This window comes from Ruegeria sp. HKCCE3926, assembly GCF_017872515.1.
Taxonomy (GTDB): Bacteria; Pseudomonadota; Alphaproteobacteria; order Rhodobacterales; family Rhodobacteraceae; genus Ruegeria.
In genome coordinates this window covers 1-57,671 of record NZ_JAEDOU010000003.1, presented here as the reverse complement: position 1 = coordinate 57,671, position 57,671 = coordinate 1, and the positions used below count along the sequence as shown (strand labels likewise).

Sequence of the window (57,671 nt, the reverse complement as noted above, 5' to 3'; positions counted from 1 at the left end):
CATATTGTCGATGCTGGGCACTTCGGAGTTTCTGAGCACCTCGATCTGGTCCGTGGTCTTTGCGCCCTCCAAGAGACCGGCGAAATCCACCTGCAAGGCGCGTGTCAGGTTCCACAAGGTCGAGATCGTCGGGCTGCTTTCGCCGCGTTCGATCTGACTGACCATGGACCGGGACACACCGCTGAGATTGGCGACCGCTTCCAAGGACAGGCCTTTGGCCCGGCGTGCCTCTTTCAGGCGGGCGGGCAGGAGGTTCAGGATATCGTCTGTGTCTTCCGTCATGACGGAATCCATGGGGGCTGCGCAATGCAATGTCAATTCCCGCCGTGACGGGACGTCTGGGGCGACAGTGCCATTCTGCGCATGCATAATGCAGCGAAATTCAGGAGGAGTAGCTCATGAGCGATATCGTTATTCTCGACGGTGCCCGCACCGCAATTGGCACCTTTGGTGGTGCGCTGGCTTCAACCGCGCCGATTGATCTGGCCACTGTCGCGACCGAAGCGGCGCTTGAGCGATCGGGGGTTGAGGGGGCGCAGATCGGGCATGTGGTGTTCGGTCATGTGATCAACACTGAACCGCGTGACATGTATCTGTCGCGCGTCGCCGCCATGCAGGCGGGCATTCCCAATGGTACGCCGGCCATGAACGTGAACCGCCTGTGCGGATCCGGCGCGCAGGCGTTCGTGTCAGCCATGCAGTCCCTGATGCTTGGCGATGCTGACTTTGCGGTGGCAGGCGGAGCAGAAAGCATGTCCCGAAGCCCCTATATCGTTCCGCAGGCGCGCTGGGGCGCAAAGATGGGCGACGTCACCTCTCTGGACATGATGCTGGGTGCGTTGAACTGCCCGTTCGGCACAGGACATATGGGGGTGACGGCCGAAAACGTGGCGGATGAGCATCAGATAAGCCGTGAACAGATGGATGCGTTCGCTTTGGACAGCCAGACACGTGCGGCAGCGGCGATCGAGGCCGGGTACTTCGACAGCCAGATCACTCCGGTACAGGTCAAGGTCAAGCGGGACATGGTCGATTTCAAAGTCGACGAGCATCCAAAGGCGACGACCGCCGAAGCGTTGGCCGGTCTGCGCCCGGTGTTCAAAAAGGACGGGCGTGTGACGGCCGGCAATGCCTCGGGCATCAATGACGGGGCGGCGGCGATGGTGTTGGCGACAGCGGATGCGGCCGAAAAGGCTGGGTTGAAGCCGAAGGCACGTGTCATTGGGTATGCGCATGCGGGCGTGCGGCCGGAAGTCATGGGCATTGGCCCTGTTCCGGCAGTGCAAAACCTGTTTGCGAAGACGGGTCTGTCAGCGGAAGATTTCGACGTGATCGAAAGCAATGAAGCCTTCGCCGCGCAGGCACTGGCTGTGAATCAGGAGCTTGGATTGGACGCGAGCAAGGTGAACCCCAACGGCGGTGCGATTGCGTTGGGGCATCCTGTGGGGGCCACGGGTGCGATCATCACGCTGAAAGCACTGTACGAGCTGGAACGTACCGGCGGATCCAAAGGGTTGATCACCATGTGCATCGGGGGCGGTCAGGGGATTGCCATCGCCATCGAGCGGCTCTGACCCGGAAGGGGTGCGGGGGGCTGTCTGCCCCCCATCGCGCCAGGGCGCGATTCCCCCCGAGGATATTTGTGGCCAGATGAAGCAGGCGGATTGGTTCAGCTGAGCGCGTTGATCAGCAAGACCAGCGCCGCACCTGCTGCGGCGCCGATCGTGGCGGGCAGAGCAAAGGACCAAAAGGTGGGCGTCTGCGGTTCGTCCTTCTGTGTCTGCGCAATCAGTGCGTTTTCGACCAGTGCCGGCAGACGCGGGCCGAAGCGGGCCAGCACCATTGCGGTTTTCCCAAAATCACGCAGGGCCGCCCGAGGGCCGATGGATTGTTTGATGTAGTCTTCGACCACGGGGCGGGCGACTTCCCAGATGTTCATATGAGGGTCGAGTGAGCGCGCAACGCCTTCGACGACAACCATGGTGCGTTGCAGCAGGATCAGCTCGGTTCGGGTTTCCATCCCGAACCGTTCGGTCACTTCGAACAGATAGCTCAGCAACCGCCCCATGGAAATATGCGTGGCATCCATGCCGAAGATCGGCTCGCCCACGGCACGCAGGGCGCGGGCGAACTCGTCCACGTCCTGGTTGGCGGGAACATAGCCGGCTTCGAAATGCACCTCGGCCACACGTTTGTAGTCGCGGCGGATGAAGCCAAACAGGATTTCGGCATAGACCCGGCGCGTGTATTCATCGATATGCCCCATGATGCCATAGTCATAGGCAATGATGTCTCCGTTCGCGGCGACCTTGAGGTTGCCCTGGTGCATGTCGGCGTGGAAAAAGCCGTCGCGCAGCGCATGGAGGAGGAACAGGCGCAGGACACGTTCGGCCAGATCATTGCGGTTGTGACCTGCGGCATCCAGAGCATCATTGTCACCCAGCGCGATCCCGTCCGCCCAGCTGAGCGTCATGACGCGCCGCGCGGACAGTGACCACACAACGGGCGGCAGCCAGAAGCCGGTGTCGTCCTTGGTGTTGGCGGCATATTCGGAGGCCGCCGCGCTTTCCAGACGCAGATCCAGTTCGCCGCGCACGACACCGTCGAAATGCTCGATCACCTCCACCGGTCGCAGACGGCGCGCGCCGGGGGCGAAGAGCTGGACAATTCCGGCGGCGAAATAGAACGCATCGACATCTTTGTGGAACGCGCGTTCGATCCCCGGGCGCAGGACTTTCACTGCGACATCCTCACCCGTGCTGGTCAGCTTGGCCTTGTGAACCTGCGCAATCGAGGCTGCGGCAATCGGTTCGCTGAATTCGCTGAACATGTCCGAGATCGGCTGACCCAGTTCTTTCTCGACTTCGGCCATCGCGTCGGCTTTGGAGAAAGGGGGCAGCTTGTCTTGCAGAACGCGCAGTTGCTCGGCCAGTTCATTTCCAACGACGTCAGGGCGGGTCGAAAGCACTTGCCCGAATTTGATATAGGCGGGGCCAAGCGCCGTCAGGGCGCGCGTTGCCGGTGGCATACCGGGGTCGCCTTTGTAGCCAAGCCATTGAAAGGGTTTGCCCAATGCGTGGGCCAGGATGCGTACGGCGCGCGGGGCTTCGAACGCATCCAGTACCACGTTCATGGCGCCTGTGCGCTCGAGCGTGGCGCCTGTGCGGATCAGGCGGATGATGTTATGGGGACCACGCATGTGTCAGATCTTCCAGCCGGAATGCAGCGCGGCGATACCCATGCTCAGGTTCCGGTATTTGGCGTTTTCGAAACCTGCGGTGCGAACCATGTTCAGGAACGTTTCCTGATCGGGAAATTTTCGGATCGATTCGACCAGGTACTGATAGCTGTCATAGTCATTGGCGATCAGTTTTCCCATGCGCGGGATGACGTTGAAGCTGTAAAGGTCGTAGAGCTTTTGCAGCCCCTCATTGGGCAGCTGGCTGAATTCCAGCACCATCAGGCGGCCGCCGGGTTTCAGCACGCGGTAAGCCTCGTTCAAAGCTTCTTGCGGGCGGGTGACGTTCCGAATGCCGAACGAGATCGTGTAAACATCGAATGTATTGTCTTCGAAGGGCAGGGCCATGGCATCGCCCACGACCCAGTTCAGGCTGCCCGACATCCGATCTGCCTCGGCACGTTGGCGCCCTTCGATCAGCATCGGCTCGGTCAGGTCCAGGACCGTGGCGTGGCCGTGACCCGCGCGCTTGAGGAACCTGAACGAGATGTCGCCCGTGCCACCGGCCACGTCCAGCAGCCGCTGGCCGGGGCGTGGCGCCAGCCAGTCCATCATCGCGTCCTTCCAGACCCGGTGGATGCCCATCGACATGACGTCGTTCATCACGTCATATTTCGAGGCAACCGAGTTGAACACGCCCTGTACGCGCCCTGCCTTTTCGGCCTCGGGGACGGTTTCGAAACCGAAATGAGTGGTCTTGTCGATGTTGTCGGACATTTGCCTTGCCGTTTGTCGATTTTCGCCTCTGTTATAGGGCCAAGAGAGGCGGGCACAATGCGGCCCTTTGAATTAGGAGCCCTGTAATGCCCGAATTACCTGAGGTCGAGACAGTAAGACGCGGCCTGAGTCCTGCCATGGAAGGGGTCGTGATCGAACGGGCTGATGTGAACCGCCCCGATCTGCGCCGGCCGTTCCCCGAACGTATGGCCGAACGGCTGACCGGGCAGCGGGTGGAGCGGCTGCGGCGGCGGTCGAAATACATTCTGGCGGATCTCAGCAGCGGTGAGACGTTGCTGATCCACCTGGGTATGTCGGGGCGGATGACGGTGTCGGGTGACCCGTTGGGGCAATTCGTCCATGACCATCCCGCCGTGCAAAAACATGACCATGTGGTCTTTCATATGGCCAACGGCGCGCGCATCACCTTCAACGATCCCCGCCGGTTTGGCGCGATGGACCTGATGCAAACGGCCAACGCCGAAGATCACAAGCTGCTGTCGGTTCTGGGGCCTGAACCCTTGGGCAACGATTTTCACGACCAACACCTGATCAAGGCGTTCAAAGGCAAGAACACCCCTGTCAAATCCGCCCTGCTGGATCAGGGAATCGTTGCCGGTCTGGGCAATATCTATGTTTGCGAAGCTCTTTATCGCGGCCGAGTGTCGCCACGTCGCAAAGCCGGACAGATTTCCGCACCCCGCGTGGCGGCGCTTGTTCCGATCATCCGGCAGGTGTTGCAGGACGCCATCGAAGCCGGTGGGTCTTCGCTGCGGGATTTCCGCCAAGCCGATGGAGAACTTGGATATTTTCAGCACAAGTTTGATGTCTATGGCCGCGAGGGCGAGGCCTGCCGGACCGAAGGGTGCGGAGCGCCGATCAAGAGAATCACCCAGTCCGGTCGCTCATCCTTCTATTGTGCGCAATGCCAAAGATAGCTTGATCCAAGTTTTTCGCGTGGTAAGGAATCGTACCTGAACGGAACAACCGGAAGCTTTCTCCTCATGGCTTTTGAGACGATCATCGTCGAAATCGAAGACCACGTCGCACTTATCAAACTCAACCGACCGGATGCGTTGAACGCGTTGAACACCCAGTTGCTGGGTGAGCTCTGCACCGCGCTGGAAGATGCGGACAGCAACGACAAGGTGCGCTGCATCGTGATAACCGGATCGGACAAGGCCTTCGCCGCCGGCGCGGACATCAAGGAAATGTCCGAGATGAGTTTTGTCGACGTCTACAACATCAACCTTTTTGCCGATGCGAATGATCGTGTGACCGCGATTCGCAAGCCGATCATCGCGGCCGTTGCGGGCTATGCGCTGGGCGGTGGCTGTGAACTTGCCATGCTGTGCGATTTCATCATCGCGGCGGACACCGCGAAATTCGGCCAGCCCGAGATCAATCTGGGCGTCATTGCCGGTCTGGGTGGAAGTCAGCGTCTGACGCGGTTCGTGGGTAAATCCAAATCGATGGACATGAACCTGACCGGGCGTTTCATGGATGCCGACGAAGCCGAGCGTGCGGGTCTCGTCAGCCGGGTGGTGCCGGCCAAGAAGCTGATCGAAGAGGCCGTGAGCGCAGCGCAGAAGATTGCCGAGAAATCGCAATTGACTGCAATGGCCGCGAAAGAAGCGGTGAACCGCAGCTACGAGCTTCCGCTGAGTGAAGGTATGTTGTTCGAGCGTCGTGTCTTCCATTCGATGTTCGCTACCGAAGATCAGAAGGAAGGCATGGCCGCGTTCCTGGAAAAGCGCACGGCGCAATTCCGCGACAAGTAAAGCGCGGGACCTCTGAGGCGGGTGTTTCAAGCCCGCCCCATATTCTTGGCCCTTGTTCCAAGAATCAACTTGGCAATCTCTCGAAACTTGGCTAAAGACCCCCGCTATACATGCGCGTGCGGCCCGCTTGGCCCGACTCACACTCGTGATTTCTGATCCGGTGCGGATATGTCCGTGGCGCGCAACCCAAGATTAACGTACCGAACGAAGGTCAGATTCACATGGCAAACTCGCCTCAGGCAAAAAAACGCGCGCGTCAGAACGAAAAGCGCTTTGCAATCAACAAAGCGCGTCGTTCGCGCATCCGCACCTATCTGCGTAAAGTCGAAGAAGCGATCGCATCCGGCGACAAGGACGCGGCGACTGCTGCTCTGCGTGCGGCTCAGCCCGAGCTGATGCGCGGCGTTACCAAGGGTGTTTTCCACAAGAACACCGCTGCCCGCAAAATGTCGCGCCTGTCCGCGCGCGTCAAAGCACTGGGCTAAGCTTTTGGGTGACCCAAGGTCACGTCAGAAAGGCTGAACCATTCTGAAAAGGCGTCGTGCATCGCGGCGCCTTTTGTCGTGTTGCCAGAAAACCGCGCCTTCACAAAACCGAGAGATTCTTTCGCCCAAAGACCCGAGTCAATATCAGAGTTTCGTTGCCGCGCCCCTCTCTGAATTGCTACGACTGATGTCAGCGATTCACTCGCTTGGGGGGACAGGCTGTTTTCCCGATCGAACTGACGGGCATCAGAGCGATCTGGGGACAATTGTCGACGACTGGCTTGAGCCAGGCTGCCGATCTGCCATGGAAGCCGGAATAAATCCGGTGATCTTGGCCCTGTCTAAAAATTGAGATTGCGACGTGCAACCCGGTTTTCGGGACGTTCCGTTATTGCTGAGCGTCAGAATTGGGGGTTGCCGGGCTATTCGGGATGGTCCCGCCAAGCCGACTGGTTTGGCGATTGGATACCTATTGCGTGTGAATACAACACCGGGAAACCGGCTTCGTATGAATAAGGCTGACAGGCCAATAAGAATGGGATGCGTGAGGCGCTTAATGACACAAGAAAAATGGGGACTACTGCGTAACAAGTTGCTGAAGGCCATCGGTCGGAACAATTATACGACCTGGATCGAGCCTTTGGAATTCAAGGAGCTTCAGGACGGCGTGGCGGTTTTCTCGGTGCCGACCAATTTCATGGGCAATTACGTCAGCCAGAATTTTGCCGACCTCATTTTATACGAGCTGAACACCGCAGGTGAAACTGTGCAGCGTCTGGATTTCCGCGTCGCTGCAAACTCGCCTGCACGGCCTAAGCCGGCTGTCGATACGCCGCCGGTGGCAAAGCCTGAACCTGTCGCCGCGCCGAGCGAGGACCCGGCGCAGGATACATTGGAATCGCTTCAGGCTGCCCCGTTGGATTCCCGCTTTACCTTTGACAGTTTTGTCGTCGGCAAGCCCAATGAACTGGCCCATGCGGCCGCGCGTCGGGTATCCGAGGGCGGGCCGGTAACCTTCAATCCGCTGGTTCTGTACGGCGGCGTGGGGCTGGGTAAGACCCACTTGATGCACGCCATTGCATGGGAGCTGAAAACCAAACATCCGGAACTCAACGTTCTGTACCTGTCAGCGGAACAGTTCATGTACCGGTTCGTGCAGGCCCTGCGCGAGCGTCGGATGATGGATTTCAAACACCTGTTCCGTTCGGTTGACGTTTTGATGGTTGACGACGTGCAGTTCATCGCCGGCAAGGATTCCACTCAGGAAGAGTTTTTCCACACGTTCAACGCGCTGGTGGATCAGAATAAACAGATCATCATCTCGGCCGACCGCGCCCCGGGTGAGATCAAGGATCTGGAAGACCGGGTGAAATCCCGCCTGCAATGTGGTCTGGTGGTTGATCTGCACCCGACCGATTATGAACTGCGTCTGGGCATTTTGCAGAACAAGGTGCAGCAATACAGCTCATCCTATCCGGACCTGGCGATTGCCGATGGCGTTCTGGAATTCCTGGCGCATCGCATCTCGACCAATGTTCGGGTGCTGGAAGGTGCCCTGACCCGTCTGTTCGCTTTTGCCTCGCTGGTTGGCCGCGAGATCGACATGGAACTGACGCAGGATTGTCTGGCGGATGTGCTGCGCGCCTCGGAACGCAAGATCACCGTTGAAGAGATCCAGCGGAAGGTGTCCGAGTATTACAACATCCGGCTTTCTGACATCATCGGCCCGAAGCGCCTGCGCTCTTACGCGCGTCCGCGTCAGGTGGCGATGTATCTGTGCAAGCAGTTGACCAGCCGGTCGCTGCCCGAGATTGGCCGCCGTTTTGGCGGGCGCGATCACACGACGGTCATGCATGGCGTCAAGCGCATTGAAGAGTTGAAGCTGACCGACGGTCAGATCGCTGAAGACGTGGAAATGCTGCGCCGGTCGCTTGAAGCCTGATCCGCGCCTTTAATGCAGGAAACCGCCCCGGTTCCTTGGGTCCGGGGCGTTTCTTGTGCGCATTAGTCCACGGTTGGATCAGAACTGGTGCCTGTCAGGCACGCTGCCCTTGACGCTGGACGCAATCCAACCCAGAAATCCGTAAAAAATCCTTGTGCCTCAGGGTGGAACCGCTAACGTGCCAGTCCCGCCCATGTCGGTACGCAAGTCAGAGGAATTGAGGGTATGAAGATCAGCATCGAACGCGGCACCCTTCTCAAGGCCGTTTCGCAGGCCCAATCCGTAGTGGAACGCCGCAATACCATTCCCATACTTGCGAATGTCCTGATTGAGGCGGAAGGCGATCAGGCGCTGTTTCGCGCGACCGATCTGGATATCGAAGTGGTCGACAAAGCCCCGGCGCAGGTCGAGAAAGCCGGTGCCACCACCGTGGCCGCGACCACCTTGCACGAGATCGTGCGCAAACTGCCCGACGGAGCGTTGGTCACGCTGACCGCGGACAGCGCGGCAGGGCGTCTGACGGTTGAGGCGGGTCGGTCGAATTTCTCGCTGGCGACGCTGCCGAAAGAGGATTTCCCGGTCATGGCGTCGTCGGAGTATCAATCAAATTTCACGGCTTCGGCTGCCCTGCTGCGACGGTTGTTCGACAAGTCGAAATTCGCAATCTCAACAGAAGAGACCCGGTATTATCTGAACGGTGTCTATATGCATGTGGCCGACGGATCCGATGGCGGCAAGGTGCTGCGCTGCGTGGCCACCGACGGCCACCGGCTTGCTCGGATCGATGCCGATTTGCCGGATGGTGCAGAGGGCATGCCGGGCGTTATCGTCCCGCGTAAAACCGTAGGCGAACTGCGCAAGCTGCTGGACGATGATGAAATGGATATCGCGGTTTCGGTCAGCGAAACCAAGGTGCGTTTCGCCACGCCTGATATCACGCTGACCTCGAAGGTCATTGACGGAACCTTTCCCGACTACACGCGCGTTATCCCGCAAGGAAATACGCGCAAGCTGGAAGTGGATGCTGCCGAGTTCGCACAGGCCGTGGACCGGGTGGCAACGGTGTCTTCCGAGCGTTCGCGTGCGGTGAAGCTGCAACTGGATGGCGACAAGCTGGTCCTGTCGGTGAACGCACCAGACAGTGGCGCGGCCGAGGAAGAACTGGCGGTCGCCTATGGTGATGAGCGTCTGGAGATCGGGTTCAATGCCAAATATCTGCTGGAGATCGCGTCTCAGGTGGATCGAGAGAATGCGGTGTTCATGTTCAATTCAGCTGGCGACCCGACCCTGATGCGCGAAGGCAATGACCAGAGCGCAGTTTACGTCGTCATGCCAATGCGCGTCTGATCGCGCGGACGTGCGATGCCTCCGGCGGGAGTATTTTTGAAAAAATGAAGGGAGGGGTCATGGGATTGGCCCTGACCGAGCTTACGGTCTCGCATTTTCGGTCTCACAAGCTGGCGCGGTTGTCTCTGGACGGGCGGCCGGTGGCTATTCACGGGTCGAACGGGGCGGGCAAGACCAATATTCTGGAAGCGGTATCCTTGTTTTCACCCGGTCGCGGAATGCGGCGGGCAAGCGCGGCCGAGATGACGCGGCGGCCCGAGGCGCTGGGCTGGAAACTGTCGGGACTGTTGCAATCGCTGGGTCAGAATTTCGAAATCGAAACCTGGTCTGAGGGTGGTGCGGCACGGCAGGTGAGGATTGATGGAAAATCCGCCACCCAGATTGATCTGGGTAAACTTGCGCGGGTGGTCTGGCTGGTTCCATCCATGGACCGCCTGTGGATTGAAGGGGCCGAAGGCCGGCGCCGGTTTCTTGATCGCATTGCGCTCAGTTTTGATCCGTCTCATGCAGAGGCCTCGCTGGCTTACGAAAAAGCGATGCGCGAACGGAACCGTTTGCTGAAAGAGCAGGTTCGGGACGCGCATTGGTATGCTGCGCTTGAGGGTCAGTTGGCCGAGATGGGGCATCGTATCCACACAGCGCGATTGGCGGCGTTGAGCCATCTGAGGGTAGCGCAGGATCAGGCGGAAACGGCTTTTCCGTCTGCCGAGTTGGAATTGGTGCAAACCGAAGGCGCGATGCCCGAAACGGCAGAGGATCTGCGCGAGGCTTTGAATGAAAGCCGGTTCAGGGACTTGGCTGCGGGTCGGACTTTGGTTGGGCCGCATCGGTCAGACTTGTATGGCGTCTTTGCTGCCAAGGGTGTTCCCGCCAAGGATTGTTCGACCGGTGAGCAGAAGGCGCTGCTGGTTTCATTGATCCTGTCCAATGCCCGAGCTTTGGCCGCAATGGTGGGTGCGCCACCGATCGTTTTGCTGGATGAGGTGGCCGCTCATCTGGACGCGGGTCGGCGCGCTTCACTTTATGACGAGATTTGTGCGTTGGGTGCTCAGGCCTGGATGACGGGCACCGGGCCTGAACTGTTTGCGGAGTTGAGTGACCGGGCCCAGACGCTGATCGTGACCGAAGGCGATGAGGGGTCGGTTGTGGCGGCTTAGGCCGGTTCGTTGACTTTGCGCTCCCACAGGAAACCGCGCATGACTTCATCGACCGGTGTTTTGGCCATGTGGTTGACGTAGTTTGACATGGTTTTTTGTGCAAGGCCCAGCACCACGTCCAGAACCGCACGATGGGAATAGCCCGCGTCGAAGAACGCCTGAAGCTGTTCCTCGGTCGGGTTGCCACGGGTTTCCATCACTTGCAGGGTGAAGCTGCGCAGCGCTTCGAGTTTGGGCGAAGGCAGTGGGGTTTCATTGCGCAGAGCCTGGGAGATTTCGTCTGATACCTTCATCATCTTTGCGATGCCGGTGTGCGCGGGCACGCAGTAATGGCATTCGTTTTCCACATTGATGGTCTGCCAGACGACGGTTTTCTCATCGTTGTCAAAATCGGTCTGCAAGAACAGGCTGTGCAGAACTTGATAGCCTTCAAGGTGCTGTGGGCTTTCTGCCATCACCTTGTGCAGGCCCGGCAAACGGCCAAAAGCGGCCTGGGACTTTTCCAACAGTGGTTTGGATGCTTCGGGTGCGGATTCTATGTCATGAGACGGGAAAGTGGCCATGTCGGAACTCCTGTTTCTGGCGCGATGGGTGGTATTTAGGGTTTCTTGAGTGATCACTCAAGTATATATTTGAGCGAACGTTCAAGAATTGGTGATGCCGATGCCCCGCAAACCCGCATATGATCGCGACGCGTTGATCGAGAAGGCCCGTGACATCTTTTGGCGTCAGGGTTGGGCTGGTACGTCGTTGAAGGACCTTGAGCGGGAATTGAAGCTGAAACCCGGCAGTTTCTACGCGGCTTTCGGGTCGAAGGACGCGCTCTATGCGTTGACGCTGGAAAGCTACACGCAAGAAGGTGTGGCGCGCCTGAAAGCCCTTGCTGAAAGACTGGGGCCGAAGGAGGCGCTCAAGGCGCAACCACGTCTGGTCATCGAAGCGGTCGAGAACCCGGCAAAGGCCTGCATGCTGGCAAAGACATATGCCGAGTTGCAGGCGAAGGATCATGCGCTTGCGGATCAGGCCGCGCGTCACATGGCGGAAATGAAGGCGTGTTTCGCCGACCTGTTCCGCAGCGCCCAGGCCGCCGGTGAAATCCGGCCTGAACATGACCCGGATCGGCTGGCGGCCCGGTATCAGTCGGACATTCTGGGGCTTCGGTTATCGGCCGAACGCAAGGATGTCGATGCGCTGGAAATCGCGGCGGATATCGCTTCTGACATCGACCGGTTATGAGGTGGATTCAGATGGGCAGAAAACGACTTGAGCACACACAAAATATTGGGGGATCGCGTGACAATCCCCACCAGAAAACGTATAAGGTACCAAAATAATATAGGTACTGACTGAATGTCCGAAGACGCACAGGCTCCTCAAGAATACGGCGCAGATTCCATCAAAGTTCTCAAGGGTTTAGAGGCCGTTCGCAAACGCCCCGGGATGTATATCGGGGACACGGATGATGGATCGGGCCTGCACCACATGGTGTATGAGGTTGTCGACAACGGAATTGACGAAGCGCTGGCGGGTCACGCCGACCATGTGACCGTGAAAATTCACGCGGATTCCAGCGTTTCGGTCAGCGACAACGGCCGCGGAATTCCGGTTGATATCCACCCGGAAGAAGGCGTTTCAGCGGCAGAGGTCATCATGACCCAGCTGCACGCGGGCGGCAAGTTCGACAGCAACTCTTACAAGGTGTCGGGCGGCCTGCATGGCGTGGGTGTTTCGGTAGTAAACGCCCTGTCGGACTGGCTGGAGCTGCGCATTTGGCGCGCGGGCAAAGAGCACGTGGCGCGATTTGAGGGCGGTGAAACAGCAGAGCATCTGAAGGTTGTCGGCGAATGCGGCGATCGTACGGGAACCGAAGTGCGGTTTCTGGCGTCGACCGACACGTTCTCGAATCTCGAATACTCGTTCGAGACGTTGGAAAAACGGCTGCGCGAACTGGCATTCCTGAACTCGGGCGTGCGGATCATCCTGATCGACGAACGCCCTGCCGAGCGGCTGGAGACCGAGCTGTTCTACGAAGGCGGCGTAAAGGAGTTCGTCAAATACCTCGACCGATCCAAAACGCCGGCCATGCCCGAGCCGATCTATATCAAGGGTGAGCGCGACGATATCGGTGTCGAGATCGCCATGTGGTGGAATGACAGCTACCACGAAACGGTACTGCCATTCACCAACAACATTCCGCAGCGCGACGGCGGGACCCATGTGGCTGGGTTCCGGGGGGCTTTGACCCGGACGATCAACAACTATGCGCAGTCCAGCGGGATCGCGAAAAAGGAAAAGGTCAGCTTCACCGGCGATGATGCGCGCGAAGGTTTGACCTGCGTATTGTCGGTGAAAGTGCCCGACCCGAAATTCTCGTCCCAGACCAAGGACAAGCTGGTTTCCTCCGAGGTCCGCCCGGCTGTCGAAGGTCTGATGAACGAAAAACTGGCCGAGTGGTTCGAAGAAAACCCCAACGAGGCCAAGAATATCGTCGGCAAGATCATCGAGGCTGCGTTGGCCCGGGAAGCTGCGCGTAAGGCACGCGAGCTGACCCGACGCAAGACGGCGATGGATGTGAACTATCTGGCGGGCAAGCTGAAGGATTGTTCCGAGAAGGATCCATCGAAAACCGAAGTCTTCCTGGTCGAGGGTGACTCGGCTGGTGGTTCTGCCCAGACCGGCCGGGACCGTCTGACGCAGGCGGTTCTGCCCTTGCGGGGGAAAATCCTGAACGTCGAACGCGCCCGGTTCGACCGGATGCTATCGTCTCAGGAAATTGGCAACCTCGTCATGGCGCTGGGTACGGGCATTGGCCGCGATGAGTTCAACATCGAAAAGCTGCGCTACCACAAGATCGTCATCATGACCGATGCGGATGTGGACGGCGCGCATATCCGGACCCTGTTGCTGACCTTCTTCTATCGGCAGATGCCTGAGCTGATCGAGGGCGGGTACCTCTACATCGCGCAACCGCCGCTGTACAAGGTTTCCCGCGGAAAGTCAGAGGTTTACCTGAAGGATCAGGCCGCTCTGGATGACTATCTGATCAATCAGGGCGTCGAAGGCGCTGTTCTGAAACTCGGCTCGGGTGAGGAAATAATCGGTCAGGACCTGACCCGCGTGGTGGATGAGGCGCGTCAGCTGAAACGTGTGCTGGACGCGTTTCCAACGCACTACCCGCGTCATATTCTGGAACAGGCCGCCGTTGCAGGAGCCTTTGTGCCTGGCGCTGTTGATGCTGACCTGCAAGGTGTGGCTGACAAAGTCGCCGCACGGCTGGATCTGATCGCGTTGGAGTACGAACGCGGTTGGCAGGGTCGTATCACACAGGATCACGGGATCCGGCTGGCCCGTATCCTGCGCGGTGTCGAAGAGGTTCGCACGCTGGACGGCCCGATGCTGCGCTCGGGCGAGGCGCGCAAGACCGGCAGCTTTACGCAGAGCCTGCAAGAGATCTACAACTCTCCGGCCACTTTGAACCGTCGTGATCGCAGCCAGATGATCCACGGTCCGCTGGACTTGTTGCGCGCCATTCTGGAAGAGGGTGAAAAGGGCTTGTCCTTGCAGCGCTATAAAGGCCTGGGTGAGATGAACCCTGACCAGCTGTGGGAAACGACACTGGACCCGGATGCGCGGACGCTGCTGCAAGTGCGCGTGGATGACATGGTCGAGGCGGATGATCTGTTCACCAAGTTGATGGGTGACGTTGTGGAACCTCGTCGGGAGTTCATCCAGAAAAACGCCTTGAGTGTTGAGAATCTGGATTTCTGATCATGTTGTAGGTTTGCGAATAACACTTCGCGCACCCCATAAGTTTGCATAGTTTGCCCATAGTTTTGCGCTGCGCGATTGTCTGCCTTAGCGATGAATTCAATCAGTTTTTGGCTTAGTCGTTGCGGTTATGGTCCTTTGCGTTGCTCGATCACGCAAAGGGCCTTCCTAAGGAACCTTGGGTTCCATGCGGCCTTTTTGCTTGGATTCTCGCGAACGTCTGCGACGCGCAGAAAGCAGACTTTGCAAAGTTTCGCGGACGGCCCTTTTCAAGTTTTATGAAGTCTACTTTGATGCCGCATTGGGGCGACTCGAAGCTGCCGTTCGTTGCATGCGCAAATACTAGTGCCTGAATTTTCTGCCTCCACGGCACTATGCACTATAAGTCTATCTCCATCTGTCAGGACGACTGAACGCCAGCAACGAAAAAACACCGCACTGCGCAATCGGGAACAAAGTCGCGGCAGAGCTGATGAAATTGCCAGACGCGTTCAGCCCGTTTGTGTGATCAAAGGGCGGAAAATCTAGGCGCGAGCGTGGACACTCCCGATAGCACAGCACAAACCCATGGACTTTCTTTGTGAACGAGCTGACCTGGGGGAGAGGCCACCAAAACTCAGAAAATAGGATGCAATCCTACGGACGCAACCAACGCGACATAGCAATCACTATATCCTTAGTTGCCAGAAAGATTGGAGATTTCCGATTTGCGGTTAAACTGAATTATGAAAGCGATCACAGGGAAGCAAATGAGAACTTGGCTGTTTAGGATAATTGGACTCGTTGCGCTACTCGCTTTTGCAGCAATCGCTATTGTTTGGTTGCTACTTGCTGCGCCGTTGTTCTCAGATATGCGACGCAACCTTGTGGAAAAGGCTCTTTCGGAACAAATTGGGCAGCCGCTTCTGGTCAACGACGATGTGAGCGTCGCACTAGGTCGCATTACCCACATCTATGTCGGCGGCGTGGTCATCCCGAGCGAGACACTGCCAGAGACCTCTCTTGCAGAATTGAAACTGCTTGAACTGGAACTGGACGTTGCCGCCTTGGCCAACGGACGTCTGCACTTTGACAACCTTTTGGTGGACGGTCTTCAGGCTAACTTTCTTACAGCCACGGATGGGACAACAAGTTGGCGAAAAAGCCGACCAATGCCAACGCCTCAAACCAACGGGTCGCTTGCAGAGGACAATCAGGATGCTGAGGCCGAACTCGAAACGTCCGAAGTTGGTGGCAAAGAAAACAGTGGGATTCTTACTTTTCTCAGCGACAAGAACGTCAATTTCACATCAATCGGGTTAAACATCGACGACAGGGTCTCGGGCTTCTCATTTGTGTTTGACCTTCAGTCGCTTGCGCTTGAACAAGTAGATAACGGAAAAAGAACAAAGGTCTCTGGTTCCGGCTCGGTCAACGGTCAAGGTTTTGAAATCAAGGGCGACTATCCCCATGACGCGCCGTTTACGACGAGAGCCAACTTTGGAGAAATGACTGTCCGCTACGATGGCGAGCCATTCGCGGAAGACGAAGGTGGCGGTTATCGGGCTGTCCTGGAGATGGATACTGGCGAATTCGGTGACTTTCTCGATGTCATGGGATTGGAACGCGTTCTGGAAGGTAATGGCCAGTTGCAAGCTGAGCTTGTGTCTCAGGACGCCCTAAAGATCGAAGCATTTACTACAACCGTAAGCCTTGAAGATGGGCAAAAACTCGAAGCTGAAGGTTCGATAGATGACCTCTATACAGCTAAAGGCGTCGATCTGCTTTTCAATGCGCGCCTTCACCCAGAGGGGCAGCCGCCTCAAGCAGCAAAGAGTATCCAAGATCTGAAGTTCACTGGCTTTGAAATGCATATGGTTGGATCTCTCGCCTCCTTCGAATTCGAGAAATTACTGTTTGAAACCAACGCCTTTGACCAAGGGCTGGACGTGATCGGCCCAGCCTCTATCGAAAGTATTCGCCGCATGCCGGATGGCCGCCTCGCGATGTTGGGCATTACCTTGCAAGCTGGCCCAATCGAGGAGCCGTTTCTGAAAGCTGAAGGCGAAGTACTCGACCTGCTTCAGCTTCAGGACGTGAGCTTCGATGGCATGCTGAATGGGCCTGCCAAGTTGATTTTGCCCGATCTCGACGAAGGTTTTGTCGACCAGTTTGGCGGTATTAAGGCGGACTTCAGCATATCCAATGCGGGAGGCCCGGTATCACTAAATAGGTTCAACGCGACCAGCTATGACACCGATCTTTGGGCGCTCGACCTTGCGTTGTCGGTCAATGAGCTCAAAGGGCTGGCCGGGCTTGATTTCGACGTGAACCTGGATGTGGGCGATGGTGCTCAATTTCTGAACGCGCTCAACCTGCAACCTATCGAAATTGGCGCACTCGGCATTGATGCTGAAACCTCAAAGCAGGGCGAGGACTTTAATGCTGCAATCGAGTTCGAAGCTGGCTCCTCGCAGCTTCTAGCGACTTTCGATGCAAAATTTCCGGATGGCTCTTCTGTTGTTCGCGGCAACGTTACCAGCGAGAGGCTCGATCTCAACGACCTGAAGAACCTGACTGCCGTGCTGGACCAATTCAAAAGCCTGGTAGGGGAAACCCCAAAAGAACCTGAAGCCGAAGTTCAGCCTTTGGTTTTGTCGAAGGAGACAAACGTCCAGCCCTTGGTGTTGCCAAAGGAAAAAGGGAAGCCTGCCGATCTTCTGGATGTGCAACGCGTGCTGCGAGAAGCTGACGTCGAGGTACAGATCGAATTCAAAGAGATTGTAGGCCAGCAAGGCGTAACATCTGTTTCCAGCCAATTGTCTGCAAAAGACGGAACCGTGGATTTCGGACCTCTTCAGATGGCTTATGGCGGCGGAACCTTCAGCCTGCGGGCGGTCATGGATCTGATTGACTCACCTGATTGGCTTTCATTGTCGGGGTCGACCTCAGGGTGGGAGTTCGGTGAGATCCTTGATGAGTTAGGGATTGGAATTGATGCCTACGGGCGTTTGAGTGGTGAATTCAACGTTTCGGGTAGTACCGCCTCGGGCAAGGCCTTCATCAACTCCATGCGCGGCAAAGCGTCTTTGTCGATGTCGCAAGGTTACATTAGTACCAGTCTCCTTGAGTTGGCCGGGCTAGGTATTTTCCCTTGGCTGTTTTCAGAAGAGTTCAGACAAGGCTACACCGACATCACTTGTGTGGTTGCTCCGGTTGATATTCAGGCCGGGCGGGTCAGTTCAAACTCCATCGTCATTGAAACAGCATCTGTTCAGTTGGTGGCCAGGGGACAAGTGGACTGGCTGAACGATACGATTGCAATACGAGCGGAGCCACGGCGCGTGGGCAAACCCCTTTCCCGCAGCGCTTGGCCGTTTGATGTGACAGGTCAGCTTTCATCACCGAAGTTCAAGCTGGACGTGGGTGGGTCTAGGAACAAGGCTCCAGAGGGCGCTGATGCAATGCCAGTAAACAGGCAACCTTGCGTGCCAGACATCAACCAATTGCAGTAATCGGTCGCGACCTAATTCTTCAGCGGATCTGGCTGCTCCGCCTGACACGCCAGAACGGCCTCAATGGCTTTTGCGGATCCGCTTAAATCGAGTTCGACTTCGGCTCCGCTTTCGCCAATGATCGTAACGCTTTGGCGTTTTCCAAACTCGGTTACAAATGCCGGATTGTCGAAAAATGCGTAGCCACCGGGCACGCCATTCTTGTAGACACCTACGGCCTCACCTTCGAACTGCGCATCACCAAAATCAAATCTTACTATGCCTGTCGCACCGTCCTCGACTTGAACCCAGGCCGGATTGTAGGCGGCAAAAAAGCCGCCAGCCTGGTTTGGTGCAGCGCCAATTTCTACTGTCATATCGTCTTCAAAGGCTCTCCACGCGAGACAACCGTTGCCTTTTTCTGGATCGATGAGAATTGCCCAGTCGCCGGACTCACCCCACTGTTCCATCCCGGCTGCGTGAACAAACCCAGGCAGAAGCACTACAGTTGCGGAAAGTACCCACTTGATCATCCGGAGCCTCGCTGAGTTCTGAAGATTTCTTGTTTGATTCTAATCATTGCGCAATGTCAATCAATCCAATCCGATGACGGTGGTATTGCGTTTTTGAAGTTTCATAGATGACCCTGACGAGTTGTTAGTCAGATATGTGAGCAAGCTCACCATCCCAATCAGCTGAAGGTATTTTGGGTTCCGGTGGATCAGCGATGTAAGACGGAGTCATTATTTGAGTTTCGTTTTCATTAAAAACATCGACAATGTTCTCGCGAAGATCCGACAAGATTTTTGGCAAACTCGATCCACGAGAAGTGTACGCGTTGATTTCATAGTTGATCGCGTAATCTGCCAACTGGGTCCAAAGCACAAATGGCTCCGGGCTCTTTCTCAACCCTTGCGTTCGGTGTGCCGCCTCAATCAGCATCGCTTTGATTTTCTTGGGAGGCTCCTCGTAGCCAATCCCCACCGTCGTGTGCACCAAAAGCCCCCGACCATCCACTTTTCGTGAGTAGTTCACAACTTCGGAATTGAGCAGCTGGGCATTTGGAATACATATCATCTCGTTTTTGATCGATTTGATGAGTGTTTCCATCAGTTTGATCTCTGTTACGTCGCCGATCTTGTCACCGACCTTAAGCCACAGGAGCTGGTTTGTTCGATGGGTTCTCTGTGGCACGCAAACTTATGGGCAAATCGTGCAAAGTTATGCATAAACAAAGCGCAGAGTTATGGGCAATCTTCCAAGATTTTCTTCAATGAAATAAATGTTGGGAATGCAGCGTAATAAGCGGATTTACACATGCGTAGGTGCGCGCATAGCACTGCGGATACCCCATAGTTTTGCGGTATCCGCCCATAGTTCTGCGGGTTAGTTGGTTGGTTTTGAACGGGTGGCTTGGCGTTGGCGTGTCTTCATCGAATCGGCCATACTGTCATGCAGGCGGGCCTGCTCAAATCGAAAAGTGGCTACAGGGAAGCCACCCGATATCTACCTGATGGTACATCGCCCGCCGTTCTTCATGGGAAGCAAGCTCGGTGTGAAGCTGGAATGGCGCTTGAGGAAAACAAAGAACTCGCCCAAGGGCGAGGCACTGGCCAGGCATCTTCTGGCAGAGTGGGATCTGGAACTTGGTCGGTTGATCGTCTTGATGAAAGCCGGGTTCCATTGGATCGTGGGCTCTACTTCTCCTGCCGCCCCGGCGATCAAGACAGGGTCACGGTGAGAATTTTCATGAAATGGCTCAAATCGTTTTAAGCTCTGGTTCCGGCCCAAGCCTCGGGAATGCCGTTATTGGTCAATGCCTTGCGAAGGCCCGTCTGGTTTGCATATCGGAAATTGCAAGCCTGCTTGCGGGGCCTCTATGGGCTGCAATCGGTCACTGTGTCAAAACAGGCAGCTTAATCCTTTGGATCTTTCCAGATGGACCCTTTGGCAAGTCTTGCAACAAGTGCACCTTATCAGGTGATTTGAAGGCACCCAGCCGTTGGACGCATATCGCGATGAGTTGGTCGGATGAAACGCTTGACCCGGTTCGCAATTTGACGGCGGCCTCAACGCGTTCACCGTAGGTTTTGCAAGGGCGTGCAAATGCGGCAGCCTCGATCACGTCAGGGTGCGAATATAGAGCTTCGTCGATTTCACGAGGGGCGATGTTTTCTCCGCCCTTTATGATCAGCTCTTTCAAACGGCCGGTCACGAAGAAGTACCCGTCTTCGTCCATATGCCCTAGGTCTCCGGTGCGCAGCCAGCCATCGGGCGTGAATGTCGCGCGCGTGGCATCCGGGTTCTTCAGATATTCTCTCATCAAATTGGGGCCGCGTACGGCGATTTCGCCCTTGGTGTTTGGCGGCAGGGGGGTCAGATCTGCCGACAGGATACATGCCTCGTTGCCGTAAGCTTTGCCCGGCGACCCAATCTTGCGGACGCCCGGCGGCAGCGGGTTGGACAAGATCTGTGCGGCTGTTTCCGTCAGGCCCATTGTTTCGACGATGGGGACTTCAAAACGGGTTTCGAACGCGGTTTGTACATCTGGTGCAAGCGGCGAGGATGCCGAGCGGCCGAAACGAAGGCGTGCTCTGGTTTCCTGCGCGGGTGTCAATTCGGAATGCAGCAAGTGCGAAATGATGGTCGGCACCACCGAAAACCACGTGGTTTTGGCGCTCTGGCACTGGTCCCAGAATTTGCGCGTTGAAAACTTTTCGGCCACGGCCAGGGAACCGCCGGAAACAAGCGCGCTCAGCACGGTCACGCAGAGCCCGTTGATGTGATAGATCGGAAGCACGCAAAGACCACGATCCGCCGGTGTCAGCTTGTGCGCAACGGTAGGGGTCCATCCGCCTGCCAGCAGGCTGAAGTGACTGTGCACGACCCCCTTCGGGCGACCGGTTGTCCCTGAGGTATACATGAGCAGCGCGTCGTCATCGGGACCAAGCGCATGGAGATCAGGGGCCTTATCGAAACGAGAGGCTGAATACCGCGTCATCTCTTTGGGGCGAACTCTGTCGAACAGATCGGCCTGCGCGTCGCCGACAAACGCAATTCGTGCGTCGCAATGGCCCAGCGCATATCCAATGGCCTCGTCCCCGGCGACAAGGTTGATGACCGTTGCGCGGAACCCGCCATAGAGCACGCCGTAAAGGCATTCTATCGCCTCGCGCCCATTTGGTTGAAGGATGGCAACGCTGGCCCCCTTGTCCAATCCCTGCGCGGTCAGATTTTCGGCCAGTTTTCGTGCCCGATCCCTCAGGGATGACCAGGTTAGCGCAGCTTCTCCGTCGAAAAACAGATAAGCATCACGATCACCGATGGTGCTTGCGCGTTCGTCCAGCCAGCTGCGGATTGTCCCGCCTGGGGGCGTCTGATCGTCCATACTCATGTCCCCGCATCAGCCCAATAATCCGCGAAGATATCTTCGACGGAAGGTTCGATTGCCGGGATTTCACGGATGACTTTGGTGCTTTGGACAAAGTGTTTCCAATGCAGGTTCTCATCAATCGCATTGCCACCCCAGCTGCCACACCCCATCGAAAGCGAGAAAGGCATGCCGTTGTTGAATGACCCTCCGGTCGCAAAGGTGTGAGCCTGATTGACGATTACGCGGCAGGTGGGCATCGAGGCACCCAACGCCACCGCACGGGCATCATCGGCGGTGTGTATCCCGATGGAATGCCCCGCGCCCTGATACCGCAAGATTTGAGCGGCTATGGCTTGGGCGTCCTCGAAATCGTGTGCACGATAGAGCGCAGCCACGCGGCTTAGTTTCTCACCCGAAAGCGGATGATCCGGACCTATCCCCTTGGTTTCAACTGCAAGGAACCTTGTGTTTTCAGGCACCTGACCAACCATGCCCAGTGCCTTGATCATCTTGTCGGCGTCCTGTGCGATCACTTCGCGGCTCAGATGCCCATCCGGCCAAAGCTTTGAGACGATCTGGTTTTCGTCCTTCACCAATGCGCCTCCTTCATCGGCAAGGGCTGCGACGAAATCATCATAGATTGCGTCGACGGCGATGATTGCGTTCTCGGACGAACAGGAGGTCGCATTGTCGAAAGTCTTGGAGGCCGTGATCTTCCGGGCAGCGGCCTTCAGGTCAGCTGTCTCATCGACGATCACGGTGACATTGCCCGCACCGACGGCCACCGCAGGGGTGCCGCATGTCTGTGCGCGGTGCACATTGTTTTGACTGCCGGTGCAGATCACCCGGTCGCAGAGCTCCATCATCGCCTGAGTCTTGGCCTTGGAACCCGGCGGGGGAATCATCTGGACCAGATCGTGATCCAGCCCCAGTTTGTCGAACTCGGCATGAATGTAACGCAAAAGCAGCTCGCAGCTTGCAACGCCTTTGGGTGACGGGGCGACAACAACCGAGTTGCCGCATTTCAACGCGTTGATGATGTTGTTGGCGGGTGTGGCTGCCGGGTTCGTCGACGGCACCACGGCGCCAATCACCCCGATTGGGCGCGCAATCTCGGTGATGCCGGTACTTGCATCCTCATGGATGATCCCATGGGTTCTGACGTCTTTTATGTCGCGCATCAGGCCAAGGGTCTTGCGATGGTTCTTGATCACCTTGTCCGGCACGTTGCCCAGTCCTGTCGTCTTGACCGAAAGTTCGGCCAAAGCCCTGTTGCGTGAAGGCTCCATGATCGCCCAGGCGGCGGCAGCTGCTGCGCGGTCATAGCGCGTCTGGGTGGCGCCGGTTTCGTATTCTTTCTGAGCGGTGCGCGCACGGGTCATGATCAAACTGACTTGGGCGATGTCATCATGTGCATTCATCATTGAATTCCTATTGGTGGGGACAGGGCGGAAACCGCCCCATCCTGTGCCACTGCTCAAATCGTTACAGACCCGCCAGAAGCTCTTGCAGGGTTTCCTGACGTGCGGCCCACATCTGTTGAACCTCTTCGCGGGTCATGACGTGCATGGGTGATCCACCGGCTTTCATTTTTCCTGCCACCCGCGCGTTTTTGAACATTTCCGGGACTGTAGCGGCCAGTTTGTCGATGACCTCTGGCGGGGTGCCCTTGGGGACCATGACGCCGCGGAAATTCACGCTGGCATTGTCGATGTCAAAGCCTTGCTCTTTCAGTGTGGGGACGTCCGGCAGGAACGCGCTGCGTTCCAGATCGAACACGCCAAGGATTTTGACATTTCCGGCTTCCTGTGCGCGGAACGCATCGGACAGGTTGTTCACGCCGCCCATGACGTCGCCTGCAATCACGGCTTTCATGGCCGCCGCACCGCCGCCCTTGGTCGGGATGTACGCCATTTTGACCCCGGCTTCCTTCTCAAGCTGCAAAGCGGCGATGTGGTGCCCGACGAACAGGCCCGCACCCGAAAAGGTCAGCTTCCCCGGGTTTTCCTTGGCATAGTTCACCACCTCCTGCATGGAATTGAAGGGGCTGTCCTTGGCCACGACGAATACCGCAGGATCCGCCCCCCAGTTGGCGATGGGCTCAAAGCTGTCTGCCGAGTATTCAACGCCGCCCTTGATCGACTGGGCGATGAAATGCGGGATGTTGTAAGCCGCCAGCGTATAGCCATCAGCTTCGGCCTGTGTCGCAAACCAGTTCCAGCCGACACGGCCACCGGCCCCCGGCTTGTTGATGATCGCGATGGGCATTCCAAGCGCGTCTTCATTGCCCGCAGTCATGGTGACGATACGCGCCTGAAAGTCGGTGGCGCCACCCGCACCATAACTGACCATCATCATGATCGGGCGTTCGGGGTAGTCCTGCGCGACGGCCGCGCCACCGGTCAGGGACATCAGCGCCAGTGCAGCGCCTGCCAGTAGATGTTTCATTTCAGATCCTCCCTTGGATTTGCGTAAGCCGCTTTTCGCGCGGTCTTTTTCAGAAAAATACTTCTCGTGGCGTGTAAACTTTGAGGAGCATGGCGAAGAGCCCATACATTACGGCCAAATACCCGATCGTGATGATCACACGCCTGGTCCAGGTTTTGATTTCGCCATGCGGTGCAGGGTCATAGAAGCTGAGCAGCAAGAAGAATGTGATCGTTCCGGCGGTGTAAAACCCAAGCGCCTTAGCGGCCCAAAAGATGTAGATGAGCGCGATAATCAGTCCTGGCAGAAGCCAAATGAAATCCTTGCGCGAGACGCCGTTGCCCACCTTGGTCCAGCCCAGAAGCGCCTTGGCAAACGTCCACAGGGCCAGAACGACAAACACAGTCGAAATCAGGCGTGGGAACAAGAAAGCTTCGGCCGGTTGCTGGGTATAGCTGACCCATGCCACCCAGATCCCGACGGCAGCAATGACGCCGGACGCCACAATATGTTGCGCGCGTGGAAGACTGACGGAACTCATGCCATGATCTCCTCTTTTGATGTGTAGCGACGATTGCGAAGCTCCATCCAGACCGAATAGGCGATCGAAGCGATGACGATTGCGATCAGAACGATATTCAGCGTTCCGGTCAGGAAATAGCTGGCCATCCCTTCGCTGGCCCCTGCAATCATCGAACCTTGAATGAAGTTCGCCTCGGCAATCGGGCCAAGGATCAGGCCAAGCACCAGTGGCGCAGCTGAAAAGCCAAAACGCTCAAGAAAGTACATCATGATGCCAAGTGCCGCCATGACATAGACGTCGCCCATGCTGGACTGTACCGAATAGCTTCCGAAGACAGCCAGGCCCAGAACAACTGCGGCCATGACGCTCTGCGGTACCTGCGCCACCCGGGCGGCAAGGCCCGCGACATAAAGACCGAAGATGCACATCAACACCTGCCCGATCAGCATCGAATTTATGAAGGTCCAGGCAACATCCGGGTGGTTGTCGAAAAGGTCCGTGCCGGGAAAAATCCCGTGGATCAACAGGCCGCCCAGCAGCACCGCCGCAGTCGGCGACCCCGGGATCGAGAGCGTCAAAAGCGGAACAAGGCTGGGGCCGACCATGGCGTTGTTCGCGCTTTCCGCTGCGATCACGCCTTCGCTGTGGCCCTTTCCGAATTTCTCGCGCTCGGGACTGAACTTCTTGGTCTGGTCATAGGCGACCAAACCCGCGATCTGTCCACCGACGCCCGGGATCAGCCCGATGACCGAGCCGGTAATGGTGCCGATGCTCAGCGCCCTCGGGCGGCGCAGAAGCTCACGCACCGCATCCATGATCGAGTGCTTTTCGACTTCGATCACTTCGGCATTTGCCGTGTTGCGGCCCTTGGCGAACATGGTCAGGACCTGAGGAATTGCAAAAAGCCCGATGAGCGCGGCGATGATGTTGATGCCGCCACCAAGCGCCGGGTGGAAGATGAACCGTTGCGCGCCCATGATGTCATCGAACCCAATGGTCGCAAGCCAAAGACCGATGCATCCCGACAGCAACCCTTTGACAACGGATGCACTATCCAGCGATCCAATGACGGTTACGCCCAGGATGGCGAGCCAGAACAGGTGGCTTGGTCCAAAGGCCAACGCCCATTGCGCAAGAACCGGTGTCAGGAAGATGAGCAGAAGCACTCCGATCACCCCCCCAACGGCAGACGCCAGAAAGCTCAGCTGCAACGCCTGTGCGCCCTTGCCCTGCTTGGCCATCGTATGCCCATCCAACGTCGTGGCGATGTTTGCGGGCGCTCCGGGAATTTTCAGAAGGATGGCGCTGACCGCGCCGCCGGCGACCGTCGAGGTATAGGCCGCGCCAAGAAGGATCAGCCCCTGAACGGGTGCCAGATGAAACGTGAATGGGATCAGCAGGGCCACGGCCATGGTGGGTGACAGTCCGGGGGTTGCCCCCAAAATCAGCCCGCCAATCGTTCCCAGGAGCAACAGCCCGAACGAGACCGGTGTGAAGACATCTCCGAAGTAATACAGAAATTCCACGTTGCATCCCTGTGTTTGTTTGCGCGTTGACATTTTAGGCTAAGAGATGAAAATAGTTTTGCAAATGTTTTCATAAATAGCCTCGATCGAATGAAAGTTGTGAATAAAAAACATATGGATAAGCCGGATATTGTCGCTGTCGCAAAGGCTGCCGGTGTTTCCATCTCGACGGTTTCGAGAAGCTTCAATCACCCGGAATTGCTCAAGCCGGCGACTCGGAAAAAGATTGACCGGGCGGTGCAGAAGCTTGGTTATATTCGCAACCGAGCCGCGCAAGTCATGCACGGCCGACGCAGCGGAACTGTCGGGCTGGTGGTTCCGACAATCGACAACGCCATCTTCGCTGAACTGATCCAATCCTTTTCGGATGGGCTGGACCAGCATGGTTTCACGATGTTGATTGCTTCGCACGGGTTCGATCTGGAGCGCGAATACAAGATGCTGCGCAAACTGATGGAGCATCGCGTTGACGGGCTTGCGCTTATCGGGCTTGAACACTCGGAATCGACGTATCAATTGATCGAACAACAGGGTGTTCCGACGATTGCAATCTGGAACTATGACGATGAAGCGCGATTGTCTTGCGTGGGTGTTCAGAATTCTGAAGCTGGCCGTTTGTCCGCACGCCACTTGCTGGATTTGGGACACCGCGACATAGGTTTGATCTTTCCCGACCCTGCCGGGAATGATCGCGCATATGACCGGTTGCACGGCGCCTTGGAAGAATTGGGATTGGAACGGATCGAGGTTCCCGAACAATGGCGCCTGGAAGCCCCCTATAGCATTTTGGAAGCCAAACGCGCCTGCATAAGCTTGTTGGATCATTCACCACGTCCTACCGCTATTTTATGCGGCAATGACATTATCGCTCAGGGCGTGCTGTACGCGGCAAAACACTGCGGTGTGCGTGTTCCTGAAGACCTGTCCGTCATGGGAATCGGAGATTTCAAAGGCTCAAGCGAAATCGAACCGTCCCTCTCGACCATTCGCATCCCAGCCAAGCGCATTGGCGCCCTGTCCGCAGAATTGATCACAAGCATTGTCGCAGAGCATTCCGAAAAGATCACGACGACCAAGTGCGACCTGAAAGTGCTGACTAGGGCATCGACGTCCACCCCATCAGGAGCGCCGTCCAGATAAATCTCGGGACTTCCTTAACCGAAACAAGTTCCGAGACCTGTATTTTGGACCGGGCGGTGTCGAAACATCAGCGCCGAAAGTCTGTTCTTCTGGTTTGTTGCCAATCAAATACCGATTTTGAGAAGGTCGGTATTCCGCGTCGACCGTGTTTTGCGCTTGTCGAAATACGCTCAAAGAAGTCCCTTGACCGAACATCTGGATCGCAGCATCGCCCATGACTCTTGAACGTTCGGCGCGGGGCTGTTCCGAGGCCACTTGATCTTTCTGAAGCGGCTAATCCATCAATCTTCGATCAGTGAAGAATCGTCGCCGTCGTTCGATGTTCTTTCGCGGCTTCCTGCCTTTCTGGATCGCCGTGGGCTCTTGGGAACATGGTCGTCGTTCAACGCTTTTTCGACCAGCCAAGTCGCGTGGTGATCCGGGAAACCATATGGGTTTCAATGCGCCATTTCTGGATATGAAAAACCGTTGGCCGTCGTCCCACTTCTGACAAAAGTCTTCTTGGTCGTTGATCAGATATGAGGGGGCTGACCCAAAGGCTGACAAAGCTCGGATTACTTTGGCGTCGAACTTGAGATCAAGAAGAGTTTCGGCCGAAATCTCATAGTCGACAATCAAACTGTTGGTGGCGACAAGCAGCTTACCGTTGATCAGATGAACCCATTCCTCGACGAGATTCCCTTTTCGCTTCACAAAAAGGGAGCAAGAAGCTGAGGCCCTTGATCAAATCCGACGGCAAGGGAAACCTCTCTTCTCCCAGTCAAATCGACTGGACAGGCTGAGAGTACGGAATCGTGTTTTCCACCTACTGAGCAAAGATGCCCCCTGTACGGCGGAACGCTAAAGCCCTGATGTAGCGGGATTTTGGCGCACCCTGGAAATTTTTCACTGAGTCGCCGGCACGTTTAAACGACGGGGCAACGAAACCGCGAACGTTAGAAAAACGTTTGAAAATTCGAAACGCACATCGCCGGCGATGCGAAATTATTTGTTCATTTTCAATGATTTCAAATGGTGCCCCCACACGGACTCGAACCGCGGACCTACTGATTACAAATCAGTTGCTCTACCAGCTGAGCTATAGGGGCACTGGCTGTCGATTACTTCCTCTGGCAGTGGACTGCAAGCCTGAATTTTAGCCCAAACTTAGACATTGCCCGATTTCCTGAGAACGTGCAAAAAAACGCTGAATTCATCCGTTGCAAATATCTCGCGTGTGGTAACGGACGCGGCTATGCAGAAAAGCCAAGGGGTAAAGGAAAAAATGCAGGTTGCCATCCACGCCGGTGTTGCCTTTTCGGATGAAGGGCTGGTGATGTCCTCGCTTGGTGCGAACAGGAGCGTACTGGCCAAGTACCGAACTGCGGTTCTGGGGCCGCGTCGGTCCCGGCTATTCGTCAAAGTGATGTCTGAATCGATTCTGCAGGATGTATCTGATGCAGACGCACGGAACAGATTGTCCGAGCTTGTTGCCGGAAACCAGAATCTGGACCGCGTTGTTGTGTCGAGCGACAAGTTCTTTGGCCCCAGGCGCACCGCGCTGCAAGACGGCCAGATCTATCCGTTTGCGGGGAATAGAACGGCCCATGCGGACACTCTGCTGGACGGCGTGCAGGTTCAAGTGTTTGCAGGGCTGGTGAACCCCGGGGTTTTTATCCCAAAGATTCTGGCCTCGATCCATGAGGACCATCGGCGGGACATTCTGGCCAGCACCGATTTAAGCTGCCTCAGCTGGCTTGGCATGATCGAAGACCTGCGGGATCTTGCGCCTCAGGTTCAGCTCACCTTGTGGGAACACGAGAATTCGCCGCTTATCTGGGGCGATATCATCCGCGCCATAGCGGGATTGCCTGATGAGACTGTGCTTCATGAAGAGTTTGCATTCCTGTCCTCACTTTTGACAGAAGCCGGACAACGTCATGTATTGGACATCGTGAGAAAAGGGGACGCCATCGATCCCGGCCGCCGACGTGAAGAGATGGCAAATATTCTGGACGAATACGCCCGACCGGAGCAGATCGAAGAAGAGCTCGACTTGCCGGGCTGGAATTCCGATATAGTTGAAGCGTTCACAGAGCTTTACGAACAAGATCTGGCCACGATCCGGTCCATGCCGGACGTCCGTGTTTTGCAAATCTGATCGATTTGCGCAGTGCCGTTGGATTGGGTGCACAACTGCGCGAAGGAAACTTTTTCGACGATTCAAGCGTGAGGGCAGGAACGCATGCCAATTTGGGGCCCTGCCGAATATCAGGCCAGGAACTGGTGGTCTTGCGGCGACGCGTTGATATGTAAAATCCGGCCGATCAACGGATTAATCTGACGGACCATGGCGTTCGACCAAATCGATCATCCGGTTTGCCGCGGAATGGCAACATCTGACCGGTTCAATTGTTTGGCGCAATTCATCAGGCAGCAAAGTAGTCTCGCAATATCCCGTTGAACAGCTCGGCTTTTTCCAGATGCGCCGCATGTGCAGAGTTTGGTATCACCGCGAGGTTTGCATTCGGGATGGATTGCCACAACTGTTCCGTCTGACTCCATGGGTAGGTGCGATCACGATCCCCCCAGATAATCAGCGTCTTGGTCTTGATTGCCGGCAGGTTTTTAGCGCCGCTCCAGGAATGCATCGCATCCAAACCAGCGAGCATGGCCTTCAGGTTGCTTTTCTGGGCTATCGTGGCGCAAAGTTCATATTCCAAAGCATTTTCGCGTTCGAGAAACCAGGTTGCCGCAATCCGTCGCGCCGTCACTTTCGGCCCGTCTGCACAGGCACGGGTTTTCGAGGTGTCGATGGTCTCAAACCGCCCGGGCAGCACACCGACGGAGCCGGTGCCATAAAGAACCAAACGGTCAACACGCTCGGGCGCGCGCGCAACCATTTCCTGCGCGACCATTCCACCCATCGAGTGACCAACCAGGTGGAATGTCTCGATGTCGCGCATCGTCAGCTCATTCAGAGCCCAGTCCGCGAATCCCGAGATGCTGCAAAACGCGTCACGTTGCGCATTTTCGCCAAAACCCGGCAGATCCAGCGTGACGACATCGTAACCTTTCAGGGCCTCGACCTGCCGCTGCCATTGCCGACTGCCGCCCAGGAACCCATGAATAAACACGATGGGTGTCATTTCCGGCCGCCCTGTACAATCCGATCGAGGATCATGGCACAGAACAGGATTGAGAACCCCGCAAGAATACCCTGGCCCACATTCGCGTATTGCAACGCTTCAAGAACATCCTCGCCCAGCCCTTTGGCACCGATCAGAGACGCAACAACAACCATTGCCAGTGACAACATGATTGTCTGATTGATCCCCGCCCGGATCGACGGGCTTGCCAGCGGCAAGTCGACTTTGGTGAGCAAGTACCATTTGTTGGCGCCGAAACTGATCGCCGCCTCGCGCACGCTTTCGGGCACGCCACGCAAGCCGAGAACGGTCAGGCGCACCACGGGCGTACCACCGAAAATCATCGTGACCACAACCGCCGCCGGCTTGCCGACACCAAAAAACGCGATCACGGGGACCATGAAAACAAAGGCGGGCATGGTTTGCATGAAATCCATGATCGGCTGGATGAAAGCGTAGAACCGAGGGCGACGCGCCGCGAACATGCCCAGTGGAATTCCGATGACAATCGACAGGCATGCCGCTGTCCCCAACAAGGCCAGCGTGGTCATTGCGCCCTCCCAAAAGCCCAACAGCCCCATATAGGCCAGAAACGCGCCCGAATAGATTGCCGTGCTGACACCCGCAGTCAGCCATGTCAGCAGAATGATGAGACTGGCGATCACGATCCAAGGCGTCTGCACCAAGATGACCTCAAGCGCGTCCAGCAGGGTACGGATGCCGAATGTCAGCCCGTCAAAGAACGCTTCGCTGTTGCGCACGCACCAGGCGATGAAATCTTCCACCCAGGTGATGCTGGTCAGGCGGATATTGGGGTCTGTCGGGAAGTGGCTGAGCAACGAGAAACGCCCCGGAAAGCTGTAATGCATCATCGCCGCAGCAACGATCAGCGCCATGAAGATCGCGCTGAACACGATCTGCGATACCGGCATTGCAGATCGGATTGAACGATCTGACAGCCATTCCGAGAAACGCGACTCGAGCGCCCAATTTGCCACCTGAGACTGAACAAGCTTGACGATGATCAGAATGATCAGGCCGGTCAGAACAATGTAAGGACCTTCAGCGGCCATTGCTTCGGCTTCGGCGCGGATGCCGCCTATGTTTTCCTCGAGCGAGTCCACCGTTCGCTGATAGACATCGATCTTGTCCGAGTTGTTTTCGATGGCAGCGGCCAACTGCTGGCGGCGCAGCTCAAGCGTCCCTTCAATTGACGCGATGCGTTCCATTGCCTCGGCCGCCAGGTCGCCGAACAACCCGCGCGCGATCTGCACATAGGCTATTGTTTCCAGGATCAGAAATGGCAACGCCCATGACCACAAGCCCCGCGCACCGAACCAGACCGGGCCAAACAACCCGGCCATCAGATTGAAAGTCGGCGTAAAGCGGGACGACGCGCCGATCTTGTCGAAGTTGCGGATGTAATAGTCGGGGCTGGTGCGAACAAAGGCCCGGATGTTTTCGCGCCGCTCTTCGGCATATGCCTGGGCTGCTTCGCTCTCGGTATCTTCCAGCGGGTTCACATCTGAAGACCTCATGACACTTCGGTTCCTTCGATCACGGTGCGCAAGAGATCGGCACGGGTTATGACGCCAACATCCTCGCCGCCGTCCTCCACAAGGATCGCGCTGTCGGTGTCGATTGCCAGATTGATCAGCGTGCTCAGGTTTTCGCCTTCATTCACACGCGGGGCATCCGAGGGCAGCGGACCGTGGGTCGCGACATGTTCCGGTATGGGCCGCATGACGGCGTGGGCACGCACCACCTTGAGCCTTGAGATACCCGCCACGAAATCGGCGACATAGTCATCGGCGGGGTTCATGACGATGTCTTCGGCCGTCCCGATCTGCACCACCTTGCCGTCGCGCATGATTGCGATCCGGTTCCCGATGCGGACGGCTTCATCCAAATCATGGGTGATGAAGATCGTCGTCTTTTTCAGGATTTTGCTCAGTCGAATGAACTCATCCTGCAATTGCCGACGGATCAACGGGTCCAACGCCGAGAACGGTTCGTCCATCAACAACACATCCGGGTTCGCTGCCAGTGCCCGGGCAAGGCCCACACGTTGCTGCATACCCCCGGACAGCTCGTGTGCGAATTTCGATCCCCAGGCTCCGAGTTCGACGATATCCAGAATAGCAGCGGCCTGACGCATGCGTTCATTCTTGCTGACCTGCCGGATCTCCAGCGGCATTGCGACATTGTCCAGCACAGACCGATGCGGCATCAGCGCAAAGTTCTGAAACACCATGCCAATCTTGTTGTTGCGAAACTGCTGAAGCTCTTTCGGGCCCAGGGCCATCACGTCAGTGCCTTCGATTTCGATCTTGCCTGCGGTGGGTTCCAACAGCCGGTTGAAATGGCGAACCAGAGTGGACTTCCCGCTGCCTGACAGGCCCATGATGCAGAATATCTCGCCCCGGTTGACCGAAAGACTGACATCCGCGACGCCGACAACGCAGTTGTATTCCGCCAGCACCTGGGCCTTGTCCAATCCACGGTCGCGGATTGCCTGCAGCGCCACCTCGGGCCTGCCCCCGAAAATCTTCCAGACATTCGAGATTTCAATAACGGTGTCGTCGCTCATAAGTCCCCCAGAGGTGCGCATTTGGGTGGCGCCGTCCATTGCCGCCACCCTGTTTTGGGACGAAAGATCAGAGACCCAGCCAGGCGTCGACACGATCCGGGTTTGCTTCGACCCATTCACGGGCAACGTCCGCCGGGTCGCGGCCCTTGCCGCTGATCTCATAGGCGAACCCGCTGACATCATCCGCCGTCAATGCGAAATTCGCCAAGAAATCGGCAATCGCCGGAGAACGCTCTGGCAGCGTGTTGGACCACGCAATCTGCACGTTCTTGAGCGCGTCCTTGGTCGCAACATTGGATTTGTTGTACCAGTCCGGGTCATCAGACGGTTGGACCATCACGTATTTTGCCGGGTCGAATTGTGGCTCGGTCAACATCTGGACGTCGAACATGTACCAGACGGCATGCGGCTTGTAGCAATAAAAGGCGTAGCCTTCGCCCTTGGCGATGCTGTCCTTGATCCGCGCGGTTTTCACGCTTTCCTCGGCGCGTATCGGCTCAATGAAATCAAGCAGGCCGTAATCGCGGGTTTTGACTTCGTTCACGTTGGCCGAAGCCCAACCTGGCGCGCCAATCCACATTTCACCTTTGCCATTGCCGTCACTGTCCATCAATGCGGCCACATCCGGGCGGCCCAGATCGGCGATGTCGGTGATGTTGTTGGCTTCACCAAAGTCTTTGCTGACGCAGAAACCCTGATTACCCTCGTAGGGGTTCGATGACAGAGTGACGGTGCCCGCTTCGTCCACATATTTCTTGGTGAAGCTTTCCTGGTTGGGCAGCCAAACGTCGGGATGAACGTCGATATCGCCCTTGCCCTGATCCATCGCCTGAAAGATTGTGGCGTTGTTGCCGGGCACATATTCCACTTTGCCCCCGATGCGCATTTCCACGACCGCGCCCAGCACATGGGCAATCGCTTGTGCACCGGTCCAGGATGGCACGCCGATTTTCACCTCTTCGGCTGCGAATGCCGGTACAGCGCAGACGCTGACCACAGCAGCCATCCCCAGCTTTTTCAGATTGGTTCTCATGGTCTTCTCCTCTGTTGAAATGCGCCGTGGTTCGGCGTCGTTCTTTCCGTCGTTCGATTTTCCCGTCGCGCAATAGGGGCGCGCCAACATGTCTTTGGCGACACATTCGGACGGAAGGCTGAAACAAGACCAACCGCCAGACCCTGCCCGGAAGTCTAGAACAGGAGCTTTTCCGAGAGCCAATTCGAACATTTCATCAAACTATTCTTTTTCTGCATAGTTTTCTGTATCCTTGCTGAAGATGCTCTTTTACAAGCGGGGATACGCATTGGATCTGAATTGGTTACGCGATTTTGAATGCCTCGCCCGGACCTTGAACTTCACCCGTGCGTCTGATGAACGTAACATCACGCAATCCGCATTCAGTCGCAGAATCAAAGCGTTGGAAAGCTGGGTGGGGCTGCCTTTGGTCAATCGGGCAACCTATCCGGTGCAATTGACCGAGGCCGGCAAACAATTCCTGCCTGTTGCCCAGGCGGCAATTTCACAGCTGTCTGAATCCCGCCAATCCCTGCGGGACGCCGACCGGGGCGACAGTCGGTTCATCCGGTTTTCGGTTCTGCACACCATTGCGGTTAATTTTTTGGCGACCCGCATAGAAGAGTTGCAGAAGCAGATCCCGGAATTGCGCACGCGCGTCCTGTCCGATTCTCTGAGCACCTGCTGTGATCTTTTGGTCGAAGGCGCGGTGGATATCCTGCTGTGCTACTATCACCATACTGTCTCGCCCATGATCGACGAAACCGCGTTCGAGCGTAAGGATCTGTTGAAGGACCGTCTGATACCGGTGGCTGCCGCACAGCCGGTTCGGACACTGGGTTGGGATTTGTCCCGGCAGGATGGCCCGCCGATCCCTTATCTGGCCTATGACCGATCGTCCTTCTTGGGCATGGTCGTTGAAAACACCGTTGACCGGAAACCCCAGAATACCGAAACGATATATGTCGATAGCCTCGTCGAAACGATCAAGCGAAGATTGATGACTGGCAGCGGATTTGCCTGGATGCCCGAAACGTCGATCTCGGCGGAGCTGGATCAGGGGTTGCTGGTGCCGATCGGTGACGATGCATGGTGTGCAACGTTGACGATTTCAGCCTTTTCCAATCCGGCCAGTTTGGATCAGATCGCGCACCAGCTTTGGCAGCGTTTGTGACCGGACGGATTCGTTTTAGCGCACCGACCGGCCATTGAACGGAAAATGCGCCTTTACCTCGTATGCCGGCCCGTCTGAGAAAAATTGACGATCGCGCGGACCAGCAAATCGATCGTATCCACTGCATTGGCGTCATCCGCGACGCTGTCGGAAATGAGAGAGAACTCTGAGCAAGCGACAAACTGCAAGCCCGCCCCCGCCTTGACCAAGGCTCTTGAGGATGCTCGCAGCGTTTCGCGCGCCTTGTCGCTTTGGCCGTTGACCTTGATCGCGCGGATCGCCGCCAGCATCGCGTTGTCATCCGTTGGCCAAACGGTTGACAGCCCGCGCGCGTGCAGGGCTGTTTCGAAAAGACAAGTACGGCGCACCGCCGGAGAAGCGAGCACACCAACGCGCCCACCCTTCCCGAGTGTCCCGACGGCGTGATCCGCAGCCAGCTCAACCATGTTCAACAGCGGAACGGTCACGGCTTCGGTGATCGCCTTGGCATAGTGATGCGCCGTGTTGCAGGGCATTGCCAGCGCCATGGCGCCGGCATCCTGAAGACGTCGCGCCATCGCCGCCAGTGTCGGCCCCGGATCTTCGCCCGCCCCTTCGATCAAATGCGCGATCCGTGACGGGACCTGAGTGTTCATGTCGATCAAAAGCGGAATGTGGTCCCGGTCGTCGCTCACCGGCACAGCCTCGACCAGCTTGCGCTGGAGGAGGATCGTTGCCTCAGGGCCCATGCCGCCAAGAATGCCGATGGGGCGCAGTGTCATTGCTCAGATATTCACCCAGCGGTATTTGTGATCGAAGGCAAAGTCATACCCCGCCAAGGCCGCCGCGCCACCCGTGTGAAGGAAAACGACCCGCTGGTCTTTGAATTCGCCTTTGCGCGCCAGATCGATCAGGCCCGCCGCACCCTTGGCCGAGTAGCAGGGATCCAGAAGGATACCTTCCAATTCGGCAAACATCTGGATCGCTTCGATGCCGCTTTCAGTGGGCAGGCCATAGCCTTCGCCGACATAGTCGGTATCGGCCATGACATCTTCACGCTTTACCACGCCCGCGCACCCCAGCTTTTCGGCGGTCTTGCAGGCGAGGTCGTACACCATCTGTTCCTGCTTTGGCCGAGGTGCCCTTGTCCCGATGCCAAGCACCGGCACCTGCGCATTCATGGCGCACATTCCCGTCACCAAACCTGCCTGCGTACCGGACGACCCGGTTGCATGTACCAGCCGGTCAATCCGCAATCCGCTGTCATTGGCCTGACCCAACAGTTCAAAGGCCGCGTTTACATAGCCCAGCGCCCCGGTCGGGTTCGAGCCGCCGCCGGGAATGACATAGACATTGCGGCCTTCTGCCCGTTTCTTCGCGGCAGCCTTTTCCATTTCGCCCGGCATATCGTGACCCCCGGGAAACTTCTGGGTGGTCGCGCCGTGCAAGTGGTCCAGCAGGACATTGCCGTTTGTATTGTAGTTGCCATCTTGATAGCCGGTGCGATCTTCCAGAAGAATATGGCAATCAAGGCCCAGCTTGGCGGCAAACGCTGCGGTTTGTCGACCGTGGTTGGTTTGAGTGGCACCTTGCGTCATCACCATGTCGGCGCCCTGCGCTTCCGCTTCGGCCATCAGAAATTCCAGCTTGCGGGTCTTGTTGCCGCCGGTTGACATGCCGGTGCAATCGTCGCGCTTGATCCAGATTTCCACCCCCAGTTCTTTGGAAAGCCGCTTCATCGGTTCAAGCGGTGTCGGAAGATGGGCGAGGTGAAGGCGGGGAAAGCGCGCAAGATGCATGTCACAATTCCTAATATTGATTTTCGTCAATTTACGCTGTGTGTTGCCGCTCTTCCAATTCGAAATTCAGTGAGTATGTTGCAAAAATTGCATATTAGTGAGGTCTGGGCTATCTGATTCACATGCGTTTGGAATGGATCGATGACATATTGGCCGTGCTGGACAGCGGATCGCTGACGCGCGCCGCGGAAAAACGGCTGCTGACCCAATCTGCCTTTACCCGTCGGGTGCGGCTCATCGAAGGCAGTATCGGAGCGACCCTGTTTGATCGTCGCCGCAAACCCGTATCCCTAATGCCGGGCGTTCAGGCGTTGGAACCTGAACTGCGCGAGCTGAGCGCGCGTCTGCACAAACTGCGTCACAGTTTGAAAACAGAAAGCGATCAGGCCAGCCAGTCTTTGTCGCTCGTGTGCCAGCATGCGTTGACGACAACCGTCTCGCCGAAAGTGGTCCGGATGTTGACCGAAAACAGCGATATCTCGGTTCAGGTGCGATCGGGGAATCAGGACGAATGCCTGTTGCAACTGATCTCGAAAGAAGTCGATTTCGCGATCATGTACGCGGCATCGGACGGTGGGGTGCAGAACCTCGAAAGTGCGTTCGAGGCGAGGACGCTTGGTGCCGACACATTGATCCCGGTATGCGCACCGGCAATGCGCGGGGAATTGGATGGCAAGACCATTCCTGCGATTGTCTACCCGCCTGATGTTTTTCTTGGGCAAGTGTTTTCCCGATTGATTGCACCGCGTTTGCCCGACGAAACCAGACTCGTGGCCAAGGCCGAGACGGCCCTGACGCTGGCGATGCTGCAATATGCCGTGAATGAAATCGGCGTTGCATGGCTACCCCACTCTTTGGTCGCCACGCTGCTTGCTCAGGGGCAGCTTGTAAGCGTTGAAGAGGCCCTGCCTGCACAGGCGCTGACAATAAGAATGGTTCGTTTGGCCGAAGCGAAGCCAGAGTTCAGTGAACAGATTTGGCAACGTCTTGCCGGGCAATCGCAAAGCTTTTGGTTGTCGCCGGATCAAAGCGACGAGACGACTTAAGCAGTTCACCGAGAAAGGCGCCGAGTTTGCGATCAGCATCGGAAGAATACGCAACGGAATAGTGGCAAAACCGAGCTGGATGTATCTAACCTGTGCTGAAAAGACAGCAAAAGGGCAGGTCAGCGGATGTTCAGTAAGGTATTGAAAGCGGGTCTAGGTGTCGTGGTTCTGGGCATCGTGGGGCTGCTTGGTTATCTGCTGATCGCCCCGCCCGATTTGTTGAAAGTGGGCACGAATTACTCGGCCAAGATTGTCTGTTCAAACGTTTTCATTGCCGGACGTGATCCGGAAGAGGTCCTTGCGGTGGATGTGCAGGCCCCGGGGCATCCGCTGCTCAAACATGTTTCGATTGAGGTCGATCGAGAGGCGCAGACTGTTCATGCGCGGCTCTTTCGGTTCTTCGCGCCCGCCAGGTCGCAGTTCCGGCAGGGGCTTGGCTGCACCAACGTGCATGCTACATCCCTGAGTGCGCAAGGGCTTGAGGCTGCCAAGCCCGCGCCGACAGGGCTTTGGCCAAGCGGAAACGACGTTGCGCAGTCTCATGATTCCAAATTTCAGGCCGTCTTGTCGGATGATACGCTGCTTGGCGAAGGATACCGCGCCGTAGTGGTGGTTCAAGGTGGGCGTATCGTGGCCGAACGCTATGCGGAAGGGTTTGACGCCGACACACCGTTGCTGGGCTGGTCCATGACCAAGACGGTGACGGCCGGGCTGATCGGAACGTTGATCAAAGCGGGTCAGATGAATGTATCGGACACCCTCGTCGACAGTTTTCCCGAATGGGCAGAAGACGCAAGGCGAGACATTACTGTTGCGGACATGCTGGCAATGACAAGCGGTCTGCAATGGAATGAAGAATACGGAGACGTGTCAGACGTGACCAGGATGCTGTATCTCAGCAATGACATGGCCGGTTTCGCTGCCGACCGTGCACTGGAAGCCGGCATTGGAACCGACTTCAACTATTCTTCCGGCACGTCCACCGTGTTGTCCCGGGTGTGGCAGGACAAGCTGCCCGATGGCGGTTTGAGCTATCCTCGGGATGCGCTTTTTGAACCGCTTGGCATGGCTTCGGCGATCATCGAGACAGATGTCGCCGATACATTCATCGGATCCAGCTGCATGTACGCCACGGCCCGAGACTGGGCGAGGTATGGCCAGTTTCTGCTGCAAAAAGGGGTTTGGGACGGCGCACAGATTTTGCCCACAGGTTTTGTGGACTGGATGTTCGGACCCGTTGCGGCGTCTGGCGGTGAATATGCCAAGGGTCATCTCTGGTTGAAATCGCCGGGCGACCTGCCACCGTTTGAAGACGCGGTTTGGTTGCAAGGGCATGACGGTCAGTCCATCGGAATTTTCCCGTCGCGTGACATGGTCGTCGTGCGGATGGGGCTTACACCTTCACGGGTGGGCTATTCTTCTTTGCCCTTGGCGAAAGCGCTTATTGCGGCTTTCGGGGGGTAGGGGATCGAACATTCCCATCGACGCACCGCCCGACATTGTGGCGGGTATCGCCCGTAGGGCAGGACACTGGGTCGCAGATCTGTATCTTGCACGTCGGTACGCTTTGGTATACCGCCGCATACAAATTCAAGGTGCCGGGCTTTCACGTGGCCCGGTGCATCAGCTAAATGGTCGGAACCGTCATGAGCCTTTACACAGAATACCTGAACGAAATCGAGACGCGCAAAGAACAGGGTCTGCACCCCAAACCCATCGAAGACGGTGCCCTTTTGCAGGAAATCATCGGGCAGATCAAAGATACGGGTCACGCTCATCGCGCCGATTCACTGAACTACTTCATCTACAACACGCTTCCGGGCACAACCAGCGCCGCAGGTGAAAAGGCGCGCTTTCTGAAAGAGATCATCCTGGGTGAAGCGACGGTTGAAGAAATCTCGCAGGATTTCGCGTTTGAATTGCTGTCGCATATGAAGGGCGGCCCATCGGTAGAGGTTCTGCTTGATCTGGCGCTGGGCGATGACGCAGAGATTGCGCAGAAAGCGGCGGCAGTTCTGAAAACCCAGGTGTTCCTGTACGAAGCAGATACCAACCGTCTGAAAACAGCCTTTGAGGCCGGGAACGCCGTTGCCAGGGACATTCTGGAAAGCTATGCCAAGGCCGAGTTCTTTACCCGGCTTCCCGACATCGAAGAAGAAATCAAGGTTGTGACCTATGTGGCGGCCGAAGGGGATATTTCGACCGATCTTCTGTCGCCCGGCAATCAGGCGCATTCGCGGTCGGACCGTGAATTGCACGGCAAGTGCATGATCTCACCCGAAGCACAGGCCGAGATTCAGGACTTGCAAAAACAGCACCCGGACAAGCGCGTCATGCTGGTTGCTGAAAAAGGGACGATGGGTGTTGGATCGTCGCGCATGTCCGGTGTCAACAACGTTGCATTGTGGACAGGAAAGCAAGCCAGCCCCTATGTTCCATTCGTGAACATCGCGCCGGTTGTTGCCGGTACAAACGGGATTTCACCGATCTTTCTGACCACCGTCGGCGTCACCGGCGGGATCGGCATCGATCTCAAGAACTGGGTCAAGAAAGTGGATGCCGACGGCAATCCTATCCTGAACAATGACGGCAATCCTATCCTCGAGCAGAAATATTCCGTCGAGACCGGAACGGTACTGACCATCAACACCAAGGACAAAAAGCTGTACAATGACGCAGGCGACAAAGAGCTGGTCGATCTGTCATCATCCTTCACGCCGCAAAAGACCGAGTTCATAAAGGCCGGAGGATCTTATGCCATTGTCTTTGGCAAAAAGCTTCAGACATTCGCGGCCGAGACGCTCGGTCTCGAGGTGAAATCCGCTTTCGCGCCGTCCAAGGAGATTTCGCATGAAGGGCAGGGCCTGACGGCGGTTGAAAAGATATTCAACAAAAACGCGGTTGGCGTGGCCGAAAGCAAAGTTCTGCATGCGGGCTCGGACGTTCGGGTGAAGGTCAACATCGTCGGTTCGCAAGACACCACCGGCCTGATGACGGCGCAGGAACTGGAAGCCATGGCGGCGACAGTGATATCGCCCACGGTTGACGGTGCCTATCAGTCTGGCTGTCATACTGCTTCGGTTTGGGATTCCAAGGCGCAGGCAAATATCCCAAAACTGATGAAATTCATGAACAACTTTGGCCTGATCACCGCGCGTGACCCCAAAGGTGTTTATCACTCGATGACAGACGTCATCCACAAGGTTCTGAACGACATCACCGTGGATGACTGGGCGATCATCATCGGTGGCGACTCGCATACACGTATGTCCAAAGGCGTCGCGTTTGGTGCTGACTCGGGTACTGTTGCACTGGCGCTGGCCACTGGCGAAGCCACCATGCCGATCCCGGAATCCGTCAAGGTGACGTTCAAGGGCCAGATGGCGGATCACATGGATTTCCGCGATGTGGTTCACGCCACCCAGGCGCAGATGCTGAAGAAATTCGGCGACAACGTGTTCCAGGGGCGTATCATCGAAGTTCACATCGGCACATTGCTGGCGGATCAGGCATTCACCTTTACTGACTGGACGGCCGAGATGAAGGCCAAGGCGTCGATCTGCATCTCAGCGGATGACACGTTGATCGAATCTCTGGAAATCGCGAAAAGCCGTATTCAGATCATGATCGACAAGGGAATGGATAACGAGGCCCGGACACTGCAAGGTCTGATCGACAAGGCCAACGCTCGGATCGCGGACATCAAGTCGGGTGAAAAGCCGGCCCTGAAACCGGATGAAAACGCCAAGTATTTTGCCGAGTTGGTGGTTGACCTGGATGAAATCAGCGAACCCATGATCGCCGACCCGGATGTCAATAACGCCGATGTATCAAAACGTTACACCCACGATACGATCCGGCCGGTTTCCCACTACAAAGGGGAAAAGAAGGTCGATCTGGGATTTGTTGGATCGTGCATGGTGCACAAGGGCGATCTGGTCATCGTCTCGCAGATGCTGAAAAACATCGAGCAGGAGAAGGGCACAGTAGAATTCAAGGCCCCGCTGGTCGTTGCTGCGCCCACCTACAACATCATCGATGAGCTGAAAGAAGAAGGCGAGTGGAGCATTCTTCAGAAGTATTCAGGCTTTGAATTCGACGATCTGTTCCCAAAAAGCAAAGCGCGGACGGAATACGAGAACATCCTGTATCTGGAGCGTCCGGGATGTAACCTCTGCATGGGCAACCAGGAGAAAGCGGCAAAGGGTGACACTGTGCTGGCCACGTCCACACGACTGTTCCAAGGCCGTGTTGTTGAGGACGCGGCGGACAAGAAAGGCGAATCCCTGCTGGCATCGACCCCGGTGGTCGTGCTGTCGGCTGTTTTGGGCCGAATGCCGACCGCCGAGGAATACAAATCGGCCGTGAAAGGTATCGACCTGACCAAATTTGCGCCTCCGATGGAAAAGCCCGCAGGCACGAAGTCAGCGCATTTCTAAACGCAAGGCACAAAGTTGATTGCCCGGGCATCCCTTCAGGTGGCCGGGCGATTGAGTTCCGCTGTGTTCAGGCCTGGTTGCAGCGCACGCCGCGAAAAAGCGCGGCATGGGAATGCCCCGGACCTTTCGCACGACTTCGCGTGGACTGCTGGGGAAAATCCATGATCCACGGTCATGCGGTCGCTGTTTGGCGTCAGGCTGACAGCTCTTTATACATGTAAGTCGTGGGTTCCAGTCTGGTTTCGAACGGGTTCCGGCAATAGTTCGGAATTTCCCCGGCGATCTGAAACCCCAGGTCCAGATAAAGCAATCGAGAAGGATCGGTGCTGCGGGTATCAAGAACCAGCATCGTGCGCTCCAACTCTGTCGCTCGTTGAAAGAGGGCTTCCATCAAGGCGCGGCCAAAACCGCGCCGTCTGGCGTTCGGGTGCACCAGAAGTTTCGCAACATCAGCGCGGTGCGGTTGATTGGGCATGGTCGCGGGGATCAGTTGCACCGTGCCCTGAATGCGCCCGTTGTCGTGGAGGGCAAACAGCTCCAACGCACCGGATTTCAGCCCGGGACGAACATTTTGCAGCCAGTAATTTCGTGCGTCACTCTCGGTAAACGGAAGGACAAAGCCTATGCTGGCCCCGTCATGCACACAGGCGTGGAGGATTTCCGCCAGATCATCCACTGCCGCGCTGAAATCGAGATCGGTCAGACGCGAGATCATATCAGCACCAAAAGATAACGCGCACCGCGAGATGCCCCGGTTTCGAACCGGGTTGGGCCCGACAGGTGATAGCGCAGGCAATCTCCGGCGCTCAGCGCATGGGGGGTTCCGTCAACTGTCAGTGTCAGGGCGCCGTCGATCAGGATCAGATGGTGTTCCTGCCCGGATTTGGGCGGCGCCTCGTAAGTGATGACCGTATCGCGCGGCAGGTGGCATTCCACGACCTCGGCGTTCAAGCCGTTTGCAGGCGGTGAAACTGCACGGCGGGTAAAGCCGGTTTCGGGATCACGCCATTCGGTCTGGCGTTCAAACGCCACCTTGGGGTCAAAGCTGTCTTCGACCATCATCAAAAGCCGGGACATCGGCAGGTCATAAGCGGCACAGAGGCGGCCAAGATTCTCAGCGGTGGGGCTGACCTCTCCTTTCTCCATGCGGGACAGCGTGGCGCGGCTGATTCCGCTGTGGGCGGCCAGTTGATCCAGGGACCACCCGCGCCCGTGGCGGAGATCGTTCAAACGGACGGCAAGGCGGTTTGAGAGGTTGTCGAGCATGGGTCACAAATGAGAAAAATTTTCAATTTCGGGAAAAGTTAAATACAAAATTCGATTTTGTAAATGAAAAAGGCGCAGAAACTCCGCGCCCTTCGCAAGCTCTTGATGAGGTGGTGGATTATTTCCAGCCGACTTCGTTAAAGATTTTCTGTGCTTCCGGGATGTTCTTTGCGACCTCCGACAGGTTCACGTCGTCAGCTTTGAACTCACCCAGGGCCTTTACCGATTCCGCCAGCTCAACACTCTGTACTGCCGGGAATTCGTCATTGCCCGCCGAGAAGTACTTCTGCGCCTGATCGCTTGCCAGATACTCGAGGAACAGGATTGCGTTTTCCTTGTTCGGCGCGTGTGCCGCGACGCCACCGCCCGACAGGTTCATATGCGCACCATAGCTGTCCTGATTGGGGAAGACCCAGCCGATCTTGTCGAGGTCAGAGGACAGGCCTTTGACGTCTTTGCGGATAGCCCGTGCATAGTAATAGGTGTTCGATACAGCGATGTCGCATTCACCCGAAACGATGCCACGCAGCTGGTCGGTGTCACCTCCCTGCGGGTCTCGGGCCATGTTGGCGACAACGCCTTCCGCCCAGGATTTTGCAGCTTCGGTACCTTCATGTGTGATGATCGAGGCGAGCAGGGTCTGGTTGTAGGTGTTGGTCGAGGACCGGATGCAGATCAGGCCCTTGTATTCCGGCTTGGCGAGGTCTGCGTAAGTGGCCGGCGGATTGGCAACGTTTTCTTTGTTGTAAAAGATGATCCGACCGCGCTGTGAGAAGCCGAACCACTGGTTGTCTTCGTCCTGAAGGTTGGCGGGGATGCGCTCCTCCAGGGTTTCGCTGTCGATGGCTTGCAGAATGCCCGCATCTTTGGCACGCGCCAGGCGAGACGTGTCGACCGTCAGCATGACATCTGCCGGAGAGTTCGCGCCTTCGGCTTCCATGCGCGCGATCAATTCATCCGCCTTGCCTTCGATCCGGTTGATCTTGATGCCGGTGGCCTCTTCGAAATCGGTGTAAAGACGTTCGTCAGTGTCATAGTGGCGCGACGAATAAAGGTTCAGCTCGCCTTCAGCTGCGGCTGATGTTGCGATCAATGCCGACAGAGCGGCGGCCAGGCAGGTTGTGGATTTCAGCATAGTTTGCCCCAACAATTGAATTTCGCGTCGGTTGATAACCCGACTGATTTGCTCAATTATACGATTCTCAGCAAGATGCAAGAAAATCCGACAGATTTACTTGGTCAAATGAGCGCAGGCACCCTTGCGAGGCTTGTTGGGGGCGGGCGCGAGTTGTGCTGAACGGAAAGATCCGCGTCACACGGCAGTGTCTGGATCACTCACGATCAAGCACCTCAACTGCAAGGATCGTGGGTAAATGGCGCGCGACTTCCGTCCATGTGTCCCCTTCATCAACACTGGCAAAAACCGAGCCGCTGTTGGTCCCGAAATAGATACCGGCGGGGTCTCGGCGGTCTCCGGCCATGGCCTGTCGCAGAACAGTGAAAAAACAGCTTTCTTGCGGCAAGCCACGTCGCTGGTCTTGCCATGTTGCGCCTCCGTTTGAGGATTTCCAAACTGCCGCGGCGGCATCCGGTGGATAGCGCCCGATGCTGTCTCCGTTCAAAGGCAATGTCCAGATCGTGTCCGGATCACGTGGGTGCACATGAATCGGAAATCCAAAGGTGGATGGCAGGCCTTCGGTGATGTCATCCCAACTGCGCCCTCCGTCGGCCGAGCGCCAAACACCGTGATGGTTTTGCTGGTACAGCAAATCCGCGGTTCCCGGAGCTTGAACCATGTTGTGGACGCAATGACCCGTTTCACCATCCCTGGGGGCAGCGGGATGATCATGATGCGTGCAAGATTCGGCGTTGGACAATCTGTTTCGCCGCTCCCAGCTTGCGCCACCATCCTCGGTTGCAAACACACCCGCAGCGGAAATGCCGACCCAGAGCTTTTTCGAATCATTTGGGTCAGTCACGATTGTATGCAGGACCAGCCCCGCACCGCCGGGATTCCAATCGGGTGCCGAGGGGTGGTTTGTCAGGCCCTCAAGCGTGTCCCATGTCCGACCATTGTCGTGGCTGGCTAGCAGGCGGGCCGGTTTTGTGCCTGCGTACAACGTTCCATGTTGATAACGCAAAGACCAGACCTGCGAAAACTCATCGGCGAATGGTGCGGGTTCTCCGGTCCAGCCGATCATCTGGGCAAAATCCTGGTCGTTGGCGGCCCACTCGTCCATTTGGCCCTTGGTGAGTTTTGCGACCTGCCAAGTCACACCGCCGTCTTCGGAACACCAGACTCCGGCGCCATGCCAGTCACCACCGCCCCCGGCCCAAATCGTGCCCGTTTCCTTGTCGCCGATGACGTGGTTGATCGGCCATCCTTCACAATGCGGGCCCGTCACTTTCCAATCTGACCTGTTCTGATCACCAGAGATAATGAACGTTCCCTTGGTCGTTCCCACCAGTACGTCGATGCCGTGTTCGCGCATGGGTTTCACACTCCGCAATGTCGAAGCAAGGGTAGCACGTCAGGCCCACAGGTGCAGAAAACAAAAAAACCGCGCTCAAGGGCGCGGTTTTCTAAAACGGTGTTTTGCTGTTCTCAGCCCTGGCGAGCTTTGAACTTGCGCTGCGTCTTGTTGATAACGTAGACGCGGCCTTTGCGACGCACAACACGGCAGTCGCGGTGCCGATTCTTGAGCGAGCGGAGCGAGTTCTTGACCTTCATGGTCTGTCTCCAATCTGCGGCGCCTTCTTCAAGGACGTGGCCAGCGCCTGGGTTACTCGGGTGTCCCGGATCTCCGGAACAGTGAAATCATGGTGGGCGGTACAAGGATCGAACTTGTGACCCCTTCGATGTCAACGAAGTGCTCTACCGCTGAGCTAACCGCCCACTTTCCCTTTGCGTGCCCAGCCCCATAACGAAATGGGGCGCGGAACCCCGCGCCGGTAGCGGGGTCTATAAAAGGAGTCGCAAAGGGGTTCAAGGGGTTTGGTAGAACTATTTTCCGGTCTATGTTGATTGCGAACATGGAGGGATCATGCAGAACGCAGCCTTTGTATTGGATATGCCGGAAAACCGCAGTTCATGCGTGGTTTTTTCATCTCCTCATAGCGGGCGGAATTATCCCGAAGCGTTTTTGAAGCGGTCCGTTCTGAATCAAAGCGTGATTCGATCCTCGGAAGACGCCTTCGTGGATCAATTGTTTGCTGCCGCGGCCGAGAATGGCGCGCCTTTGATCAAAGCGACCATGCCACGCGCCTATCTGGACCTGAATCGCAGTCTGGACGAACTGGACCCGGCGCTGATCAGCGGTGCCCGCAGGCATGGGCACAACCCCAGGGTCGCATCAGGGTTGGGTGTGATTCCCCGCGTTGTGGCCAATGGACGGGCAATCTACAGCGGCAAGCTGACCATGGACGAGGCGCGGCTGCGCATCGACACCTATTGGCGCCCCTATCATGCACGTTTGAAATCCCTGCTGGCCGAATCACACGAGAAATTCGGCCAGGCCATACTGGTGGATTGCCACTCCATGCCGCATGAGGCGGTGGCCATGGCTGGTACGACCCGAAACAAACGGCCCGAGATCGTGCTGGGTGATCGGTTCGGTGCGTCGGCCTCGTCTGAAATCGTGGACCTCGTCGAATCGGCGTTTGCTGCGGTAGGTCTGAATGTGGTGCGCAACGCCCCGTTTGCCGGGGCCTACGTGACACAGACTTACGGCCGCCCCACCCGCCAGCAACACGCGATCCAGATTGAAATCGACCGGGCCTTGTATATGGACGAAGAAAAAATTGCGCCGAACGCCAATTTCATGACGTTTTCGAAACTCCTCCGGCAGGTGGTGCGCGACATATCCAGAATCGGTTCAAAACCTCTCCGTCTGGCGGCGGAATGAAACTAGCGCAAAGCGCGGCCCTTCACGATTGCTTCCGGGCCGAATCTCTGGCGGATCTGGTCGGTGGCCCGCTCGGCCTGTGATCTGCGGACGGCGCCGGGATCAAGCAGGTCGCCGGAGATGTCAGCCTGATCCGCCGGGCACAGGTCAGACAGGCCACACCCCAACAGGCGGTATGGCCCCTGATCCCCCACCTGATCGAAAAGCCCTTTTGCGGTGCGATAGATTTTGTCCGCGATCTGCGTTGCGTCCCGCAATGACACGCGCCGTGTCAGAATCTTGTGATTGGCTTTCTTCAGCTTCAGCGTAACGACCCGGCCAGCCAGATCCTTGGCCTTGGCCCGGTCCGAGACCTTCAGGGCCATGCGCCACAAATGTCCGTCCAGAATATCAATATTGGCGGTGTCCTCGAAAAACGTGGTCTCATTGCTGATGGATTTCATCGGTTCATGGGCTGAAACGCGTCGTTTGTCCTGACCCCGTGCCAAATGCCACAGGCGATACCCCATCGAGCCGAAACGCACAGTCAAAGCCTCCTGATCCCAACGCAGTAGGTCGTTGAAGGTTCGAATCCCTGCCCGGTCCAGTGATTCCTGCGCAGCGGGGCCAATACCCCAGATCAACCTTACGGGTTTGTCATTCAGAAACTCAGCCGTCTCGGCCTTGCCGATCACCGAAAACCCACGGGGCTTGTCGAGGTCCGAGGCAAACTTGGCCAGAAACTTATTGTGACTCAGCCCGATGGATCCTGTCACACCCAGTTCATCCTTCATGCGTTTGACCAGGCGCGCCAGCATGACGGCTGGGGGGGCTCCGTGCAGGCGTTCGGTGCCGGACAGGTCCATGAAAGCTTCGTCCAGGGACAGGGGTTCGACCACTGGTGTCAGTTCGTCCATCATGGCGCGGATGTCCCGTGACACCTGGGCATACACGGACATGCGTGGTTTGATCACGACGGCATCGGGGCACAGTTGCAGCGCTTTGAACATGGGCATGGCGGATCGCACACCGCGAATTCGGGCCACGTAGCATGCCGTGGATACAACACCGCGTTTGCCGCCGCCGATGATGACAGGCTTGTCTGCCAGTTCCGGATTGTCCCGCTTTTCCACCGAAGCATAGAAGGCATCGCAATCCATATGTGCGATGGACAGATCAAACAGTTCGGGATGAGACTTTACCCTGGGGCTGCCGCAGGCCGTGCAGCGCCGTTCGTTCGTCAAAGGGGTCAGGCAATCTCGGCAAAGACCGGGCATCTGCGTCCTCATGTGTTCCGCAGTTGTCTTGGGGGTTCCTTATATCATCCCGTGATATCGATCAAAGATCATTCAGAGAAAAGAAACCCCCCGCGCTTCGCGGGGGGAAGTAACGAACCTCAGGAAGAGTAGGTTCGTTGGGGAGTAAATCCCCTTGAGAATCGCTAAGATTTTCCGGTTGAGATAGGGTTTGGCGCGCTTTTCAGAAACTCGCTTTTTGAATGTGTGTTTTCTGGCACAGGGACGATTTGGCGCGGATTCGCGAAAAACTGACGTAAGGTCAACCTGTTGCGGCGGTTTTTTCAGCGTGAATCCCTGTTGAAACGATGATCCTGCTCATCACGTTTTCAGAGAATTTAACTCGGTCAAAACGGCCGCGGCCGCGGATTTTGGATCTTCGGCCTGATAAATGGGGCGGCCAACTACGATATGATCCGCCCCGTCCTGGATGGCGCTGGCAGGTGTGGCCACACGTTTTTGATCGCCCAGTGCCGCGCCTGCCGGACGCACGCCGGGGGTTACGATCAGCCGGCCCGTCGCCTGGGGCAGGGCGCGGATCAGGGCGGCCTCCTGCGGGCTGGCGATCACGCCGTCGGCCCCGGCCTCGAAGGCGTGGGCGGCGCGTTCCACCACCATGTCCTGAACGTCACCGGCCTTCATCATGCCGGCATCCAGATCGTCGCGGTTCAGCGAGGTCAGGATGGTCACCGCCAGGATCTTCAGATCCTTGCCCGCCGCCCCTTCCTTGGCGGCGCGCACCACATGCGGGTCGCCATGCACGGTCAGGAAATCCAGATCGAACTGCGCCAGCCCCCGCACCGCGTTTTCCACCGTGTTGCCGATGTCGAACAGCTTCATGTCCAGGAAGATGCGCTTGCCGTGTTCCTGCTTGAGCTCATTGGCCAGTGCCAGCCCGCCGCCTGTCAGCATGCCCAGGCCGATCTTGTAGAACGAAACGGCGTCGCCTAGCGTCTCGGCCAGCTTCAGCCCTTCCAGCGCGTTGGGGACGTCGAGGGCGACGATCAGGCGGTCATCGGCGGTTCGGAGCATTGTATCGACCTTTCAAGCTTGACGGGATCGGCGCTTCTGTAGAGCGTGTGACGCATTGAGACAAGAAAAGACGCAGGAAAATACGGGATGATACGGTTGGGTGTGGTGGCCTCGGCGGCTGTTTTGGTCGGGGCGGGCGCAGTCTGGGCCGATGAAACGGATTGCGGCGAGGCCCGACTGGTCTGGGCGGACGTCAAGGACAGCGGGTCGGCGACGGCGATCGAGAGTTTTTCACGGATCTACGCCGATTGCCCGATCTATTCGCAGCTGGCGCGCGATCTGCTGGTCGGGCTGACCGGCGAGGCCTCTGCGCCGGCAAAGGCCGACGACCCCAAGGAACCGCAACGGCGCCTGCGGGTTTCCGACCTGCGCCCCCGGCCGGAACCCAACCCCGACGATCCACCGCAGGACCCCGACTATTCGGACGGAGAGTATGACTGCCTGATGGCCGCTGCCGCTCCGGGGCAGTCGCCCTATTTCGACGGGGTGAAATGGGCCGACATGGACGCCGAGAATGCGATGGCGATCTGCGCCGATCTGCTGTTGAAAGATCAGGATGTCGATGCCGAGGTCGTGGCCGCCTTTGGCCGGGCGCTCATGAAGGGCGGCAAGCTGGAAATGGCGCTCGAGTTTTCGGAACTGGCCGCGATGGAGGGCAGCGGGCTGGCGATGAACACGCTCGCTTCGCTCTATAGTGATGGCGAGATCGTTCCCGAGGACCACGAGACCGCGTTTGCCTGGTACATGGCGGCTGCCGAAAGCGCTCTGCCGATGGGCATGCACAACGTCGCGTATGGCTTCGAGAACGGGAAAGGTGTTGCGCCCGACATCGACAAGGCGCTGTACTATTATGAAAGGGCTGCGTTCTTCGGATATGAGCCGTCTCAGCTGCACCTCGGCGTAATCTATCGCGAAGGAACGCATGTCCCGCGCGATATGCAGCGCGCGGTCGACTATCTGAAGATGGCGGCCCGAAACGGCAGCGCCGATGCCGCGGCGCGATTGGGCTACATCTACGAGATCGGCGAGAACGGCTACTCCAAAGACATCGAACAGGCGCTGGATTATTATTTCCAGGCCGCCAAGCAGGACAATGTCGTGGCACTGCACAATCTCGGTTCTTTGACCTATCACGGGCGGGACGGTGTGCCTCAGGACACGGAAGCGACCCTGTTGTTCTGGGGCAGGGCCGCAAAGCTTGGCGATGTGAAATCGCAGCGCAAATTCGGCCGGTTGCTCTATGAAATCGGCGATGTCGAAGAGGCGCTGAGGTTTCTTCGCCTCGCGGCCGAGCAGGGCGATGACGAGGCGCAAAAGCTGATCCGGCAGATCGAAGGCGGTTGACGCCCACAGCTGACAAAGGAGCCAGCGGTGTCCTCGCTTTGTCCCAACTGTGCTATGGTGCTGCCACTCTGAAACGAAAATTGCATCAAAGGGACAGACCATGAAGCACCTTGTTCCGCTGGCCGTCGTCGCCACGCTGGCCGCCTGCGACGACACGCCGCCACAGACCGAAACCGGCGCCGCGCCGCCCCCGACCAATGATGATTTGTATCTTGTTCGGGGCTATCGGTCCGAAGATGACTGGTGCCAGTTGACCGGAGAAACCACCTTTACCGGCAATTTCCTCGACCACACCGCCGATCTTGTATCCTGCCCCACGGGCAGCGCCGCCGCGCAGTCGCTGGTCGAGACGAACGATGCCCAGCAGGTGGCCGAAACCGGGGGCTACACTGTCTATACGATTCCGCGTGGTTGAGGCGTTTTTTCACTCTCTAGCCTCTTGAACCGGCAAAGGTATTTCCCAGATTGAATGTGAGGCTTCGACCGACGCGTGCCGCCAGGCGGGCGCATCAAAACGGGGCGCTTGGAAAAGGAGAATATCATGGACTTGAACAAGTTCACTGAACGGGCACGGGGGTTCGTGCAGGCGGCGCAGACCATTGCGCTGCGCGAGGGGCACCAGAGGCTGGAGCCCACACATATACTCAAAGCATTGATGGATGACGATCAGGGGCTGGCAAGCAATCTGATCACACGCGCGGGCGGCGCGCCGAACCGCGTGGTCGAGGCGCTTGACGCTGCCATGGGCAAGATCCCGAAAGTCAGCGGTGATGCCGGCCAGATTTACATGGACGGTCAGACGGCCAAGGTTCTGGACGAGGCCGAAAAGATAGCCACCAAGGCGGGCGACAGCTTTGTGCCCGTTGAACGCGTTTTGATGGCGCTGTGCATGGTGAAATCCAAAGCCAAGGAGGCTTTGGAGGCCGGTGCGGTATCTGCCCAGAAGCTGAATGAAGCGATCAATGACATCCGCAAGGGTCGCACTGCTGACACAGCGTCGGCGGAAGAGGGCTATGACGCGCTCAAGAAATATGCGCGCGATCTGACTGAAGCTGCGGCTGAAGGCAAGATTGACCCGATCATCGGGCGGGATGAGGAAATCCGCCGCTCAATGCAGGTTCTGTCGCGCCGCACCAAGAACAACCCGGTTCTGATAGGGGAACCTGGCGTCGGTAAAACCGCGATTGCCGAGGGCATGGCGTTGCGCATCGTCAACGGCGACGTACCGGAATCGCTGAGGGACAAGAAGCTGCTTGCGCTCGACATGGGTGCGCTGATTGCCGGTGCGAAATACCGTGGTGAATTCGAAGAACGCCTCAAGGCTGTTCTGACCGAGGTGACCGAGGCCGCGGGTGAGATCATCCTGTTCATCGACGAGATGCACACGCTGGTTGGCGCGGGCAAATCGGATGGTGCGATGGATGCCGCCAACCTGATCAAGCCCGCGCTCGCCCGGGGTGAGCTGCATTGTATCGGTGCGACCACACTGGACGAGTATCGCAAATACGTCGAAAAAGACGCGGCCCTTGCGCGCCGGTTCCAGCCGGTGATGGTTCAGGAACCGACGGTCGAAGACACGATCAGCATTCTGCGCGGCATCAAGGAAAAGTACGAGCTGCACCACGGCGTGCGCATCTCGGATTCGGCGTTGGTGTCGGCGGCGACCCTGTCGCATCGCTATATCACCGACCGGTTCCTGCCCGACAAAGCCATCGACTTGGTCGATGAAGCCGCGTCGCGGTTGCGGATGGAGGTGGATTCCAAGCCTGAGGAACTCGATCAGCTGGATCGCCAGATTCTGCAAATGCAGATCGAGGAAGAGGCGCTGAAGCTGGAAGACGATGCGGCATCGAAGGATCGCCTGGAAACCTTGCAGAAGGATCTAGCAGAACTTCAGGAAAAATCCGCCGAGATGACTGCGCAGTGGCAGGCCGAACGCGACAAGCTGGCTGGCGCGCGGGATTTGAAGGAACAGCTCGACAAGGCGCGGGCCGATCTGGAAATCGCCAAGCGCGAAGGCAACCTCGCCAAGGCGGGTGAGCTGTCCTATGGCATCATCCCCGAGCTTGAGAAAAAGCTGTCCGAGGCCGAGAATGCCGAAAGCAACGCCATGATGGCCGAGGAAACGGTGCGTCCGGAACAGATAGCCAGCGTTGTCGAACGCTGGACGGGCATCCCGACCGCCAAAATGCTGGAAGGCGAACGCGAGAAACTGCTGCGGATGGAAGAAGAACTGCATTCGCGCGTGATCGGTCAGGATGCGGCTGTCACCGCTGTAGCCAATGCAGTACGCCGTGCTCGTGCGGGTCTGAATGACGAAAACCGCCCGCTGGGCTCGTTCCTGTTCCTTGGGCCGACTGGCGTGGGTAAGACCGAGCTGACCAAAGCCGTGGCGAATTTCCTGTTCGATGACGACAACGCGATGGTGCGCATCGACATGTCCGAGTTCATGGAGAAACACGCGGTCGCCCGTCTGATCGGTGCCCCTCCGGGCTATGTCGGTTATGACGAAGGCGGTGTGCTGACCGAAGCCGTGCGGCGCAGGCCCTATCAGGTCGTGCTGTTCGACGAGGTCGAAAAGGCGCACCCGGATGTTTTCAACGTGCTGTTGCAGGTTCTGGACGATGGCGTTCTGACCGATGGTCAGGGCCGCACCGTGGACTTCAAACAGACGCTGATCATCCTGACGTCGAACCTTGGGTCTCAGGCGCTCAGCCAGCTGCCCGAAGGTGCGGACAGTTCACAGGCCAAGCGCGACGTGATGGATGCGGTCCGGGCACATTTCCGGCCCGAATTCCTGAACCGTCTGGACGAAACGATCATCTTTGACCGCCTCAAGCGGGCCGATATGGATGGCATCGTCGATATTCAGATGGCACGTCTGCAAAAACGTCTGGCCGCCCGCAAGATCGAGCTGGCCCTGGATGACAGCGCCAAGGAATGGCTGGCCAATGAAGGCTATGACCCGGTCTTCGGTGCCCGCCCGCTGAAACGCGTCATCCAGCGCGCGTTGCAGAACCCGTTGGCCGAAGCTCTGCTGGCCGGGGAAATCAAGGATGGTGACATCGTTCCGGTCACCGCCGGGCAAGATGGTTTGATCATCGGTGATCGTTTGGGAACTTCCGAGCGACCGCGCCCGGACGATGCCGTGGTGCATTGATCTGACACCGTGAACTGAAAGGCCCGCTTTTTTGGCGGGCCTTTTTCATGTCGGCTTTCCATAGCCTTTGTTCAGATAATCACTGAGGACCTTCATCCAGACCTGCGCTTTCTCCATTGGAAACTGGGCCGTGAACCTCAGCTTCACAATACAATTGTCCACGACGCCGACTGCCAGAAGTTCGGACAGGCCATCTGATGCTTTGGCCTCGGCCCGATACGGCAACACCTGCGACGGATCACGCAACTGATAGGCGTTGATTTCACCAAGCTCGGCACCGCGCCGCGCAGCTATTGCAGCGATATCGCGTGCAGCTTGTTTAAAGCTTTCAAGGGCCATTTCAGATGAGACGTCCCTTTGTTGATGGTCATAGAAGAAAACCGTGATCTTGGAAGATGGGTCTGCAAAAGTGGCGGAATAGCCGAGGCCCGGATGGCTGTCTTCATAAACTTCAGACCCGATCTGATTCAGATCGCTCAGGACCTGCGGCGCGCGCTCAAACAGCTTTTTGCACGATTGCACATCAGCCAATGCCGATCCGCACAGCAAAGACAAAAAAACAACAAGGGGTCTAAGCAACATGAAGGCAGGTGTCCCGAACAGATCAAGAATGCACGACGTCTTGGTCTGCAACTGTGGCAGAAGTTTGGCCCTACCGGAAAGATGGCCGGGCGGGCGCTGGTCGGCCGCCCGGGCATTTGTCAGATCAATGCAAAGATCCGCGCCGGCCCGCCGGTGCCGCCTTGGTGCTTGGGTGCGCCGATCACCAGCGTTGCACCCGACGCAGGCACGCGATCCAGCCCAGCCAGACATTCGATCCCGAACCGGCCTGACGGCAACCACGCGTAATGTGTCGCGAAATCTGCGGACATGCCGTGATCCAAGGACAGGGTATCAACGGCAATTGATCGTGCTCCGGTCTCCTCCATCAGCATCTCCGCGGCTTCAACGTGGAAGCCCGGGTAATGCTGCGCTTCGCCGTCGAAATTGCGGAACTCATCCGTGGCGGTTTTGCCTGCCCATCCGGAATGCATCGCCACGCAGGCACCATCAGGAATATCACCATTGGCCGCAATCCAGGCTTTCAGATCGTCCGGGGTGACGCGCGTGTCAGCGTCCTCGGCCGCTCGGGCGGCGATGTCCACGACGCATAAGGGGGCGACCAGATCCGTGACGGGGATTTCATCAACCGACGTCCCATCCGCCGAAAAGTGAAGCGGCGCATCGATATGCGTGCCCGTATGTTCGTTGATTGACAGGTTGAACAGATTGAAGCCGTGATCAGCAAAGTTGAAAGCCTGCTCGGCCGAAATGCCGGGTTCGCCGCCCCATGTCGGGAAATCCGGGCTCAGCGTATGGGTCATATCTTCGACACCGCCATGCCCGGCCGCCAGTGCTTGCGGCGCGACGGCTCCGGTTGCGGCTGCTGCAACACCCGAAGCTGCGGCAGCTTTGAAGAACCCGCGACGAGACAGCATCTTGTCTTTGACGGCATTCATTACGCAGATATCACACATTTTTCTTCCTCCCATTGCGGCCAAAAGGCTGCACTCGCAGCCTTGCCTCGCGTTCGGCTTGGCGTGGCGCCCACCTGACAGAGTGCAGCCTTGCGCCCGCAGTTGTAAAGTTTTGTGCCCGTGTTCTGACGGTAATCCACGAAAACCGCAGTTTTCCGCCGGGCTCCAAAAGTTCTCGAGTCTATGGTTTTCGGTGCTGAAAACGTTACTCGAATGCCCTGTTACAATGGAACGTTACAATCACTTCGCTCAATCGTTACGCCTGTTTCCATGGCTCTGTGCTATCAGCACACTACGTCAATAGCGACCACTGAAGATGACGGAGACCCATATGGCGCATCGCTGGACCAATACTTTGACACATGCAGACGTCACCCCCCGGGCGGCGTTCCTCAACCGGCGGCAGGTTATGGCCGGGCTGGCTGGTGTCGGCCTGACTGCGATGGCCAAACCGGCGGCAGCACAAGATGGGTTGGAGCCGAACACGTGGGAAGAGATCACCACCTACAACAACTACTATGAGTTCGGGACCGGGAAAGATGACCCGGCGAAATATGCTCATACGCTGGTGACCGAACCCTGGAGCGTCACGATTGATGGTCTGGTCGACCACCCCGGCGACTATGATTTTCAGGCCATCCTGTCCGAGATGACGATAGAGGAGCGGATCTACCGCTTTCGCTGTGTGGAAGCCTGGTCGATGGTAATTCCGTGGAACGGATTTGAGCTGGCCGACCTTCTCAATATGGCGGGCGTGCAAGACGGCGCGAAATATGTGGCTTTTGAGACGGCCTATCGCCCGGATGAAATGCCGGGAACGCGGTTTCCCGTTCTCGATTGGCCGTACCGAGAGGGATTGCGCCTGGATGAGGCGATGCACCCCCTGACAATCATGGCAACCGGAATTTACGACCGCCCGATTCCCAACCAGAACGGTGCGCCCTTGCGTCTGGTCGTTCCTTGGAAATACGGCTTCAAATCGATCAAGTCGATTGTTCGGATCACGCTCACAAAGGATGAACCGCCCACCAGCTGGAACATGTCCAATCCACGCGAATACGGGTTCTACAGTAATGTGAACCCCAACGTGGACCATCCACGCTGGTCTCAGGCTTCAGAGCGCGAGATCGGGGGCGGGCTTTTCGCGTCACGTAAGCCGACCCTGATGTTCAACGGCTATGAACAAGAGGTCGCCAGCCTTTATGAAGGCATGGATCTGGCCAAGAATTATTAAAACCATGTCGGCGATGAACCAGACACTCCGCCGTATTCCGGTATGGGCCGTTTATCTGCTGGGGGCGTTGCCCGCCCCCTGGCTGTTTTATCTTGGCCTGACCGGTGGTTTGGGGGTCGAACCGATTGAGGCGTTGGAGCACAGATATGGGGAACTGGCCCTTCAGTTGCTGATTGCCGGTCTGGCGGTCACACCCCTGCGCCGGCATGTCGGCCTCAACCTGATGAAGTTTCGGCGCGCGATCGGGGTGCTCACGTTTGTATACGTCGCGTTGCATCTTCTTGTGTGGCTGGTTCTGGATGTGCAGCTTCCCAGCCAGATCTGGGCGGATATCCTCAAACGCCCGTACATAACAGTCGGCATGGCGGGGTTTCTTCTTCTGCTTCCGCTGGCGTTGACCTCCAACAACTGGTCTGTGCGCCGACTGGGACCGCGCTGGCGCAAGCTGCACCACCTCGTTTACGCGGCCGCATTGTTGGGGGCGATGCATTACCTCTTGCTGGCAAAAGGATTTCAGATCGAGCCGCTTGCTTACCTGGCTGCCATTATCGCCCTGCTTGTCCTGCGCCTGCCGATTCCCAACCTGTCTTTCCGGTCCAACAGGGCCGATTCCGCCTGACTCGGACGTGAGGCTGTGGGTAATCATGTGCATAACGCGCTGAACCGGGAATTCTGACCTGCCTTTACATAGTTATCGGCGGCAGTGCGCTTGATTGATCCGGTTTAAGTATCTGTAATTGCTTGATAAATGAACTTTTCAAGAATTTCTTCTGTTTTTGTGTATTTTCCGCTTGCGGGATTTGTTTGTTATACTTAGAACCCCCTTCACCGGCGCTGCTGAGGCGCTGGGACGCGGCGGAAGCGGCGGTTACGCT

50 protein-coding genes and 2 tRNA genes (1 of these 52 running past the window's edge) are annotated in these 57,671 nt (G+C 57.2%); 23 read left to right on the top strand and 29 right to left on the bottom strand.

From position 1 onward, the window contains the following. Positions 1–282, bottom strand: partial view of an XRE family transcriptional regulator gene (locus tag I9184_RS10170; RefSeq protein ID WP_209834155.1) — the beginning only. It extends 282 nt beyond the left edge of the window; 282 of the gene's 564 nt are visible here — the first part of the coding sequence; the start codon lies at positions 280–282; the stop codon falls past the left edge of the window. 116 nt (positions 283–398) lie between these two features. Between I9184_RS10170 and I9184_RS10165 the strand changes: the two genes are divergently transcribed. Next, positions 399–1,574 carry an acetyl-CoA C-acyltransferase family protein gene (locus I9184_RS10165; protein ID WP_209834153.1) on the top strand — a complete coding sequence of 392 codons (1,176 nt, stop codon included), beginning with the start codon at positions 399–401 and terminating at the stop codon, positions 1,572–1,574. A gap of 95 nt (positions 1,575–1,669) precedes the next feature. On the opposite strand, the gene ubiB is transcribed toward I9184_RS10165, so the two are convergent. Further along, positions 1,670–3,199, bottom strand: coding sequence for a 2-polyprenylphenol 6-hydroxylase (gene ubiB / locus I9184_RS10160; RefSeq protein WP_209834151.1), 1,530 nt, complete (start codon positions 3,197–3,199; stop codon positions 1,670–1,672). 3 nt (positions 3,200–3,202) lie between these two features. Further along, entirely contained in the window at positions 3,203–3,955 is a 753-nt protein-coding gene (gene ubiE / locus I9184_RS10155; RefSeq protein ID WP_209834149.1) for a bifunctional demethylmenaquinone methyltransferase/2-methoxy-6-polyprenyl-1,4-benzoquinol methylase UbiE, read from the bottom strand. 86 nt (positions 3,956–4,041) lie between these two features. On the opposite strand from ubiE, the gene mutM reads away from it, so the two are divergent. From mutM to recF, 6 genes are all read left to right on the top strand, one after another. Next, the gene (mutM, locus tag I9184_RS10150; RefSeq protein ID WP_209834148.1) at positions 4,042–4,893 is read left to right on the top strand and encodes a bifunctional DNA-formamidopyrimidine glycosylase/DNA-(apurinic or apyrimidinic site) lyase; all 852 of its coding nucleotides are present in this window, start codon (positions 4,042–4,044) and stop codon (positions 4,891–4,893) included. A gap of 66 nt (positions 4,894–4,959) precedes the next feature. Next, entirely contained in the window at positions 4,960–5,736 is a 777-nt protein-coding gene (locus I9184_RS10145; protein WP_117870917.1) for an enoyl-CoA hydratase, read from the top strand. Positions 5,737–5,957: 221 nt separating this feature from the next. Beyond that, complete coding sequence (rpsT, locus tag I9184_RS10140; protein WP_170345656.1) at positions 5,958–6,221, top strand: 30S ribosomal protein S20; 264 nt, start codon at positions 5,958–5,960, stop codon at positions 6,219–6,221. 556 nt (positions 6,222–6,777) lie between these two features. Continuing rightward, positions 6,778–8,163 carry a chromosomal replication initiator protein DnaA gene (dnaA, locus tag I9184_RS10135; RefSeq protein WP_170345655.1) on the top strand — a complete coding sequence of 462 codons (1,386 nt, stop codon included), beginning with the start codon at positions 6,778–6,780 and terminating at the stop codon, positions 8,161–8,163. Between the two features lie 225 nt (positions 8,164–8,388). After that, positions 8,389–9,510, top strand: coding sequence for a DNA polymerase III subunit beta (gene dnaN, locus I9184_RS10130; protein ID WP_171617360.1), 1,122 nt, complete (start codon positions 8,389–8,391; stop codon positions 9,508–9,510). A gap of 59 nt (positions 9,511–9,569) precedes the next feature. Then, positions 9,570–10,667: a DNA replication/repair protein RecF gene (gene recF, locus I9184_RS10125; RefSeq protein ID WP_209834146.1), complete on the top strand. Its 1,098-nt coding sequence runs from the start codon at positions 9,570–9,572 to the stop codon at positions 10,665–10,667. On the opposite strand, the gene I9184_RS10120 is transcribed toward recF, so the two are convergent. Beyond that, positions 10,664–11,230 (bottom strand): carboxymuconolactone decarboxylase family protein, encoded by a 567-nt coding sequence (locus I9184_RS10120; RefSeq protein WP_209834144.1) that lies wholly within the window; start codon positions 11,228–11,230, stop codon positions 10,664–10,666. The two genes, recF and I9184_RS10120, sit on opposite strands and share 4 nt — an antisense overlap. Before the next feature lie 100 nt (positions 11,231–11,330). On the opposite strand from I9184_RS10120, the gene I9184_RS10115 reads away from it, so the two are divergent. The 3 genes from I9184_RS10115 to I9184_RS10105 all read left to right on the top strand — a co-directional run bounded on the left by I9184_RS10115 (position 11,331) and on the right by I9184_RS10105 (position 17,929). Then, positions 11,331–11,903 carry a TetR/AcrR family transcriptional regulator gene (locus I9184_RS10115; protein WP_171724140.1) on the top strand — a complete coding sequence of 191 codons (573 nt, stop codon included), beginning with the start codon at positions 11,331–11,333 and terminating at the stop codon, positions 11,901–11,903. Positions 11,904–12,017: 114 nt separating this feature from the next. After that, positions 12,018–14,435, top strand: coding sequence for a DNA topoisomerase (ATP-hydrolyzing) subunit B (gyrB, locus tag I9184_RS10110; protein ID WP_152456615.1), 2,418 nt, complete (start codon positions 12,018–12,020; stop codon positions 14,433–14,435). 725 nt (positions 14,436–15,160) lie between these two features. Next, positions 15,161–17,929 (top strand): AsmA family protein, encoded by a 2,769-nt coding sequence (locus tag I9184_RS10105; RefSeq protein ID WP_245218081.1) that lies wholly within the window; start codon positions 15,161–15,163, stop codon positions 17,927–17,929. Between the two features lie 11 nt (positions 17,930–17,940). Here the strand turns inward: I9184_RS10105 and I9184_RS10100 are convergent, their stop codons facing one another. Then, a complete protein-coding gene (locus I9184_RS10100; protein ID WP_171635706.1) occupies positions 17,941–18,441 on the bottom strand; it encodes a hypothetical protein in 501 nt (166 codons plus the stop codon). Between the two features lie 124 nt (positions 18,442–18,565). Beyond that, on the bottom strand, positions 18,566–19,102 hold the full coding sequence (locus I9184_RS10095) for a mechanosensitive ion channel domain-containing protein (RefSeq protein ID WP_348539525.1): 537 nt from the start codon (positions 19,100–19,102) through the stop codon (positions 18,566–18,568). A gap of 319 nt (positions 19,103–19,421) precedes the next feature. On the opposite strand from I9184_RS10095, the gene I9184_RS20905 reads away from it, so the two are divergent. Further along, positions 19,422–19,649: a hypothetical protein gene (locus I9184_RS20905; protein WP_245218079.1), complete on the top strand. Its 228-nt coding sequence runs from the start codon at positions 19,422–19,424 to the stop codon at positions 19,647–19,649. Positions 19,650–19,802: 153 nt separating this feature from the next. Here the strand turns inward: I9184_RS20905 and I9184_RS10085 are convergent, their stop codons facing one another. The 5 genes from I9184_RS10085 to I9184_RS10065 all read right to left on the bottom strand — a co-directional run bounded on the left by I9184_RS10085 (position 19,803) and on the right by I9184_RS10065 (position 25,757). Next, complete coding sequence (locus I9184_RS10085) at positions 19,803–21,302, bottom strand: AMP-binding protein (protein WP_171635708.1); 1,500 nt, start codon at positions 21,300–21,302, stop codon at positions 19,803–19,805. Beyond that, complete coding sequence (locus I9184_RS10080) at positions 21,299–22,702, bottom strand: aldehyde dehydrogenase family protein (RefSeq protein WP_209834142.1); 1,404 nt, start codon at positions 22,700–22,702, stop codon at positions 21,299–21,301. The genes I9184_RS10085 and I9184_RS10080 overlap by 4 nt, the downstream gene beginning before the upstream one ends. A gap of 64 nt (positions 22,703–22,766) precedes the next feature. Further along, positions 22,767–23,729, bottom strand: a complete 963-nt coding sequence (locus tag I9184_RS10075; RefSeq protein ID WP_171635713.1) for a tripartite tricarboxylate transporter substrate binding protein — start codon at positions 23,727–23,729, stop codon at positions 22,767–22,769. A gap of 49 nt (positions 23,730–23,778) precedes the next feature. After that, positions 23,779–24,249 (bottom strand): tripartite tricarboxylate transporter TctB family protein, encoded by a 471-nt coding sequence (locus tag I9184_RS10070; RefSeq protein ID WP_171635715.1) that lies wholly within the window; start codon positions 24,247–24,249, stop codon positions 23,779–23,781. Next, positions 24,246–25,757 (bottom strand): tripartite tricarboxylate transporter permease, encoded by a 1,512-nt coding sequence (locus I9184_RS10065; protein ID WP_171724144.1) that lies wholly within the window; start codon positions 25,755–25,757, stop codon positions 24,246–24,248. Before I9184_RS10065 ends, I9184_RS10070 begins: the two co-directional genes overlap by 4 nt. A 114-nt stretch (positions 25,758–25,871) precedes the next feature. On the opposite strand from I9184_RS10065, the gene I9184_RS10060 reads away from it, so the two are divergent. Next, positions 25,872–26,897 carry a LacI family DNA-binding transcriptional regulator gene (locus I9184_RS10060; RefSeq protein ID WP_171724145.1) on the top strand — a complete coding sequence of 342 codons (1,026 nt, stop codon included), beginning with the start codon at positions 25,872–25,874 and terminating at the stop codon, positions 26,895–26,897. Between the two features lie 1,012 nt (positions 26,898–27,909). On the opposite strand, the gene I9184_RS10055 is transcribed toward I9184_RS10060, so the two are convergent. Further along, positions 27,910–27,985, bottom strand: a tRNA-Thr gene (locus tag I9184_RS10055). Positions 27,986–28,131: 146 nt separating this feature from the next. Here I9184_RS10055 and I9184_RS10050 point away from each other — a divergent pair. Beyond that, a complete protein-coding gene (locus I9184_RS10050; protein ID WP_209834140.1) occupies positions 28,132–29,037 on the top strand; it encodes a hypothetical protein in 906 nt (301 codons plus the stop codon). A 268-nt stretch (positions 29,038–29,305) separates the two neighbouring features. Here the strand turns inward: I9184_RS10050 and I9184_RS10045 are convergent, their stop codons facing one another. The 4 genes from I9184_RS10045 to I9184_RS10030 all read right to left on the bottom strand — a co-directional run bounded on the left by I9184_RS10045 (position 29,306) and on the right by I9184_RS10030 (position 33,648). Then, positions 29,306–30,025, bottom strand: coding sequence for an alpha/beta hydrolase (locus I9184_RS10045; protein WP_209834138.1), 720 nt, complete (start codon positions 30,023–30,025; stop codon positions 29,306–29,308). Further along, a complete protein-coding gene (locus tag I9184_RS10040; RefSeq protein WP_209834136.1) occupies positions 30,022–31,563 on the bottom strand; it encodes an ABC transporter permease subunit in 1,542 nt (513 codons plus the stop codon). The genes I9184_RS10045 and I9184_RS10040 overlap by 4 nt, the downstream gene beginning before the upstream one ends. Then, complete coding sequence (locus tag I9184_RS10035) at positions 31,560–32,615, bottom strand: glycine betaine/L-proline ABC transporter ATP-binding protein (RefSeq protein ID WP_209834135.1); 1,056 nt, start codon at positions 32,613–32,615, stop codon at positions 31,560–31,562. Before I9184_RS10035 ends, I9184_RS10040 begins: the two co-directional genes overlap by 4 nt. A 67-nt stretch (positions 32,616–32,682) precedes the next feature. After that, on the bottom strand, positions 32,683–33,648 hold the full coding sequence (locus I9184_RS10030; RefSeq protein ID WP_171724150.1) for a glycine betaine ABC transporter substrate-binding protein: 966 nt from the start codon (positions 33,646–33,648) through the stop codon (positions 32,683–32,685). A gap of 268 nt (positions 33,649–33,916) precedes the next feature. On the opposite strand from I9184_RS10030, the gene I9184_RS10025 reads away from it, so the two are divergent. Continuing rightward, complete coding sequence (locus I9184_RS10025; RefSeq protein ID WP_171635733.1) at positions 33,917–34,801, top strand: LysR family transcriptional regulator; 885 nt, start codon at positions 33,917–33,919, stop codon at positions 34,799–34,801. 53 nt (positions 34,802–34,854) lie between these two features. Here the strand turns inward: I9184_RS10025 and I9184_RS10020 are convergent, their stop codons facing one another. Next, a complete protein-coding gene (locus I9184_RS10020; protein WP_209834133.1) occupies positions 34,855–35,562 on the bottom strand; it encodes an amino acid racemase in 708 nt (235 codons plus the stop codon). Between the two features lie 3 nt (positions 35,563–35,565). Beyond that, positions 35,566–36,579, bottom strand: a complete 1,014-nt coding sequence (locus tag I9184_RS10015; RefSeq protein ID WP_209834131.1) for a D-cysteine desulfhydrase — start codon at positions 36,577–36,579, stop codon at positions 35,566–35,568. 122 nt (positions 36,580–36,701) lie between these two features. Between I9184_RS10015 and I9184_RS10010 the strand changes: the two genes are divergently transcribed. The 3 genes from I9184_RS10010 (at position 36,702) to I9184_RS10000 (ending at position 42,064) form a co-directional block, all read left to right on the top strand. Further along, positions 36,702–37,625 (top strand): LysR substrate-binding domain-containing protein, encoded by a 924-nt coding sequence (locus I9184_RS10010; RefSeq protein WP_209834130.1) that lies wholly within the window; start codon positions 36,702–36,704, stop codon positions 37,623–37,625. Between the two features lie 126 nt (positions 37,626–37,751). Next, the gene (locus I9184_RS10005) at positions 37,752–39,089 is read left to right on the top strand and encodes a serine hydrolase (protein ID WP_209834128.1); all 1,338 of its coding nucleotides are present in this window, start codon (positions 37,752–37,754) and stop codon (positions 39,087–39,089) included. Positions 39,090–39,271: 182 nt separating this feature from the next. After that, positions 39,272–42,064, top strand: a complete 2,793-nt coding sequence (locus tag I9184_RS10000) for a bifunctional aconitate hydratase 2/2-methylisocitrate dehydratase (protein WP_209834126.1) — start codon at positions 39,272–39,274, stop codon at positions 42,062–42,064. 193 nt (positions 42,065–42,257) lie between these two features. Here I9184_RS10000 and I9184_RS09995 read toward each other — a convergent pair whose 3' ends face one another. From I9184_RS09995 to I9184_RS09970, 6 genes are all read right to left on the bottom strand, one after another. Further along, the gene (locus I9184_RS09995) at positions 42,258–42,779 is read right to left on the bottom strand and encodes an N-acetyltransferase (protein ID WP_171635747.1); all 522 of its coding nucleotides are present in this window, start codon (positions 42,777–42,779) and stop codon (positions 42,258–42,260) included. After that, the gene (locus I9184_RS09990) at positions 42,776–43,330 is read right to left on the bottom strand and encodes an XRE family transcriptional regulator (protein WP_171724156.1); all 555 of its coding nucleotides are present in this window, start codon (positions 43,328–43,330) and stop codon (positions 42,776–42,778) included. Before I9184_RS09990 ends, I9184_RS09995 begins: the two co-directional genes overlap by 4 nt. A 118-nt stretch (positions 43,331–43,448) precedes the next feature. After that, positions 43,449–44,465 carry a Fe(3+) ABC transporter substrate-binding protein gene (locus I9184_RS09985; protein WP_209834124.1) on the bottom strand — a complete coding sequence of 339 codons (1,017 nt, stop codon included), beginning with the start codon at positions 44,463–44,465 and terminating at the stop codon, positions 43,449–43,451. A 196-nt stretch (positions 44,466–44,661) separates the two neighbouring features. Continuing rightward, a complete protein-coding gene (locus I9184_RS09980; protein WP_209834122.1) occupies positions 44,662–45,822 on the bottom strand; it encodes a sialidase family protein in 1,161 nt (386 codons plus the stop codon). A gap of 113 nt (positions 45,823–45,935) precedes the next feature. Continuing rightward, positions 45,936–46,061, bottom strand: a complete 126-nt coding sequence (ykgO, locus tag I9184_RS09975) for a type B 50S ribosomal protein L36 (protein ID WP_005648635.1) — start codon at positions 46,059–46,061, stop codon at positions 45,936–45,938. A gap of 90 nt (positions 46,062–46,151) precedes the next feature. Then, positions 46,152–46,226: transfer RNA gene (locus I9184_RS09970), tRNA-Val, on the bottom strand. Positions 46,227–46,374: 148 nt separating this feature from the next. Here I9184_RS09970 and I9184_RS09965 point away from each other — a divergent pair. Further along, positions 46,375–47,235 carry an N-formylglutamate amidohydrolase gene (locus I9184_RS09965; protein ID WP_209834120.1) on the top strand — a complete coding sequence of 287 codons (861 nt, stop codon included), beginning with the start codon at positions 46,375–46,377 and terminating at the stop codon, positions 47,233–47,235. A 2-nt stretch (positions 47,236–47,237) separates the two neighbouring features. Here the strand turns inward: I9184_RS09965 and I9184_RS09960 are convergent, their stop codons facing one another. Continuing rightward, positions 47,238–48,491 (bottom strand): DNA polymerase IV, encoded by a 1,254-nt coding sequence (locus I9184_RS09960; protein ID WP_209834118.1) that lies wholly within the window; start codon positions 48,489–48,491, stop codon positions 47,238–47,240. Between the two features lie 339 nt (positions 48,492–48,830). Continuing rightward, entirely contained in the window at positions 48,831–49,541 is a 711-nt protein-coding gene (gene pyrF, locus I9184_RS09955; protein WP_209834116.1) for an orotidine-5'-phosphate decarboxylase, read from the bottom strand. Positions 49,542–49,628: 87 nt separating this feature from the next. On the opposite strand from pyrF, the gene I9184_RS09950 reads away from it, so the two are divergent. From I9184_RS09950 to clpB, 3 genes are all read left to right on the top strand, one after another. Next, complete coding sequence (locus tag I9184_RS09950) at positions 49,629–50,885, top strand: tetratricopeptide repeat protein (protein ID WP_209834114.1); 1,257 nt, start codon at positions 49,629–49,631, stop codon at positions 50,883–50,885. A gap of 100 nt (positions 50,886–50,985) precedes the next feature. After that, positions 50,986–51,300, top strand: a complete 315-nt coding sequence (locus tag I9184_RS09945; RefSeq protein ID WP_171635763.1) for a hypothetical protein — start codon at positions 50,986–50,988, stop codon at positions 51,298–51,300. 126 nt (positions 51,301–51,426) lie between these two features. Then, positions 51,427–54,045, top strand: coding sequence for an ATP-dependent chaperone ClpB (gene clpB / locus I9184_RS09940; RefSeq protein WP_209834112.1), 2,619 nt, complete (start codon positions 51,427–51,429; stop codon positions 54,043–54,045). Between the two features lie 45 nt (positions 54,046–54,090). Here the strand turns inward: clpB and I9184_RS09935 are convergent, their stop codons facing one another. Both I9184_RS09935 and I9184_RS09930 read right to left on the bottom strand, forming a co-directional pair. After that, positions 54,091–54,576: a hypothetical protein gene (locus I9184_RS09935; RefSeq protein ID WP_170347369.1), complete on the bottom strand. Its 486-nt coding sequence runs from the start codon at positions 54,574–54,576 to the stop codon at positions 54,091–54,093. Between the two features lie 170 nt (positions 54,577–54,746). Continuing rightward, entirely contained in the window at positions 54,747–55,562 is an 816-nt protein-coding gene (locus tag I9184_RS09930; RefSeq protein WP_209834110.1) for a cyclase family protein, read from the bottom strand. A 331-nt stretch (positions 55,563–55,893) separates the two neighbouring features. Between I9184_RS09930 and msrP the strand changes: the two genes are divergently transcribed. Further along, a complete protein-coding gene (gene msrP, locus I9184_RS09925; RefSeq protein ID WP_171635771.1) occupies positions 55,894–56,796 on the top strand; it encodes a protein-methionine-sulfoxide reductase catalytic subunit MsrP in 903 nt (300 codons plus the stop codon). Positions 56,797–56,800: 4 nt separating this feature from the next. Next, complete coding sequence (msrQ, locus tag I9184_RS09920) at positions 56,801–57,415, top strand: protein-methionine-sulfoxide reductase heme-binding subunit MsrQ (RefSeq protein WP_209834108.1); 615 nt, start codon at positions 56,801–56,803, stop codon at positions 57,413–57,415. Between the two features lie 64 nt (positions 57,416–57,479). On the opposite strand, the gene I9184_RS09915 is transcribed toward msrQ, so the two are convergent. Beyond that, positions 57,480–57,671 (bottom strand): hypothetical protein (locus I9184_RS09915; RefSeq protein ID WP_209834106.1); only part of this gene is annotated, 192 nt, incomplete at its 5' end.

Coding starts and splice junctions, on each gene's coding strand:
- I9184_RS10040 (WP_209834136.1), bottom strand. CDS start 31,563: ATGAGGTCTTCAGATGTGAACCCGCTGGAAGATACCGAGAGCGAAGCA.
- I9184_RS10050 (WP_209834140.1), top strand. CDS start 28,132: ATGCAGAAAAGCCAAGGGGTAAAGGAAAAAATGCAGGTTGCCATCCAC.
- rpsT (WP_170345656.1), top strand. CDS start 5,958: ATGGCAAACTCGCCTCAGGCAAAAAAACGCGCGCGTCAGAACGAAAAG.
- I9184_RS09990 (WP_171724156.1), bottom strand. CDS start 43,330: ATGCTCGACAACCTCTCAAACCGCCTTGCCGTCCGTTTGAACGATCTC.
- I9184_RS09930 (WP_209834110.1), bottom strand. CDS start 55,562: ATGTGTGATATCTGCGTAATGAATGCCGTCAAAGACAAGATGCTGTCT.
- I9184_RS09980 (WP_209834122.1), bottom strand. CDS start 45,822: ATGCGCGAACACGGCATCGACGTACTGGTGGGAACGACCAAGGGAACG.
- dnaN (WP_171617360.1), top strand. CDS start 8,389: ATGAAGATCAGCATCGAACGCGGCACCCTTCTCAAGGCCGTTTCGCAG.
- I9184_RS09950 (WP_209834114.1), top strand. CDS start 49,629: ATGATACGGTTGGGTGTGGTGGCCTCGGCGGCTGTTTTGGTCGGGGCG.
- I9184_RS10105 (WP_245218081.1), top strand. CDS start 15,161: ATGAAAGCGATCACAGGGAAGCAAATGAGAACTTGGCTGTTTAGGATA.
- I9184_RS10010 (WP_209834130.1), top strand. CDS start 36,702: ATGCGTTTGGAATGGATCGATGACATATTGGCCGTGCTGGACAGCGGA.
- I9184_RS09995 (WP_171635747.1), bottom strand. CDS start 42,779: ATGATCTCGCGTCTGACCGATCTCGATTTCAGCGCGGCAGTGGATGAT.
- I9184_RS10035 (WP_209834135.1), bottom strand. CDS start 32,615: ATGAGCGACGACACCGTTATTGAAATCTCGAATGTCTGGAAGATTTTC.
- I9184_RS10165 (WP_209834153.1), top strand. CDS start 399: ATGAGCGATATCGTTATTCTCGACGGTGCCCGCACCGCAATTGGCACC.
- ubiB (WP_209834151.1), bottom strand. CDS start 3,199: ATGCGTGGTCCCCATAACATCATCCGCCTGATCCGCACAGGCGCCACG.
- ubiE (WP_209834149.1), bottom strand. CDS start 3,955: ATGTCCGACAACATCGACAAGACCACTCATTTCGGTTTCGAAACCGTC.
- msrP (WP_171635771.1), top strand. CDS start 55,894: ATGGCGCATCGCTGGACCAATACTTTGACACATGCAGACGTCACCCCC.
- I9184_RS10015 (WP_209834131.1), bottom strand. CDS start 36,579: ATGCATCTTGCGCGCTTTCCCCGCCTTCACCTCGCCCATCTTCCGACA.
- I9184_RS10060 (WP_171724145.1), top strand. CDS start 25,872: ATGGATAAGCCGGATATTGTCGCTGTCGCAAAGGCTGCCGGTGTTTCC.
- I9184_RS20905 (WP_245218079.1), top strand. CDS start 19,422: ATGGTACATCGCCCGCCGTTCTTCATGGGAAGCAAGCTCGGTGTGAAG.
- I9184_RS10030 (WP_171724150.1), bottom strand. CDS start 33,648: ATGAGAACCAATCTGAAAAAGCTGGGGATGGCTGCTGTGGTCAGCGTC.
- I9184_RS10115 (WP_171724140.1), top strand. CDS start 11,331: ATGCCCCGCAAACCCGCATATGATCGCGACGCGTTGATCGAGAAGGCC.
- clpB (WP_209834112.1), top strand. CDS start 51,427: ATGGACTTGAACAAGTTCACTGAACGGGCACGGGGGTTCGTGCAGGCG.
- pyrF (WP_209834116.1), bottom strand. CDS start 49,541: ATGCTCCGAACCGCCGATGACCGCCTGATCGTCGCCCTCGACGTCCCC.
- I9184_RS10080 (WP_209834142.1), bottom strand. CDS start 22,702: ATGAATGCACATGATGACATCGCCCAAGTCAGTTTGATCATGACCCGT.
- I9184_RS10100 (WP_171635706.1), bottom strand. CDS start 18,441: ATGATCAAGTGGGTACTTTCCGCAACTGTAGTGCTTCTGCCTGGGTTT.
- I9184_RS10045 (WP_209834138.1), bottom strand. CDS start 30,025: ATGACACCCATCGTGTTTATTCATGGGTTCCTGGGCGGCAGTCGGCAA.
- I9184_RS09985 (WP_209834124.1), bottom strand. CDS start 44,465: ATGCTGAAATCCACAACCTGCCTGGCCGCCGCTCTGTCGGCATTGATC.
- I9184_RS10000 (WP_209834126.1), top strand. CDS start 39,272: ATGAGCCTTTACACAGAATACCTGAACGAAATCGAGACGCGCAAAGAA.
- dnaA (WP_170345655.1), top strand. CDS start 6,778: ATGACACAAGAAAAATGGGGACTACTGCGTAACAAGTTGCTGAAGGCC.
- I9184_RS10085 (WP_171635708.1), bottom strand. CDS start 21,302: ATGAGTATGGACGATCAGACGCCCCCAGGCGGGACAATCCGCAGCTGG.
- I9184_RS10070 (WP_171635715.1), bottom strand. CDS start 24,249: ATGAGTTCCGTCAGTCTTCCACGCGCGCAACATATTGTGGCGTCCGGC.
- recF (WP_209834146.1), top strand. CDS start 9,570: ATGGGATTGGCCCTGACCGAGCTTACGGTCTCGCATTTTCGGTCTCAC.
- gyrB (WP_152456615.1), top strand. CDS start 12,018: ATGTCCGAAGACGCACAGGCTCCTCAAGAATACGGCGCAGATTCCATC.
- I9184_RS10020 (WP_209834133.1), bottom strand. CDS start 35,562: ATGACACTGCGCCCCATCGGCATTCTTGGCGGCATGGGCCCTGAGGCA.
- I9184_RS09965 (WP_209834120.1), top strand. CDS start 46,375: ATGCAGAACGCAGCCTTTGTATTGGATATGCCGGAAAACCGCAGTTCA.
- I9184_RS10005 (WP_209834128.1), top strand. CDS start 37,752: ATGTTCAGTAAGGTATTGAAAGCGGGTCTAGGTGTCGTGGTTCTGGGC.
- I9184_RS10145 (WP_117870917.1), top strand. CDS start 4,960: ATGGCTTTTGAGACGATCATCGTCGAAATCGAAGACCACGTCGCACTT.
- I9184_RS09945 (WP_171635763.1), top strand. CDS start 50,986: ATGAAGCACCTTGTTCCGCTGGCCGTCGTCGCCACGCTGGCCGCCTGC.
- msrQ (WP_209834108.1), top strand. CDS start 56,801: ATGTCGGCGATGAACCAGACACTCCGCCGTATTCCGGTATGGGCCGTT.
- I9184_RS09960 (WP_209834118.1), bottom strand. CDS start 48,491: ATGCCCGGTCTTTGCCGAGATTGCCTGACCCCTTTGACGAACGAACGG.
- I9184_RS10120 (WP_209834144.1), bottom strand. CDS start 11,230: ATGGCCACTTTCCCGTCTCATGACATAGAATCCGCACCCGAAGCATCC.
- I9184_RS10075 (WP_171635713.1), bottom strand. CDS start 23,729: ATGAAACATCTACTGGCAGGCGCTGCACTGGCGCTGATGTCCCTGACC.
- ykgO (WP_005648635.1), bottom strand. CDS start 46,061: ATGAAGGTCAAGAACTCGCTCCGCTCGCTCAAGAATCGGCACCGCGAC.
- mutM (WP_209834148.1), top strand. CDS start 4,042: ATGCCCGAATTACCTGAGGTCGAGACAGTAAGACGCGGCCTGAGTCCT.